This is a genomic window from Actinomadura sp. 9N407 (genome assembly GCF_044326315.1).
Taxonomy (GTDB): domain Bacteria; phylum Actinomycetota; class Actinomycetes; order Streptosporangiales; family Streptosporangiaceae; genus Spirillospora.
Window position 1 is genome coordinate 166,875 of sequence record NZ_JBIRAW010000015.1, and the last position, 41,130, is coordinate 208,004.

Here is a 41,130-nt window from a genome sequence, read left to right on the forward strand (position 1 = left end):
CAACGCTTCACCATCCAGTGCGGGGAACCGTGCGGAGAAAAGGTGCGGGGGCGAGACTGCTAGGCTTTTATTAAGAGCGGATTACGGGGTTGTTGCGACGTCGCTCCGGGCGCTTTTCCTGGCCTCCGGTATATTTCCCGGGGTTGCAGAGACTCTGGCCCATGTCTTTTCGGCCGACAATGAGAAAAGCGCACATCCGCCGCGCCGAGGTTTTGTGCAGGGTGCCGGATGACGCCCGCACCCGGCTCCGGTATGAGGCCGGGCGGTGACGGGCCGGTCGCGCTCCGTGGCCGGGGATCGCGAGTCTCATAGGCGACATGCGGCCGATGTGGTCAGAGCAGGCTCGTTGATCTGCTCCAATGAAATGTTGTGCCACCAGCCTCCTACCGTCTCGTACGCCGCGCGGGTCCCGCGCGAGCCGTCCCGCCGGTGCTCGACGAGCAGCAGCGACGGGTCGTCGAGCATGCGGGCGGCCCGATGCTGGTGCTGGCGGGCCCGGGCACCGGCAAGACCACCACGATCGTCGAGGCCGTGGTCGACCGTGTCGAGAACCGCGGCGTCGACCCCGAACGTGTCCTGGTCCTGACGTTCAGCCGCAAGGCGGCCGGCGAGCTGCGCGAGCGCATCACCGGACGGCTGCGGCGCACCACGCGCACGCCGCTGGCGCTGACGTTCCACGGCTACGCGTACGCGATGATGCGCCGCGACGCCGTCCAGAACGAGGATCCCGCGCCGCGCCTGCTGTCGGGGCCCGAGCAGCTGCTGGAGGTACGGCGCCTTCTCGAGGGCGAGCTGGCCGACGGCGCCCGCGAATGGCCCGAGCGCCTCCGCGCAGCTCTGGCGACCCGCGGTTTCGCCGAGGAGCTGCGCGACTTCACCCTCCGCGCCGCCGAGCGCGACTTCTTCCCCGACAACCTGGTCGCCCTCGGTCGCACGCGGGGCCGCGACGACTGGACGGCCATCGGCCGCTTCATGGACCGGTACGTGGAGCGGTTCGCCGTGGACCCCGTACCGACCTACGACTACACCGAGCTGATCCACCTGGCGGCCGGGCTGCTCGCGGAGGAGGAGGTGCTGATCCGCGAGCGCGACGCCTATGACGTGGTGTTCGTGGACGAGTACCAGGACACCGACCCCGCGCAGGAGGCGCTCCTGCAGGGCCTCGCGGGGGAGGGTCGCGACCTGGTCGTCGTGGGCGACCCCGACCAGTCGATCTACGGGTTCCGGGGCGCCGACGTCCGGGGGATCCTGGAGTTCCCGCGGCGGTTCCCGACCCTCGCCGGCGACCCGGCGCCGGTGGTCGCGCTGCGCGACTGCCGCCGGATGGGCCCGGAGATCCTCGGGGCCTCCCGCCGGATCGCCCGCCGCCTGCCCGCCGGCGTCCTGGCCGCCGAGCACCGCGCGCTCCGTCCCGTCCAGCCCGCCGAGGATGACAGCGGCACAGACGAAGTGCGAGCCGTGATCGCCGACTCGGAGAGCCAGGAGTCCGCCCTCGTCGCCGACGAGCTGCGCCGGGCGCACCTGCTGGACGGGGTGCCGTGGTCGCGGATGGCGGTGCTGGTCCGCAGCGCCGTACGGCAGGTCCCCGCGCTGCGCCGCGCGCTGGCGCAGGCGGGCGTGCCGGTCGTCGTCGCGGGCGACGAGGTCCCGCTGATCGCCGAGCCCGCCGTACGGCCGATCCTGGTCCTGCTGCGCGCGGCGCTGAAGAAGGGCTACCTGGACGAGCTGGTCGTCGAGGACCTGCTGACCGGGCCGCTCGGCGGCGCCGACGCGCTCGGCATGCGGCGGCTCAAGCGCGCGCTCCGCGACCTGGAGGACCTGTCCGGCGGCACCCGGCTGCTGAACGAGCTGCTGATCGCGGCGGTCGACGACCCGCGCGAGCTGATCCTCGTCCACGAGAAGGTCCGCGCCCCGGCCGAGCGGGTCGCCAGGCTGATCGAGATCGCCCGGGAGACCGGGAGCCGGGGCGGCACGGCCGAGGACGTCCTGTGGGACGTGTGGCGCGAGAGCGGGCTCGCCGAGGACCTGCTGGCGCAGAGCGTCAAGGGCGGGACGCGCGGCGCGGCGGCCGACCGCGACCTGGACGCGGTGGTCGCGCTGTTCGAGCATGCCGCGCGCTTCGTCGACCGGCTGCCGCAGGCCGGGCCCGAGCTGTTCGTCGACAACATCGCCTCGCAGGAGATCGCCGGCGACACGCTCGCCGAGCAGGCCCCGCAGGGCGAGGCGGTCCGCATCCTCACCGCGCACCGGGCCAAGGGCCTGGAGTGGGACGTGGTCGTCGTCGCGGGCGTCCAGGAGGGCGTCTGGCCCGACCTGCGGCTGCGCGGCTCGCTGCTCGGCGTGGAGGAGCTCGTCGAGCTGGCGGCGGGCAGCGAGCTCGAACGCGACCCGCATCCGGGCGACAAGGGCGGCGCGGCGGCGGGCGCGTCGATGGCCGCCAAGATGATGGACGAGGAACGCCGGCTGTTCTACGTCGCCGTGACCCGGGCCCGCAGGCGCCTGGTCGTGACGGCGGTCGGCGGCGACGACTCCGAGGAACGGCCGTCCCGGTTCCTGAACGAGCTGCTGCCCGGCGCGATCGAGCAGTCCCAGCTGGACGAGAAGACCCGCTGGCTGTCGCTGCCGGCGCTGGTCGCCGACCTGCGCTCGGTGGTGGCCGACCCGTCCAGGCCGGAGCCGATGCGCCGCGCCGCCGCCGGCCACCTGGCCCGGCTGGCCCGCGCGGGCGTACGGGGCGCGCGGCCCGAGAACTGGTACGCGATCACCGCGCTGTCCGACGCCGGTCCGGCGTTCGCCGCGGACGAGCAGATCACGATCTCGCCGTCCCAGGTCGAGGCGTTCACCACCTGCGGGCTGCGCTGGCTGCTGGCCTCGGCGGTGGGCGCGCAGGAGGGCGGGCCCAACGAGTTCAGCACGATGGGCAAGGTCATCCACGCGGTGGCGGAGATGGCCGGCGCCGACGACGGGGTGACCGAGGTCGATCTCGCCCGGCGGCTCGACGACATCTGGAACGACCTGGAGTTCCGCAGCTCCTGGTACTCGGAGAAACAGCGCGAGCAGGCCGCCAAGATGGTCGACCGGTTCCTCGGCTGGCACCGCGACAACCCCAACGAGGTCGTCGCGCTGGAGGAGTCGTTCAAGGTCGACCTCGGCCGCGTGGTGATCAAGGGCCGGATCGACCGGGCCGAACGCGACGAGCACGGCCGCGCGGTCATCATCGACATCAAGACCTCGACCACCGCCGTACCCAAGGACGATCTGGGCCGCCACCCGCAGCTGGGCGTCTACCAGTACGCGGTGATGCTGGGCGCGTTCGAGCGGCACGGGCTGATCGAGCCGGGCGGGGCCAAGCTGATCCAGGTCGGCAAGGCGGCGTTCACCGCCAAGGCGCGCGAGCAGGAGCAGCCGCCGCCGGCCGAGGACGCCGATCCCGAGTGGCCCAAGAAGCTCGTCGAGATCGTCGCCACCGGCATGGCCGGCGACGTGTTCCAGGCCCGCGCCAACGACAAGTGTCGGACCTGCCCCGTACGTTCCTGCTGCCCGGTCCACGATGAGGGTGGCCAGGTAGGCCCATGAACAGAGCGCGGGAGGGCGGGTGATCACTCCGGCGGAGCTGGCCCGGCTGCTGGAGATCCCCGAGCCCACCGCCGAGCAGGGCCGGGTGATCGAGGCGCCGCTGGCGCCGATGGCGGTGATCGCGGGCGCCGGGTCGGGCAAGAGCGAGACGATGGCGGCCCGGGTGGTGTGGCTGGTCGCCAACGGGTTCGTCCGGCCCGAGCGGGTGCTCGGGCTGACCTTCACCCGCAAGGCGGCGTCCGAGCTGGGCGCGCGGGTGCGCAAGCGGCTCGACAAGCTGCGCGAGGTGCTGCCCGCCGACGAGCTGGAACGGCTCGGCGGCGAGTCGCTGTTCGACGGCGAGCCGATGGTGTCGACGTACCACTCCTACGCCGCCCGCCTCTTCGGCGACCACGCGCTGCGCGAGGCGCTGGAGCCGACGATGCGGCTGATCTCCCCGGCCGTGGCCTGGCAGATCTGCTCCCGGGTGGTGGACGCCTACGACGGCCCGATGGACCGGATCGACTGGCAGCCCGACACGGTCACCAAGGCCGTGATGGAGCTGGCCGGCGACCTGTCCGAGCACCTGCGTACCGGCGAGGACATCCGCAAGGTCGGGACCTGGCTGGACGAGCGGTACGCCGCCGTCAAAAAGCCGCTGAAGGCGCAGAAGGACATCCTGGCCAGGCACGCCGTCCGCGAGCAGCTCATGCCGCTCATCGAGGCCTACCACCGGGCCAAGCGCGACCGCGAGGTCATCGACCACGGCGACCAGATGGCGCTGGCCGCGCGGATCGCCTACAAGCATCCCGAGGTCGGGATGATGGAGCGGTCGCGGTTCTCGGTCGTGCTGCTGGACGAGTACCAGGACACCAGCCAGGCCCAGCTGGTGCTGCTGAAGTCGCTGTTCGCCGGCGGCCATCCGGTGACGGCGGTCGGCGACCCCTGCCAGTCCATCTACGGCTGGCGCGGCGCCAGTGCCGGCAACCTGCTGCGCTTCGCGTACGACTTTCCCCTGCATGCACCGATCGCAGGACGGCGTCCGGACACGGCTCCGGTCGTCCAGCTCAGCCAGAGCTTCCGGAACGGCGAGCAGATCCTGGAGGCGGCGGCCAAGGTCCAGGAGGAGCTGCGGGCGGACACGGCGGCCGTCCCGCGCCTGGTCCCGGGTGCCGGGCGCGAGGGCCGGGGACGGGTCGAATGCGCGCTGTTCGAGACCGTCGAGGACGAGTCGGAACGGATCGCCGCCCGGATCGCGCGGCTGATGGCCGGCGACCCGGAGACGGCCCCGGACGGCGGCGCCTGGACGGCCGACGAGCCGCTCCAGTACTCGGACGTCGCGATCCTGGCGCGCAAGCGGTCGCAGTTCCCGCTGATCAGGCGGGCCCTGGAGACGCGCGGCATCCCGGTCGAGGTGGTGGGCCTGGGCGGGCTGCTGACCGTTCCGGAGGTCCAGGACGTGGTGGCCACGCTGCGCGTCATGCACGACCCGACGGCCGGGGCCTCGCTCGCGCGGCTGCTGACCGGGCCGCGCTGGCGGCTGGGCCCGCGCGACCTGGTGGCCCTCGGCCGCCGCGCCCGCTCGCTCGCCCAGGAGGCGTCCCGCGACGTCACCCCGCCCGAACCCAAGGAACCCGAACCCAAGGAGGCCGAACCCAAGGACGGCGAGGCGCCCGCCGAAGAGGCCCCTCAGGCGGTGGAGGAACCCGGCGACGATCCGCTCCGCCAGCTGGTCAGCGAGCTGAACCAGGAGACCGGCAGCCTCGTCGACGCGCTCGACGACCTCGGCCCGCACGACGCCTACAGCCCCGAGGGGTACGGGCGGCTCAGGCGGCTGCGCGACGAGCTGCGCCAGCTCCGGAGCCAGGTGGGCCTGGCGCTGCCCGACCTGGTGAACGAGGTCGAACGGGCCCTCGGCCTCGACATCGAGGTCGCCGCCCGTTCCGGCCTGGACCCGGTCACCGCGCGCGCCGACCTGGACGCCTTCATCGGCGCCGCCGCCACGTTCGCGGGCGACGCCGAGGACCCGACGCTGGGCGCGTTCCTGGCCTACCTCAAGGCGGCCGAGAGCGAGGAGTTCGGGCTGGAGGCCGGCCGGGTCGGCGAGACCGACAGCGTCAAGCTGCTCACCGTGCACGCCTCCAAGGGACTGGAATGGCCGGTCGTCATCGTCCCCGGCCTGTCCTACACGCCGCAGAAGAGCGGCGGCCCGGCCAAGGGATCGATCTTCCCGTCCCCGCCGCAGAACGCCACCCGCTGGACCGCCAACCCCCGCGTCCTGCCGTTCATGCTGCGCGGCGACCGCGCCGACCTGCCCGGACTGACCGGCCTCGACAAGGAGGACCTGGCCGCGTTCGACACCGCCTGCGCCGAACGCGACCTGCGCGAGGAGCGGCGGCTGGCCTACGTCGCCGTGACCCGCGCGTCCAGCCTGCTCATCACCACCGGCTACTGGTGGGGCGCGTCCGGCCGGCCGCTCGGCCCGTCCCCGTTCCTGGAGGAGGTCCGGCAGGTCTGCCTCGAAGGCGCGGGCTCGGTCGCGCTCTGGGCCGATCCGCCGGAGGAGGGCGAGACCAACCCGCTGCTGGCCGAGCCGGACACCTCCTCGTGGCCGCCCGAGCGCGGCGCCCACGGCGACCCGGCGTCCCGGGAACGGTACGAGGCGATCGTCGAGGGCGCCCGGATGGTCGAGGACGCGATGGTCGGCCGGACCCGCCCCTGGGCCGGGGACGGCGGCCTGGGCGACGCCGACCGCGGCCGCATGTCGGCCTGGGCCCGCGACGTGGAGCTGCTGCTCGCCGAGCGCGACCGCGGCCGGGGCGGCGACGGCCTGCTCGTCGAGCTGCCCGCGCACCTGTCGGTCTCGTCCCTGGTCTCGCTGGCCCGCGACCCGGCCGCGCTGGCCCGCCAGATCCGCCGCCCGATGCCGCGCCCGCCCGCCCCGTACGCGCGCCGGGGCACCGCCTTCCACGCCTGGCTGGAGAGCCGCTGGGGCCAGCAGCGGCTGCTGGACCCCGACGAGCTGCCCGGCGCCGCCGATGAGGGCGCCGCCGACGACTCCCAGCTCGCCGCGCTGCGCGACAGCTTCGAGGCCTCCGAATGGGCCGCCCGCGAGCCCCTCGACATCGAGGTGCCGTTCGAGACCATCATCGGTGACCGGCTGGTCCGGGGCCGGATGGACGCGGTGTTCCAGTCCCGCGACGGCGCCTACGAGGTCGTGGACTGGAAGACCGGCAGGCCGCCGTCCGGCGACGAGGCCCGCTTCTCCGCCGTCCAGCTCGCCGCGTACCGGCTGGCCTGGGCCGAGCTGGCGGGTGTCCCGGTCGATCAGGTCAGTGCCGCGTTCCACTACGTCCGCGCGAACGTCACCGTCCGCCCGGCCGACCTGCTCGACGCCGCCGGCCTCACCGCGCTCCTGGACGCGATCCCCGCGATCTGACCACTGTTCACCGTGCGTGTCATCGGGGATGATTCCCGCAAGTACCCCGGCGGTTGAGCGGAGGGCCAGTGAGCGTGGCGCATGACGAGCGGGTCGTACGGGAGTTCTCCAAGCAGGCGGCGGGGTTCGGCGATCCGGCGCTGAACGCCGCGTTCACCCGCCATCTGGACCGGCTCGTGCGGTTCATGGACCCGGAGCTGGACCTGGAGGACGTCGTCCTGGAGGTCGCCGCGGGGACCGCGCTGGTTTCCCGCGCGATCGCGCGGCGGGTGCGCCACGTGACGGCGCTCGATCTGACCCCGGCGATGCTCGCGCAGGGCAAGCGCGAGGCGGACCGCGACGCCGTCACCAACGTCACGTTCACCCGCGGCGACGCCGCCGACCTGCCCTATGCCGACCGGTCCTTCACGCTCGTCGTCACGCGCTTCTCGATGCACCAGGTGGCCGATCCGGCCGCCGTCGTCCGGGAGATGGCCCGGGTCAGCCGGCCCGGCGCGGCGCTGATCATCGCCGACCTCGTCCGGCCCGAAGGAATGGACGCCGACCCCGACCGGATCGAGCGGCTGCGGGATCCGTCGCACGGCACGATGCTCACCGAGGCGCAGATCGGCGAGCTGCTCACGGACTCGGAGGCCGAGCTCAGGCGCGCCGAGCGGTTCGACTTCGTCCGGCCGCTGGAGCCCTGGCTGGAGCTGGCGCACACCGATCCGGACGCTGCCGCGCAGATCCGCCAGGAGCTGACCGACGAGGTCGCGGGCGGCCCCACCACCGGGATGCGGCCCGGTGTGGTGGACGGCGAGCTGCACTTCACCCACTCCTACGCCTTCCTCTGCGCGCACGCGTCCTGACCAAGAACCGAACCAGCGCTTCTCGGGTGCCGTCCTAGGTGGATATGCGCCGCACCTGGAGATTGTCGGTCCTGCCCATTTTCGTGCTGGTGATCATGCTGGCCGTGGCGGGGGCCTGCCATCGCGGTGGGTCCCTGCTGCGTCCGGGCGGGGAGGTCGACGCCGAACGGATCTACTTCGCGCCCGACGTCCAGGAGGATATCGACTGGCCTGAGGGCCCTGCCGTGCTGCGCAGCCCCGCCGACGTCCGGACGTACTTCGGCCCGGCGTCGGCGGCCGATGGCTCAGGGAAGGCCCGGCGGCTCTCCGACATGGTCCGACGCCTGTCCCGGCACGACTTCAGGAGCGAGGTGCTGATGGCGTTCACCACGGTGACCGGATGCGATCTGGTCGGGGACGTCACCCTGTGGGCGAAGGGACGCGAGTTCTCGGTACGTACGCCGACGGATCTCACGAAGCTGTTCGACCGGACCGACTGCGACCGGGCGTACAAGATGGCGGCGGTGTTCGCGGTGCCGCGGGACCGGGTACCGGCGAACGCCGTCCTGCCGTGGCCGCCGCACTGATCAGGCTCTTCGATCGAACGTTCGACGCGAGTCGCTCATGTGTTCTATGTTGTCGGGCGTGAGTTCCCTTCCTGTGCGGCTGGACCGCGAACCCGCAGCGCTGGCGATGCGGATCGGTGTGGTGGCGGCCGAGGCCGCCCTGGCGACGTTCGCCCGCAACCTGGACCTCGACGAGGTCGAGGACGGCGAGGTCGACTTCCGCGGCGCCATCGGCCCGGCCGAGTGGCCGGTGTTCTCGCTGGTCATCGACACGCTGGCGGAGGGACGGCCGGGCGACGAGCGGTCCCTGGACGAGCGGCGCGTAGAGGCGCTGAACGATCTGGCCCGCATCTGCATGGCCGCGAAGCAACGCGCCGGCGCGGCCTGAGTTAGGACTGCCTGCAAGGCCGCCTGAGTCAGGCCGCCTGAGTCAGGGCCGATCGAGCCAGGCCGCCTCAGCCGGGTCGGTCCGCCAGAGCCTTGGCCCTGACCTTGCCCGTGCTGGTACGGGGCAGCTCGTCGACGAAGTGCACCTCGCGCGGCACCTTGTAGCGCGCGAGCCGTTCCTTCACATGGGCTTTGAGGTCGTCCTCGGTGACGTCCGAGCCGGGCGCGCGGACGACATGGGCGGCCAGCCGCTGGCCGAACGCCTCGTCCTCGACGCCGGTGACCGAGACCTCCGCGACGCCGGGATGCGCGCCGAGCAGCTCCTCGACCTCGCCGGGGAAGACGTTCTCCCCGCCGGAGACGATCATGTCGTCGGCCCGCCCGTCGATGAACAGCCGACCGGCCGGGTCGAAGTGGCCGAGGTCGCCGGTGCCGGTGAGGCCGTCACGCTCCCGCTTGCCGCCGCCTCCGGTGTAGCCGGCGAAGCGCAGCCCGCCGCCGGTGTAGATCTCGCCGATCTCCCCGGCGGGCAGCTCGGTCCCGTCCTCGTCCAGGATCCTGATCGTGAGCCGGAACGACGGCCTGCCGACTGTTCCGGGGGCGTCCCGCAGATCCTGGGGCGTGGCGATGGTCGCCCAGCCGGTCTCGGTGGCCCCGTACACGTTGACGACCACGTCGCCGAACGCGTCCATGAACGCATCGGACAGGTGCGGATGCAGCGCGGAGCCGCCGCACACGACCGAACGCAGTGATGTGGGGCGCGGCCCGTCCGGTACATCGAGGAGCCGTTGCAGCATCACCGGCACCGCGACCAGCGTCTCCGCCTGGTGTTCCTCGATCGCGGCCAGGATCGCCTTGGGGTCGAAGCGGCGGAACAGCACCATCGGCATCCCCATGCCGAGCCCCACCGACGTGTAGGCGAAGCCCAGCACATGGAACAGCGGCGGCGCGATGACCAGCGGGGCACCCGACCGTACGGGCACGCGCATCAGGTGGCTGACCGCCGCCGGCAGCAGCGAGCCGATCCCGATGTCGTGCTGGGCGCCCTTGGGCGTGCCGGTGGTGCCCGAGGTCATGATGATGACCTTGCTGGGGTGTCCCGGCCGGATGGGCTCGGGCTCGGTGGACGCCGCCAGCCCGTCGATCGTCTCGCGCGTACCGGTCCCGTCGTTCCAGGCGTGCAGGCGCGGGCCGCCGTACGAGGAGCCGTCCACGACCTCGTCGAACTCCTGGTCATGGACCAGCAGCCCCAGGCCCTCGCGCTCGGCGACCGTACCGAGCTGCGGGCCGGAGAAGTCGGTGTTGAGCAGCACGACGTCGTTCCCGAGCCGGGACGCGGCCAGGACCGCCTCGACGAAACCCCGATGGTTGCGGCAGAGCACGCCGATCCGCTGGTCGGTCCCGACCCGCTCGCGCAGTGCCGCCGCCAGTGCGGACGCGTGCCGTTCCAGTTCGGCGTACGTGAGCGTCCCGCGCTCGTCGATGATCGCCGTACGGTCCGGGAAGCGCAGCGCCGCCATCGCCCCGACCGTCGCGGGCACCGGGCCGTACCGCACGTACTGCAGCGGTAGCCGAACGGCGCGGTCGGGCCGTACGGGACGCAGCGCGCCGGTGTCCCAGATCGCTCGCGCCATCGTTCGCATCCGGTCGAGCAGCACGGCGCTTCTCCGTTTCAACAGGTTCAACTGGCCGGGGGAAACCAGGGGCCTACCCGCCCCTCGCGGGGTTGAACGGCCAGTGTCGCGTACGGCCCGGCCCGTTCGGCTTCCGGCCGAGCGCTTCGTCGCCGCGCTCGACTGAGGTCAGAACGTCGGGAACGGCAGCGCGACCAGGTGGTATGTGATGCAGAGCTTGAAGAACGGGACGGCGGCCAGCGCGAGCAGCGTGTAGGCGATCCGTCCGGGACGGCCCCACCAGCCCTTGAACCAGGCGGCGACGGCGGCGATCAGGACCGCGATCGAGACGGCGAACGCGGCGGTGGCGACGTAGGGCAGCGCGGTCAGTTTCGGTGAGCCGAGGGAGACCGCCTCCATGACGGCGTTGCCGTCCGACATCACCAGTGCCGTTCCGGTGAGGAAGGCCGTGACCAGCGCCGCCGCCAGCCAGCCGAGCAGCCGGGCCGCGCGGGCGGGGCCCGGGTGGGCCGGGCGGCGGCGGGCGGCGCGGACGCCCGCGGTGATCGGGAACGCCAGGAACGCGATCAGGAACGCGGCGGCCCCGGCGGCGATCAGCCCGAGGTGCAGGCCGGGCGAGTCGTACCAGGCCAGCTGCGTGTACGTCGTGGCCGGATCGGCCGACACGGTGAGGGTGCCCTTGCGGTCGAACGCGATCCGCTCCTGGCCGCCCTTCTCGGCGAACAGGCCCGGTGCGGTCCGTACCCAGTGCTGCGTCCCCTTGCCGGGATCGAGGGAGATGCCGGTGGTGGTCAGGGTGCCGTTTCCGGCTGCGGTGACCGTGACAGTGCCGAACAGGCTGTTGAAGCGCGTCAGGTCGGAATGGCTGGTCCGGTTGCTGCGATACGTGCCCGCGTACCGGGACACGTCGTCGTTCAGTCCCTGCGCGGCCACCGGTGCTGTGGCGGCGCCGGCGGGGAGGTAGCGGTCGACGATCTGGTTCACCAGGCTCTGGCCCAGCGACAACGCGTTCCCCTCGGCGCCGTCGCCGTTGTAGACGACATGGACGCCGATCTTCTGCTCGGGCAGGAGTGCGAGGATGCTGTGGAAGCCGGGAACGTCGCCGTCCTTGTAGACCAGCTCGTGCCCGTTGCGGGGACGCTGCTCCCAGGTGAAGCCCATCCCGGGCATCCGGTCGTCCTGGGCGTGCTGCCGTTGGCGCATCGTGCGGGTGACCTCGGGGCCTCCCAAGCGGGCGTCGTCGCCGAGGTGGGCGAGCATGAACCGGCCCATGTCGGCCGGGGTGGCGATGGTGCCCGGCCCGCTCGGCGTGATCGCGCCGTACTGGCCGCTGACGGTGGCGAAGCCGGTCCCGGACGGCCGGTACCCCTTGGCCAGCCGGGCGGCGATCGCGGCGGGCGGCGGGACGGCGGCGGTGCTGCCGGTCATGCCGATCGGGCCCAGCACGTGCCGGTCGAGGTATTTCGCGTACGGCGTCCCGGAGGCGATCTCGACCAGGTGCCCGGCGAGCGCGAGCGCGTAGTTGTCGTACGAGATCGCGGCGCCCGGCGGCCGGACGCGGCGGGGCTGCCGCTCGGCGAGGACGTCGCGCAGCGAGCCCGCGTCGCGCGGATCCCGGACGGCCAGGCCGATCACGCTGTCGTCGAACCCGGCCGTGTACGTCAGCAGGTGCCGCAGCGTGACCGGGCGTCCCGGGTAGGTGTCCTCGATCTTGAACGTGGCGAGCCGGCCGTTGACGTCGGCGTCCAGGTCGAGCTTGCCCTGCCGTACCAGCTGCATGACGGCGGTGGCGGTGAACAGCTTGGCCAGCGAGCCGGTGAAGAACGCGGTGCTCTCGGGATCGACCGGGGCGCGGGTGCCGGTGTCGGCGACGCCGTAACCCTTGGCGAGGACCTGCCGTCCGCCCGCCACCACCACGACCGACGCGCCAGGGATCCGGTGCTCGGCGAGTTGCGCGGGCACCACCCGGTCGAGGAGTTGCGGCAGGCCCTCCAGGCGGGGCGGCGCGGCGGCGGACTCGGGACCGGCGGACACTGGACCGGCGGACACCGGACCTGCCGTGCAGAGCAGCGCCGCCAGGACGCACAGGACGATCGAGAGCGCTTTCTTCATGCTCCGCAGCCTTCCGGCCTGGACCGGGACCGGAACAGTGCCGCTGGGCACCTCCGGGCATGCGGAACGCATGAACCGGACAAAGCCCTAAAATCCTCCCGTGACCACCGTGGTGATCCTCGCCGTGCTGGCCGGGCTGGCGCTCCCGCCGGCGGGGACCGCCCTGGAACCCGCGGTCCTCGCCGCCTTCGCGATCCAGGCGGTGCACTGCCTGCCGCGTACGCGGGCGTTCCGCGACCGCTGGGGCGGCTGGACGCTGGCGCTGCAGGCGGCGCTGACCCCCTTCGGCGGCCCGGCCGGCTTCCTGGCCGCGTCCGTGCTGCTGATCGTTCCGAGGCGGTGGCGCTGGGCGGCGTTCGCCGGCGTGGCCGGCGGTGCCGGGCTGCTGAACACCGCCGACCTCTACACCTGCGCGAACGCGATGGGGAACGCGGTCTGCCAGGGGCTGTTCGTCTTCGCCCTGACCCGGCTCAGCGATCTGCGCGCCGAACTCCAGGCGTCCCGTGGCGAGCTGGCCGCGCGATCGGTCGCCGGGGAGCGCGCGCGGGTGTCCGGGGCTCTGGAAGACGCGCTCGGCGGCACGCTGTCGGAGATCATCCGGCTGGCCGGGGAGGGCGCGCCCGGCGCGATCCTGGAACGGGCCGCCGCCGCCCGCGCCCGGGTCCGGCGAGCCCCGGAACCACCGGAGACGGCGCCGCCGGGCGATCTGACACCCCGGCTGGCGGTACCGATCGTCATCGTCGTGCACCTCTGGTACCCGGTGATCGCGATGATCTACGTCGCCTCGGTCGGGCCGCCGCTCCCGCTGGCCGTCGCGTACGCAGCAGGGACCGTGCTGGTCGTCGCGCTGCAGCTGTACCACGTGCTGCCCCGGCCGCCCGGCGTACCGCCACGGCAGGCCCGCTGGACGCTCCCGCTCCAGACGTTCGCCGCCGCGCTGCCGCTGCTGGCGCCCGACCGGCCGTACCCGCAGCTGATGTGGTTCGCGGCGGGCTCGATCCTGATCGTCCTGGCCGGCCGTCGCGTGGCCTGGGCCTGGGCCGGGGCGGGCGCGTACACCCTGCTCGTCCCGGCCGCCCTGCTGGCCCGTGGCGGCGGCCTCGCCGACGCCGCGACCTGGACGGTCGAAACCGCGGGCGGCGCGCTGATGTTCTACGGCCTCGCGCTGTTCACGCACCTCGTCTACCAGGTCCGCGAGGTACGGGAGTCGCTGGCGCTGCTGGCCGTGGCCGAGGAGCGCCGCCGGATCGCCCGGGACGTCCACGACCTGCTCGGCGCGGGCCTCTGGGGGATCATGGTGAAGGCCCAGGTCGCGGCCGGATCCCCGGAACGCGCCCCGGCCGAGCTGGCCGACGTCGCCCAGATCGCGCGCCGTACGCTCGGCGACCTGCGCGCCATCCCCGGCGACAGGGTCCCGGACCTTTCGCCGGCCACCGAGCTGGACTCCGCACGCGAGCTGCTCACCGCCGCAGGCGTAGAGGTGTCGGTCGAGTGGCCCGCCGGCCTGGCGGAGCTGCCGCGTCCGGTGGACGCGCTGCTCGGGACGGTGCTCCGCGAGGCCGTGACCAACGTGCTCCGGCACGCCGCCGCCCGTACCTGCCGGATCGAGGCGTCCCGCGAGGGTCACCTGGTACGGCTGCGCGTCGCCAACGACGGCGTCCGGCCGGGTGACGGGGAGCCGCCAGGTCAGGGGATCGCCAACCTGACCGCGCGCGTGGCGGCCTTGGGCGGCGAGCTCACCGCAGGACCCACCGCCGGGCACCCGGGAGACCAGGGAGGCCGGTACGAGCTGACCGTCCTACAGCCAGCCGGCCTCGGAGGCGATCCGGACCGCGTCGAGACGGTTGCGGGCGCCGAGCTTGGTGAGGATCGCGCCTAGGTAGTTGCGGACCGTTCCCCGGGACAGGTGCAGGGTCGAGGCGATCTCGGCCGGGTCGGCGCCCGAGGCCGCCATCCGCAGCACGTCGGTCTCGCGCTCGGTGAGCGGGTTCGGGGGCTGGGTGAGCGCCCGCGCGGCCACCTGCGCGTCGATCACGCGCTCGCCCGCCGCGACCCGGCGGATCGCCGCCGCCAGCTCGGCGGGCGGCGCGTCCTTCACCATGAACCCCGCCGCCCCGGCGGCCAGCGCGCGGCGCAGCGTCTCGGGCGTACCGGACCCGGTCACGATCAGGACCCGGCACTCGGGCAGCCGCTCGATGATCCGTCCCGCCGCCTCCACGCCGTCGATCCCCGGCATCCCGACGTCGAGTACCGCGACGTCCGGGGAGTGCGCGAGCGCGGCGGGGAGCACCTGGTCGCCCGCCGAGACCTCGGCGACGACCCGGAGGTCGGGCTCGCGGTCGAGCAGCGCGACCAGCGCGCCTCGGATCAGGTCCATGTCCTCGGCGAGCAGCACTCTGATCATCGCGCTCCACCGCCCGTGCCGCCTGTGTACAGCAGCGGGACCAGGTAGGTACGGGCGAAGGCGCGCAGGTCGTCCTCGCCGTCCAGCGGGATGCAGCTGTCGGGGGCGAGGTAGAACGACATCGCCAGTCGGACCATGATCTCGGCGGCGGCGTCGGGCGCGGCGACCGCCGGCGGGCCGGGGGAGCGGCGGAACTGCTCGGCCAGGAAATCCCGGACGAACGTCAGCACGAACCGGGAGTCGGTCGTCAGGTAGGGCAGGATCAGCTCCGGCTCGGTACTGATCAGCCGGGCCAGCAGCGGGTTGGCGCGGGCCAGCCCGATCCCGGTGACGAAGCCCTCCACCAGGCGGTCCTCGATGCTCGGCCGGTGCTCGGCGGCCCGCACCATGACGACCATGGCCCGCCTGCTCTCGCGCAGGGCGACCGCGCGCATCAGGTCGTTCTTGCTGCCGAACCGGCGGTAGACGGTCGCGCGCGCCAGCCCGGCGCGGCGGGCGACGTTGTCCACGTTGGTCCGGCGCAGCCCGTAGGAGCCGAACTCCTCCAGGGCGGCGTCGAGGATGCGGGCGGTCAGGTCTTCGATGTCCTCGTCGGCCGTGAAGGCGACGTCGTCGGGTGGCGCCATCTCGGCGCTCACTCTACTGGCCAGGCCGCCTCACCCCCGCGCCGATCCGGCCGCTGCGCCGGGTGTGCGTCACGTCACCTTGACCATCGTGAGCTTGACCGGCTGGAGACAGAGAGACATATTCATCTTTATGTATCTCAGTGGTCCAGGGGGCGGCCGATGACCTCCGTGGCGCTCCCACCGGAGCTGCGCGAGTACGACCTGTCGGAGATGTCGTTCTGGACGCGTCCCGAATCGCACCGGCAGGCCGCCTTCGGGCTGATGCGGGAGATGGACGGCCTGGCCTTCGTCCCCATCAAGAAGCTCCCGTTCACCAGGTCCAAGCCGGGCTTCCACGCGCTGGCGCGGCACGCGGACGTGATCGAGGCGAGCCGTACGGCGGAGCTGTTCAGCAGCGAGCCCACGACCAACACGCTCACCGAGATGCCGGCCTGGGCGGCCCGGTTCTTCGGCTCGATGATCAACATGGACGATCCCCGGCACGCCCAGATCCGCCGGGTCGTGTCCCGCGCGTTCAGCCCCCGGGTGCTGGCCCGGGTGGAGGAGGACGTCCAGCGGCGCGCCACCCGGATCGTCGACGAGATGATCGCGGAGGGGCCGGAGGACTTCGTGGCGCAGGCGGCGGCCCGGCTCCCGGTCGAGGTGATCTGCGACCTGATGGGGATCCCCGACCGCTACCACGGCATGGTGCTGCGGCGGACCAACGAGATCCTCGGCTACAGCGATCCCGAGTACAACGGGATCAAGGCCGACGAGCGCTACTTCACCGGGACCCCGCGCCGGCGCGACTTCCTGCTGGGCGCCGGCCGGCTCGTCCGGGCGGGCCACGACCTGTTCCGGCTGGTCAAGCGGCTGGGGGAGGAGCGGCGCGGCACGCCGGGCGAGGACCTGATCTCCAAGCTGGTGAACGCCAACGCCGACGGCGAGTCGCTGACCGCCCAGGAGACCGGCTCGTTCTTCATCCTGCTGGTCACCGCCGGGAACGAGACCACCCGCAACGCCATCGCGCACGCGCTGCGGCTGTTCACCGAGTTCCCCGAGCAGCGGCGGCTGCTGATGGAGGACTTCGACGGGCGGATCGCGGGCGCCGTCGAGGAGGTCGTCCGGTACGCGACCCCGGTCATCCAGTTCCGCCGCAACGTCACCCGCGACTGCGAGCTGAACGGCGCTCCCCTCAAGAAGGGCGACATCGTCGTCCTCATCTACACCTCCGCCAACCGCGACGAGGCGGTCTTCACCGACCCGCACGCGTTCGACATCCTGCGCTCGCCGAACCCCCATGTCGGCTTCGGCGGCCCCGGCCCGCACTACTGCATGGGCGCGCACCTGGCCCGCCGCGAGATCACCGTGATGCTGCGCGAGCTGCTCACCCGGCTGCCCGACATCCGGGCCGAGGGCGAGTCCGACCGGCTGATCTCGCACTTCATCAACGGCATCAAGCGGATGCCGTTCGCGTTCACGCCGCCCGAGGACCAGGACGAGACCCGGGACGAGACACAGGAGGGGCGGTCATGACGGAGGCGAGGCTGGGACCGGGCTCGCTGACCTGGCGCTTCTTCGGTGACACCCGGATGGCGCTGGTCGGCCCGCGCGCCGCCGTCCTGCAGAACATGCTGCCGGCCCTCGGCCAGGGCGTGCTCGAACACTCGGTGTTCTTCGAGGACACCTTCGCGCGGGTACGGAGGTCGGCCGGGCCGATCCTCGACACCGTCTACGGCGGCCCGCAGGCGCCGGCGACCGGGCAGAAGGTCCGCGACTACCACACCGACATCAAGGGCACCATGCCGGACGGGTCGCGCTACCACGCGCTCGATCCGGAGACCTACTACTGGGCGCACGCCACGTTCCTCGACAACATGCTGTACGGCGTCGAGACGTTCATCCGGCCCTTGAGCGACGCGGAGAAGCGCCGCGTCTACGAGGAGTCCAAGACCTGGTACCGCATGTACGGGGTCAGCGAACGCGCCATGCCGGAGGACTGGGAGAGCTTCCAGGCGTACTGGAAGCGCATGCTCGAAGACGAGATCGTGGCGCACAAGACCGCGCGCTATGGCGTCGGCTACGTCACCAAGGGCCTGCCCAAGCCGAAGAAGGTCCCCGCACCCGTGTGGCGGGCCGTCAGTCCGCCACTGAATTCGGTGGCCCGTTTCCTTACGGTGGGCGGCATGCACCCGCGTATGCGCGAGCTGCTCGACACGCCCTGGAGCGCCGCCGACGAGCGCCGCCACCAGCGCTTCGCTGCCGTCGTCCGGAGCCTGAACCGGGTGTGGCCGCTGCTCCCCGAGGCCGTCCGGTACGTGCCGCAGGCCCGCAAGGCCTTCGCCCGCGCCCGCCGGACGCGCTGATGGCGTCCACCGTCGACCGGCTCGCCTGGCTGCGTGCCGCGTGGCGTGCCGGAGTGCTCGCCCCGATGCCGCCACGGACGACGCTCGCGGTGGTACGGGCCATGCGCGCGTACGGGCCGCTGGGCGCGGCCACCGCGGTCGGTGCCGCGCGCTTCGGCGACCGTACCGCCGTGGTCGACGACCACGGCCCGGTGAGCTACCGCGACCTCGAAGCCGGCGCGAAGGCCCTGGCCACCGCGTGGCACCGGCGCGGGATCGGCCCGGAGAGCCGCGTGGCCATCCTGTGCCGCAACCACCGGGGCCTGCTGCTGGCGATCTCGGCGGCGGCCAAGCTCGGGGCCCGGATCTGCCTGCTCAACACCGACTTCGCCGGCCCGCAGCTCCGCGAGACCGTCGAGGAGCAGGGCATCACCGTCCTGGTCCACGACGAGGAGTTCTCACCGCTCCTGGAGGGGCTCCACGTCCCGCAGGGCACGTACACCGCCTGGACCGACGGCGGCACCTCGGACCTGGACGAGCTGGCGAAGGGCCGCGGCCTCACCCCGCCCGCGCCCGCGCGGGCCAGCACGCTGGTCATCCTCAGCAGCGGTACGTCCGGCCGGCCCAAGGGCGCCGCGCGTTCGTCGGCCCCGAGCGAGCCGCTGGCGCTGCCCGGCGGCATCCTGACCAGGATCCCGTTCCGCCGGAACGAGGCCGTCCTGGTGGCTCCGCCGCTCTTCCACGGCTGGGGCCTCACCGCCGCGACGCTCACGCTGGGGCTGGGCTCCACGCTCGTCCTGCATCGCCGCTTCGATGCCGAACGGGCCGTCGCCGACCTCGCCGCGCACCGCTGCACCACCCTGATCGCGGTGCCGACCATGCTGAGCCGCGTCCTGGACACCGTGGACCTGGACGCGTACGACCTGTCCGCGCTGCGCGTCATCGCCACCGGGGGCGGCCCGCTGGCCCCCCACCTGACCCGCCGGGTGAGGGACGCGTTCGGCGAGGTCCTCTACAACTTCTACGGCTCGACCGAGGCGTCGTGCATCACCATCGCCACGCCCGCCGACCTCGCGGCGGCCCCGGGATGCGCCGGTACACCCCCACCCGGAACGACCGTGACGATCCTCGACGACGAGGGCCGTCCCGTACCGCCGGAGACGGTCGGGCACGTCCATGTGAGCAGCCCGACCCGCTTCGACGGCTACACCTCGGGCCAGGCGTCCACCGGACCGCTGCTCGCCCTCGGCGACCTGGGCCATCTCGACCACTCCGGGCGCCTGCACCTCGACGGCCGGGCCGACGACATGATCATCTCGGGCGGCGAGAACGTCCGTCCCGGCGAGATCGAGGACCTGCTCACCGGCCATCCCGGGATCATCGAGGCCGCCGTCGTCGGCGTAGCCGACCCCGACTTCGGGCAGCGGCTGCGCGCCTACGTGGTGGCCCCCGGCGGCGGACTGGACGCCGACGAGGTGAAGAAGCACGTCGCCGCCAACCTGGCCCGCTACAAGGTGCCCCGCGAGGTCGTCTTCCTGGACGAGCTGCCCCGTACACCCACAGGCAAGGTCATCAAGCGCCACCTGCGGTGAGGTAGTGGAAGTCCGGATGCGGGTGCATCAGGAAATCGTGGTGCGAGATGTTCCACGCGTAGGCGCCCGCCATGCCGAACGCGATGAGGTCACCTGGCCGTAGGCGGGGGCAGGGAACGTTGCTCGCGAAGACGTCCTTGGGCGTGCAGAGCTGGCCGACCAGCGTGGTCTCGCGCAGGTCCCCTTCTTCTGCGCTGAGGACGGTGAAGGGTTGGTCGTGGCCCTTGGTCACGGGTGTGCGCATGTGGTGGGTGCCGCCCCGGAGGACGGCGTAGGTCTCGCCATGCGTGGTCTTCACGTCGAGCACTTCGGTGACGTACCAGCCGTGGTACGCGGTGAGCGCCCTGCCCGGCTCCAGGCGAAGTGTGGCGGGACAGGCAGGCAGCCCGTTCGCGTAGGTCTTCCAATCGAAGCGGGAATCGGGGGCGCCGTAGTCCACCGCCATGCCGCCGCCGAGGTTGATCTCCGGGTCCTCCACGCCATGCGCGTCCAGCCAGGGAACGGCCCAGGCGACGATCTGCGCGGCCAGGTCGAGCATCGCCGGTGCGTCCAGTCCGGAGGCCAGGTGGGCGTGGAGGCCGCGCAGCTTGAGTTGGGGCGAGTCGTTGAGGATCCGGGCACAGTGGGCGAGGGCGTCCTCGTCCATGCCGAAGGGCCCGCTCATCTGCAGGGCGGCACCTTCGATATGGAAACGGAGGTTGGCGCGCAGCAGGATGTCGGCGGGACGGGCCATCTTGGCGAGGCGCGCCAGTTCGTAGGGACTCTCCACATGGACGCGCTCTACGCGCAAGCCGAGGGCTAGGGCCAGCTCCTCGTCTGTTTTGCCTGGGCCGCCGAACGCGATGCGGGCCTCGGGCAGGGTTTCGCGTACGTGGGCCAGCTCGCCGCCTGAGGCGACCTCGATTCCGTCCACGTACGGGGCGAGCGAGCGGAGGATGGCCGGGTCCGGGTTCGCCTTGGCCGCGTAGAACAACTCTGGGCCGTCCAGGGCGTTCCGGATGGACGAGACGTGCTCGCGCAGGCCGTCCAGGTCGTACACGTAGGCGGGGAAGCGCGTCAGCCCGCGCATGTGGTCGTACGGGGTCATGGGCCGGCGAACGGGTTCGGAACGGGCACGTACGTGGCCGCGCGGTCGGCGCTGCGGGACCAGCGGGCGCGGAGGTTGGCCTTGGCCGGGAACGGGACCCCGGCGAGGAGCGCGCGGAGCTGCGGATGGTCGGTACCGCAGGCGGCGAAGTGGTGGCGTACGGCGGGCCAGAGGTCGGGATCGAGATCGGGATGCAGGTCGGCCACGGCGGCGGCGATCTCGGTCAGGTGGTTGACCAGCAGGCAGTACACGACGCGGTTCCAGGCGCGGCCGTTGTCGTAGGTGACGGCTTCACGGACCCGCGCGGGGAGGCCGGCCAGCCGGTCCTGCCAGGCGGGTGTGAGCTTGGTGCCCTCCAGGTCACGGAAGGCCGTCTCGATGGGCATGCCGTCGTCGTCCACGGCGACCAGGACGTTCTGCAGGTGCGCCTCCAGGACGATCCCGTGGTCCAGGTAGGCGTGCAGGGCGGGCTTGGCGACGTACCGGACGTAGGCGTCCCACCAGGCGAGCGCGCCTTCGGGCGTGGCGAGGACCGGTAGCCCGGACAGGGTGCCGCCGTACGGGTCGGCCAGCGCGGCCGCAAGGAGAGGCGTTCCTTTGAGGCCGCCCACACCTTGCCGCAGGATGACGCCGAGTCCCTCGTGTACGTGCAGGTCCGCCAGGGCGATGCTGCGGTACGCGGGCTCCGCCAGGAACGTGCAGCCCTCAAGCGCGGCGAATATGGGCCGGATCAGTCGGTCGAGGGCTACCGCGCCGGTGAGCTCGTACCAGGCGTTCTTACGCACGCAGTTGGTGATGCGTATGTCGAGGCTGAACTTGCAGAAGACGTCGGCCGCCGGGACATAAGCCGTACGCACGGACGACGTGGGGACCACCTCGGGCGCGGCCGGACCCAGATCCTGGACGAGCCCTCTAGCGAAGGCCTGGCGCAGGACGGGACGGTCCGCCAGCAGGGACAGCTGCCATGGGTGGACGGGCAGCACGCGGTGGCCGGGCGGTGCGTCCGGGCCCAGTTCGTCCAGGGGAGCGAACGCTGTGGGGTCGCCCTCCTCGACGAGGAGGTCTTCCCTTACGGCGAGCCAGCGCGGCAGGAAGCGGGCCCTGGTCTCCGGCGCGTACGGCAGCCACTGGGACGGGGCGCCCTGGCGTGCCTTCGGTGACGGGTGGAACCGGTGCCCGGAGACCAGCGACTGCTCGGACTCCACGTACCGCGAGGCGGGGGCCTTGGACGGCTCCGAACGGGCCTCCAGGATGGCGGCCAGACCGGCGCGGCTGTCGCGTACCTGGGCGAGGAACTCGGGATTGGCCTGCCCGGTGGCCAGCTCCAGTTCGCCGGCCACCAGATCGGCCAGCCGGTCCCACCCGGTGGCGATCCAGTCGCTACCGCGGCGCTCCTCGAACGGCGGCGCGAGCCGGTACGTGGCGCCGGACGGGGGCCTGGCCAGGCCGGTGCGCAGCGTGACGCCCGCCCTGGGAAGCCGCAGGACGAGGTGGCCGCCGTCCGGCCATACCTGGTGCTCGGGCGCGCACACCTCCCTGACCAGGCAGTTCAGCAGCGCGGTGGCGGTGGCGTCGTCGGCGGTGAGAGCCGGTCGTGTCAGCAACACGTGTCGTCCCGATCGTCCCGAGGTTGGTGAAGGTAGTTCGGCCCCGGCGGGCCGTAGTGCTTGTTGATGTCGGCGGATCCGGTCCGGGCCTTGTCGACGAGGGTCCCGGCGGTGACCATCGCCTTCGCCGGCAGCGCGCCGGCGTCGAGCGTGCGGGATCGCAGGAACGTGTCCTGCGGTCCGAGGGCGGCGTCCAGCCGCTCCCGGACCATCGCCAGGCCGGTGGGCAGCGGCAGCAGTCCCCGCCCGGCCAGCCCGAAGGCGGGCGCGGCGGCGCACAGGTGGAGGGTGATGGTGACGAAGACCCGCGCCAGGGCCTCCCTGTCCCGCGTCACCATGCGGGCGTCCTGGAAGCGGGCACCGCCGCCGAAGGCCGGATCGCTGAACGCGCCGTCGCTGTGCACGAGGGTCCCGTCGTAGTCCTTGAGCAACAGTTTGAGGCCGTCGTCGCCCACGACAAGGGACACGTTCTGCTGGTGGGCTTCAAGGGCGATGCCGTACCGGAAGAGCGCCACGTTCCATGTGAAGAGCGCGTCGAGGTAAGCGCCGAAAAGCGTGGGCACGTCCCACTGCTCGATGACGCATCGGCCGTCCGGGGCCTCGGCAAGGAGCCCCGCCACCGGGACCACGTGCGCGCGCGCCGTCTCGGGCGGAAAGCGCCTGACCAGGTAGCCGAGCAGGGGAGAACCGGCATGCCCGTAGGTCTGCTCGTCGGCCAGCAGGATCGGCAGCCCTGGCTCCTGTTCCAGTACGTGGCGGAGGAGCCGTTCCGCGAGGGCGCCGTCCGGAAGGGTTCTTGGGACGATCGTGCGCCGGTTGCGGAGACCCAGCGTGCTGGTGGTCAGCGGCACCTTCAGGTGCGTGAGCCCGTCAACGGCCACGGTTCGCATGGAGAGCGTTGGAGCGACCGTCAGGTAAGGCTCCGGAACGAGCCGCACGTCCTCCACATCAGGCACGGTCAGGGGATGCACCGGGAAGAGGTCTTCGTCGTCCGGCCACCAGTCCGGCCGTACGCCTCCAACCGTCACCCGCTCTCTGGGTACAGCGGCCCACCGCATCTGGAACGTTGGCGCGAACTCGGGCGCGTAGCTCTTCAGCTCTTTCTCGTTCAGCCCGATGCGGCAACGGCTCGTCGGGTGAACGGGATGGTCCGTATAGGCGGCGAGCGTCTCGTAGTAGGTGCCGGGGCCCCGGCGTAGCTCCTCCGGCACGCGTGCCAGCCGTTGCACTACGCCCGGCTGCGCCGCCTCATGGCGCAGGGCCGTGGCCAAGGCCTCGTGGCATTCCCGTTCAAAGGCCGCTACGTCGTCACGAGGATCCGCCAGCCGCCGCACCACGGCGAGCACGTCGTCCAGGCGCAACCCCTGCGACGGGTCGACGACGAGGTTCGACAGGAACCCGGGGTGCATTCCGGCACGGGACGGCTGGTCGTCCCCTGCTAGCCGGGCGTCCCCTGCTAAACGCACGCGCGGCCCGTCCGGCAGAGCGAGAACGTCGCCGTCGACGAACCGGCGCAGGCCCCCGTAGTCCTCCCGCACCAGGGCGTCCAGCACTCGCGCGGCGAGCGTGCCCTCGTTCACGCGATCGTCCAGGCATGGGCGGCCCGGAAGCGCGCTATCGCGGCCTCGACCTCGTTCTCCGACGGGCCGATGGCGCGGATCGTCCCCAGGTAGTCGCGGTTGGTACGGGTGAGCTCGATCCGGTCACCGACCGGACGCTGGGGCCGGTATGCCAGGCGGACCGCCCCATCGGCCAGCTCGACCGCCTCGGGGGCGGCCGTAAGGACACCGGGGCGTTCCGCCATGACGACATCGGCCACCGCGTACTTCCGTGGGGGTGGCTCAAAGGGTGGGAGCCGCTCGCCCAAGTGGACGCTCAGGATCCAGTCGAAAACGGGGACTCCGAGCAGGTCCGCCATCAGGAAGTCGCAGTGGTCGCCGATGAGCCGGTAATTGACCTCGATCAGGCGCGCGCGCCCCGCTGCCACAACGAACTCCGTGTGGCAGGCACCGAAGCCCACGCCCAGCGCCTCCAGTTGCGAGAGCACCTGGCCGGTCTCCGGTGGAGGCGGCGCCCATTCGAGGCGCTCCTCGATGAAGTACGGCGGCGGCGACACCTTCGTACGGAACGAGCCGAGGACGCGTAGTTCATGCCCGTCACCGAGGGTCTCCAGGGTGTGCAGCTCACCCGGCAGGTACTCCTCTGCCACCAGGGGATCGGAACGCCTCCGCCCTATCTCGTCGCGCCGGGCGGCCAGTTCGGTGGCGTCGTGGACAAGGAAGACGTCCTCGCTGGCCACGCCCTCCCTTGGTTTGAGCACCAGGGGGTACGGGGCGTCCCCGGGCACCCGGTCGGCGGCGGCGGAGAAGACCGGGTCGATGGCCGCGAGGTGGCGGCGCATCAGGGCCTTGTCCTTGGTACGGGTCGCGGCCTTCCAGTCCTTACCGGGCAGCCCGAAGTAGGCGGCGGCGAGGGCGGTGGGCGCCTGCAGGAAGTCGCTGTTGGAGAAGAGCGCGGCCGGCTCGCGGCCGCCCGCGAGGGAGGCCGCCACGATCGCGCGGAAGTCGGTGACATCGCACGCGACGATCGGGCCGTCGAAGACCTCGGCATGCCGGTCCGGGCGGTCGGTGAGCAGCGTGACGGCCAGGCCGCGTCCGGCGGCCAGCCGCACGGCGGCGGGCAGGAGACCGAACGTCACCGAGTCGGTGACCTTCCCGGCGACCAGCGAGAGCGACGGCGGGAACGACGGGAGCGGCAGCGAGGCGCCCACGGCCACCTTTCAGGGACTGAGGTAAGGCTTGCCTAACTCGACGGATCACCATAGTGGCGGGGCGGTGCGTCCGGTGCAAGGAAGGCGCCGCGCGTGTCTCTCCGGCCCTCCCCCTCCAGGGGCCCGGCCCTTCATCGGCCAGTATGGACCCCATGAATCTGGTTGATCGGTGGGTCGCGACGGCAGGCCCGCAGGCACGCCGCATCGGCGAGGAACTCGACGCCCGTTACGGCGAGGAGCACCGCCGCTACCACACGCGCGAGCATCTGACCGAGGTCCTGGACATGGTGGACGAGCTGGCCGCGCACGCCGGCGACCCCAGCGCCGTACGGCTGGCGGCCTGGTTCCACGACGCCGTGTACGACCCCGAGCGCGCCGACAACGAGGAGCGCAGCGCCCGCCTGGCCGGCCGGATGCTGGCCGACACCGACCTGTCCCCGGACGGGGTCGCCGAGGTGCTCCGCCTGGTGCGGCTGACCGAGACGCACGCGCCCGCCGAGGACGACCGCAACGGCCAGGTGCTGTGCGACGCCGACCTGGCGATCCTGGGCTCCGACCCCGGCCGGTACGCCGCGTACGCCTCGGCCGTACGGGAGGAGTACGCGTTCGTACCGGAGGAGTTCTACCGGGAGGGCCGCGCACAGGTGCTCACCCAGCTTCTGAGCCTGCCGGCCCTCTTCCACACCCCTGAGGCGCACGAGCGATTCGAGTCGCGCGCCCGCCACAACATCGAGACCGAGCTGATGCTGCTCAAGGCCACCGAATAGGCGCGCGCCCTACACGGGGGAGAACTTGCGGCGGCGCAGGCCCGCATGGGTGAGCCGCCGCAGGAGCTCCTGGCAGCCGACCTCCTCGGCCCCCAGCGTGACCGCCGCGCCGTACAGTTCCGAGGGCACGTCGTAGTGGTCGCGCTCGAACGCCCGGGGCGGCATCCCCAGATCGGCCGCGAACGCGTGCAGCTCACCGAACGACACGTCGCTCACCATGTGCGACCACACGCGTCCCCGTGCAGGCCACAGTGGCGGGTCGATCAGGATCACGATGCCTCCCGGCTTCCGTTCGTCGCCCAAGTCCTATGTCGAATCGCGGGAGTTCCGCAAGTTGGGGTGGGACGGCCCCATGGGCCAGGATCGGAGCATGCTGATGGACGTTCCCGAATACGTTCGGGTGAACAGGGGCCGGTTCTTCGCCGACCTCAAGGAGTGGCTGGCGATCCCATCCATCTCCGGTGACCCCGCCCACCACGGCGATGTGCGCCGCTCCGCCGAATGGCTCGCCGAGTACCTGCGCGGTATGGGCTTCCCCACAGTGGAGGTCTGGGAGACGGCAGGACTGCCCGCCGTCTTCGCCGAATGGCCCGCCGCCGACCCGGACGCCCCGGCCGTCGTGGTCTACGGGCATCACGACGTACAGCCCGTGGAACCGCTCGACGAGTGGGAGACCGACCCGTTCACCCCCTTGGAGAAGGGCGACCGGCTCATAGGGCGCGGTACGTCCGACGACAAGGGGCAGGTGTTCTTCCACACCCTGGGGATCCAGGCAGGGCTGGCCGTGTCCGGCGCCACCGCGCCGCCCGTCACCATCAAGCTGCTGGTGGAGGGCGAGGAGGAATCCGGCTCGGTGCACTTCCCCGAGCTGCTGCGCACGCACCGCGACCGCCTGGCGTGCGACGCCGTCGTCATCAGCGACACCACCATGTGGTCCGCGGACGTCCCGTCGATGTGCACGGGCATGCGCGGCCTCACCGAGGCGGAGGTGGCGCTGTACGGGCCGGACAGCGACCTGCACTCCGGTTCGTTCGGCGGTGCCGTCCCGAACCCCCTGCACGCGATGGCCACCCTCCTGGCGGCCCTGCACGACGCCGACGGCCGCGTGACGATTCCCGGGTTCTACGACGACGTCGTACCGCTCACCGACGAGGAACGTGAGCTGTTCGCGCGCCTGCCGTTCGACGAGGCCGAATGGCTGCGCACGGCGGGCAACAGCAGCGCCCCGTACGGCGAGAAGGGCTTCACCACCCTGGAACGCGTCTGGGCGCGCCCCACGGCCGAGATCAACGGCATGTGGGGCGGGCACACCGGCCCCGGCGGCAAGACGATCGTCCCCCGCGAGGCCCACGCGAAGCTCTCGTTCCGCCTCGTCGCCGGGCAGGACCCCCAGAAGGTCCAGGAAGCCTTCCAAGCCTGGGTGCAGGATCACACCCCCGCCGGCGTGCGCGCGGAGGTCACCATCCCCGCCGGCGGCGTACGGGCCTGCTTCTCGCCCATCCAGTCGGCCGGCGTGAAGGCGGCCAGGCGCGCCATGGAGAAGGCGTTCGGCAAGCAGGTGCTGTTCACCCGGGAGGGCGGCAGCGGCCCCGAGGCCGATCTCGCGGACATATTGCAGGCCCCGCTGGTGTTCGTGGCGGTAGGGCTGAACGGCGACCGCATCCACGCGCCCAACGAGAAGGTCGAGATGCCCTTGCTGCTCAAGGGCGCCGAGGCGGCCGCCTACATGTGGGACGAGTTCGCCACCGCCCTGCGACCAGCGTGATGGCAGGATCGGGCCGTACAGAGGGAGGGGCATTGGCCGAAGCACCACGCACCACAACCGACGCCCCCACAGCGCCGGCGGCACCCACAGAGTCGATGCTGGAATGGCTGGCACTCGCACGCGGCACCCTGGACCGCGTAGCCGAACGCCGCCGCGACGACGAATGGGTCCAGACCGCTTGGGCCGACCCGCGCACACGGACGTTCGTGATCGAGAACGGGCGCACGCTCGTCTCGTACGATCCGGGCCCCGCGCTGGTCTACATCCCTGCGGACCAAGCCCCCGAAGGGGAGCGCTACCTGCTCGGTGTGGACGACGAAGGGGTCGCCTACTTCTGCGTCCGAGCGGCACTGCCCGCCATGGAAGGCGCCGAGACGGCCGGTCTTCGGCGCGTGGGCGCGCTACTGGGTGACCAGGACTCCGGCCTGTTCACCCATGCGGTCGCCCTAGAGCACTGGCACGTGAACAACCCGCACTGCCCGCGCTGCGGTGGTCCCACGCAGCTCGTGGCGGCCGGCCACGTACGCGCATGCCCGGCGGACGGGTCAGAGCAGTTCCCCCGCCTCGACCCCGCCGTCATCATGCTGATCCGGGACGACCGCGACCGCGTCCTGCTGGCCCGAGGCCCGAGCTGGCCCGCCGACCGCCGTTCGATCCTGGCCGGATTCGTCGAGCCGGGGGAGTCCCTCGAGCAGGCCGTCGCCCGCGAGGTCCACGAGGAGGTCGGCCTCACGGTCACCGACGTGCGCTACCTGGGCAGCCAGCCGTGGCCGCTCCCGCAGAGCCTCATGATCGGCTTCTTCGCCCGGGCCGAGGGCGACCAGGAACTGCGTCCCGACCCCGAAGAGATCCTGGACGCCGCCTGGTACACCCGCGACGAGCTGAAAGAGGCGATCGAGAGCGGCCGGATCGTCTCACCCGGCGTACTCTCCATCGCCTCCCAGCTCATCATGCGCTGGTACGGAGGTCCGCTCCCAGACATGCCGCCGTTTTGACGACCTCAGACGCCTAGGAGGCGCTTGACCTCCTTGGCGCTGGGGTTGGTCAGCACGTGGCGGCCGATCTCCGGGTGGTCGACCACCACGGTGGGGACGGTCTGGTTGCCGCCGTTGACGCTCATCACGTAGTCCGCCGCGGCGGGATCGCGCTCGATGTCGACCTCGACCATCTCGATGCCGTCCCTGGCCAGCTGGCTCTTCAGTCGCCGGCAGAAGCCGCACCAGGTCGTGGTGTACATGGTGAGCGTGCCCGTGGGCACGGGCCCCTGGTCCGTGGTCGGCGTGGCCATCGGCGCGTCGTCTCCTTCGTCTGGCGGCAATTCGCCCGGTATGCGTTCGTCCGGTGTCCGTTCGAACAGCCGGATCCCGCCGCGCATTCCGGGCACGTTCCTGGTGGGGAGGTTATCCACAGTCGGGACACCGGTCCGTTCCTGTCACCTTCTGGTGCCAGGATGGAGGGATGGAGGCTGAGGGCGTACTCGCGGGGCTCGACCCGGAGCAGCGGGCGGTGGCCGAGGCGGTGCGCGGCCCGGTCTGCGTGCTGGCCGGCGCGGGCACCGGCAAGACCAGGGCGATCACGCACCGGATCGCCTACGCCACGCTGACCGGGGTGATGTCTCCGCAGCGGGTGCTGGCCGTGACGTTCACCACCCGGGCGGCCGGGGAGCTGCGGGGGCGGCTGCGCCGGCTCGGCGCGCCCGGCGTGCAGGCGCGCACCTTCCACGCCGCTGCCCTGCGCCAGCTGTCCTACTTCTGGCCGCGGGTGGTCGGCGGCGAGCCACCCAAGATCATCGACTCCAAGATCGCGCTGGTCGCGGACGCCGCCCGGGCCTGCCGGCTCACGTTCGGCCGCACCGAGCTGCGCGACATCGCCTCCGAGATCGAATGGGCCAAGGTCACCCAGCACCGCCCCGAGGACTACGCCGGCGCGGTCGCCACCGCCGCCCGCAAGATGCCCGCCGACGTGGTCGACGTCGCGCGCGTCTACGCGATGTACGAGCAGCTCCGCCGCGAGCGCAACCTGCTCGACTTCGAGGGCATGCTGGAGCTGACCGCCGCCGTGCTCACCGAGCACCGCGAGGTCGCCGCGCAGGTCCGCGAGCAGTACCGGCACTTCGTGGTGGACGAGTTCCAGGACGTCAACCCGCTGCAGAAGATGCTGCTGGACGTCTGGCTCGGCGACCGCGACGACCTGTGCGTGGTCGGCGACCCCAACCAGACGATCTACTCGTTCACCGGCGCGAGCCCCCGCTACCTGCTCGACTTCACCCGCGACCACCCGGACGCCAAGGTGGTCAAGCTGGTCCGCGACTACCGTTCCACGCCCCAGGTCGTCCGGCTCGCCAACGAGGTCATCACGCTCGGGCAGCGGCCGGAGGCGCGCGGCGAGGCCGCCAAGCGGCACCGGCTCGAGCTGATCGCGCAGCGCCCCGACGGCCCCGACCCCGTCTTCAACGAGTACGACGACGAGATCGCCGAGGCCGACGACGTCGCCCGCCGCGCCCGCAAGCTGATCGAGGAGGGCGTGCCGGCCCGCGAGATCGCGGTGCTCTACCGGATCAACGCCCAGTCCGAGGCCTACGAGTCGGCCCTGGCCGCCGTCGGCGTCCCGTACGTGCTGCGCGGCGCCGAGCGGTTCTTCGAGCGCCCGGAGGTGCGCGAGGCCGTCGTCCGGCTGCGCGGCGCCGCCCGCGCCGGGGGCGACGCCGACACCGACGGCACCGGCCTGATCGCGACCGTACGGCACGTGCTGTCCGGCGCCGGGTTCACCGAGCGGCCGCCCGAGGGCTCCGGCGCGGTCCGGGCCCGCTGGGAGTCGCTGGCCGCGCTGGCCCAGCTCGCCGAGGACATCGCCGCCGACGACCCGCGCGCCGGGCTGCCGCAGTTCGTCGCCGAGCTGGAGGAGCGCGCCGCCGCCCAGCACGCCCCGCCGCTGGAGGGCGTCACGCTGGCCTCGCTGCACGCCGCCAAGGGTCTGGAGTGGGACGCGGTGTTCCTGTCCGGGCTGGCGGAGGGCACCCTGCCGATCATCTACGCGGAGACGCCCGAGCAGATCGAGGAGGAGCGCCGGCTGCTCTACGTGGGCATCACCCGCGCTCGCGAGCATCTCTCCCTCTCCTGGGCCCTGGCCCGCTCGCCGGGCGGCTCCCGGCGCCGCAAGCCGTCCCGCTTCCTGGACGGCCTGACGCCCAAGACCATGACCGCGACCCCCGCCCGGGCCGACCGCACCAAGCGCCGCGCGGGCAAGGGCCCGCAGCCCTGCCGGATCTGCGCCCGCCCGCTCACCGCCGCGATCGAACGCAAGCTGGGCCGCTGCGAGGACTGCCCCGCCGAGCTCAACGAGGAGCTCCTGCTGGCCCTCAAGGACTGGCGCGCCGGGGCCGCCGGCGACCAGAAGATCCCCACCTACGTCGTCTTCACCGACGCCACCCTCCAGGCGATCGCCGAGCGCGCCCCCGAGACGCTGGAGGAGCTGGCCACGATCCCCGGCGTGGGCAAGGTCAAGCTCGACCGCTACGCCGATGCCGTGCTGTCCCTCTGCCACGGAGAACGCCCCACCTGACCCCGGCCGCCCCGCCGGTACAGGCTGTACCGGCCGAGACAGGTCGCCCGGCGGTCCGGCTGCGGCGGGCCGTCCGGCCGCTCGGCCGCCCCGTTCCGCGGCGCTCCCACGAGCCCGGATCGATCTCCGCCCGAGCTCCGGATCGAGATATCCAGGGCCGGTGCCACCCGCGGGGGCGATCGTTTGGGAGACTGCGGCCGTGAAGGAGTCTCTGAAGGCACTGCTGGACCTGCTGGATCTCGAGCAGATCGAGAACGACATCTTCCGCGGCCGCAGCCCCGAGGAACGCCGCCAGCGGGTCTTCGGCGGCCAGGTCGCGGGCCAGGCCCTGGTGGCGGCCGGACGCACCGTACCGGTCAACCGTCCCGTGCACTCGCTGCACGCCTACTTCATCCGCCCCGGCGACCCGCTCGTCCCGATCGTCTACACCGTCGACCGGGTCAGGGACGGCCGGTCCTTCACCACCCGCCGGGTCCTGGCCGTCCAGCACGGCAAGGCGATCTTCACCCTGTCGGCCTCGTTCCAGATCGTCGAGGACGGTCCCACCCACCAGATGGCGATGCCCGAGGTCCCGGCGCCCGAGTCGCTGCCGCCCGCCATCGAACGGCTCGCGCCGCTGTTCGGCGAGCGCGCGGCGGCCGAGTTCGTGCAGCAGCGCCCGTTCGACATCCGGCACGCCACCCCGCTGACCTTCGAGGCCGCCAAGGACCCGTCGCTGGCCTCGCCCGAGTCCAAGGTCTGGCTCAAGGTGGACGGCGAGCTGCCCGACGACCCGCTGCTGCACGTGTGCCTGATGACGTACGCCTCGGACATGACGCTGCTCGACACGGTGCTGCTCAACCACGGCCTGTCCTGGGGCGACAAGCGCACGATGGGCGCCAGCCTCGACCACGCCATGTGGTTCCACCGGCCGTTCCGCGCCGACGACTGGCTCCTGTACTACCAGGACACCCCGTTCGCCGGCGGCGCCCGCGGCCTGGCCCGAGGTCAGGTCTTCACTCCCGGCGGCGACCTCGTCTGCTCCGTCATGCAAGAAGGCCTCGTCCGCGTCTCCGGCGCCTGATTTCCAAGTCCCGGCCGGCTGCTCCTCCCAGAGCAGGAGGCGGCCGAGGCCAGAGGGTGTGGCGTTTCGTTCTGGGGGAGGAGGCGGCGCGCGTGTGGCGATGCCATCCTTGAATTGGACGCGCGCCACTGGGCGCGAGTTCCCGCGGGAAAGCGTGAACTGTACGACAAAACCGCTGGTCAAAAATACCTTGATTGATTTGCGGAAGTCCCCGTACGCTCATTGCGAGCAAACGAACGGCCCGGCCGTCCGGATCTTGATCCGGAGGACGGGGCCCCGAGGAGCCAGGAAGGTGGTGAGCAGTCCGGTGATGAGCATCTTGTCGAATTCGAGGCCGTCCGGGACCGCCGCGCGCCTGAGCTCCGCCATGACCTATGGCAGCGCCACCGCCGACCGGGCGCAAGGCTTCGTGCCGAGCGACGAGTCGGCGCTGTTCGGCGGCCGACTGCGCGTGGTGTCGAAACTGTGCGCCATGCGTGACGTGCATGCGGCCTCGGCTCTGCGCGCGCAGCAGCAGCGATTCCAGAACGAGTCGGGTTGGACCGTCTTCGAGCAGCTTGAAGACGTCGAGCCCAGCGCTCCGGCCACGGCCCACGTGGACGCCATCTCCACGAAGGATGGCTCGGGTCCGTACCCCTGGAGGCAACCGGTTTAGGTAGACGCCGGGAAGCCCCCAGGCCGCGGATCCAGACCGGATCCGCGGCCTTTCTTATTTGCCCGCAACCCACTGACGCACCCGTTGCGAACCAACGAGAGGAACAAGGGTGACTGTGATGCAGGGGGCTCTCGCAGTGAGCGAAGAGGACCTCACGCTTCCGTGCCGGACCGACCCGGAGCTCTTCTTCGCCGAGGCGCCCGCCGATGTCGAGCTCGCCAAGGCGCTGTGCCTGGAGTGCCCGCTCCGCAAGGAGTGCCTCGCCGGCGCGCTGGAGCGCAAGGAGCCCTGGGGTGTCTGGGGTGGGGAGCTGTTCGTCCGCGGCGTCATCGTGCCGCGCAAGCGGCCGCGTGGACGTCCGCGCAAGCACCCGCTGCCGGACGAAGTGACCGTGTGAGGGTCACATGACCGCCATGCCGACACTCGACCGTGCGGACGCCGGGGGCACGGTTCCCGTACAGGGGCCGTGCCCCCGGGCCGCCGGGGAGAACAAGATGACCTTGCTCAGCCAGAACCTGTCCCGGGTACGAATACCGGGCTCCGAGGCGGAGTTGGCACAGCGCGTGCGCATCCTGCGCGCGCGCCGGGACGCCAGGACGCGGGCCGCCCGCGTCCGGCGCGCCCTGCTCGCACCGACCTCGGCCGGGGAGCCGTACGTTCCCCGTCCCTCCCGGCACGAATCCACGCCCGCGCGGTAGTAGGCCGCCGCCCGCTCTTCTTTGGATGGTTCAGCGGGCGCCGAGCCTCCCTGCTGCGGGTCTCCGGGGGCGTGCCCGGCGACTCCCTACTCCGGGCACGCACAGAAGCGGGGGCCCCCGCGGCTCATCACCGCGCGGGGCCCCGCTCTACGTTCAGGGCCGGTCCGGTGCCGGTTCAGACCCGGGACGCGGTCAGCCGGCCAGTTCGCCGGTGGTGTCGTCCTCGGCGGCCGTGAGCTCGGGAACGTCGTCGTCGCCGAAGCCGGGGATCCAGCGCAGCGACTCGCCCCGGGCCGGGATCTCGCATTCGAGCTGGCACAGCACGCCGGTGCCGGCCGACAGGACGCGGTGCACGATCACGTACTCCGGCGGCAGGTTGAGCTGCCGGACGACGTTGGTGGGCCGCAGGTCGGTGACCCGGGCGGCCATGCCGCGCAGCCACTCGCGGTTGAAGTTGAACGTGTCGGTCACGAACGGCTCGGTGATCGGCGCCAGGAAGCCCTGCAGCGACTCGGCGTCGATCTCCACGCCGTCGCGGATGAACTCCTCGCGGCGCAGCGCGTCCTCGACCTCGTCGATGTCCTCCATGGTGCCGATCCGCAGCAGCCGGCCCATCCGGTGCAGGAAGTCCGGCGGGATCCGGTCGACGGCGCCGAAGTCCATCACGCCGAGCCGGCCGTCGGCCATCACCCGGAAGTTGCCCGGGTGCGGGTCGCCGTGCAGCAGGCCGGAGCGCTTGGGCCCCGACAGCAGGAACCGGCAGTACAGCAGGGCGGCGTGGTCGCGCTCGTCCTGCTCGCCGTCGCTGATGATCTTCGACAGCGGGGTCCCGTCGATCCACTCGGTGACCAGCACGTCGCCCGCCTGGGCGATCACCTCGGGAATGTAGAAGTCGGGGTCGTCGGCCGGATAGGCCTCGCGGATCGCGGTCTGCGAGGCGGCCTCGATGCTGTAGTCGAGTTCCTCGGCCACCCGCTGCTTCAGCTCGGCCAGCATCGACTTGACGTCGAGCCCCGGCATCAGGATCGAGAACAGCCGGCCCATCCGGGCGAGCTGGTTGAAGTCGCTGATCAGGGCCTTACCGGCGCCCGGGTACTGGACCTTGACCGCGACCTTGCGGCCGTCGGCCCACACGGCCTTGTGCACCTGGCCGATCGAGGCGGCCGCGGCCGGATCGTCGTCGAACGACTCGAAGTTCTCCCGCCAGTCCGCGCCGAGCGCCTGGGCCAGCACCTTGTGCACGGCGGCGGCAGGCAGCGGCGGTGCCGCCTCCTGCAGCTTGGTCAGCGTGGCCCGGTACGGGCCGGCGATCTCGGGGGGCAGCGCGGCCTCGAAGATGGACAGCATCTGGCCGAGCTTCATCGCTCCGCCCTTGAGTTCGCCGAGCACCTTGAACAGCTGCTCGGCGGTGCGCTGCTGGATCTCCAGCGCGACGGCTTCGGCGGGACGGCCGAACGTGCGTTTCCCGACGCCCAGGGCGGTGCGCCCGGCGAAACCGAGCGGGAGGGACGCCAGCTTTGCGGACCGCGTCACCGCGCGGCGGGGGAGATCGCTCACGGGCCCCATTGTCGGGTACGGGATCTCGTTTCCGCCACAACGATGCTGGAACAACCCAAGCGCCGTGTTTCACGTACCTCTTTGACCTGCGGCTTTATAGTAAGTGTGCCCTTTCTCACGCCGTCCGCGGCTATGGTATGCGCGCGCGACCGGGCGCAGGGGCTGTAGGGACCGGCCCGCGCCCTCCGGTACGGGGGTCGCGCGATACGGTGCGGGCCATGCCCGAACAGCTGCCTGACGCCCTGCTGGTGGAGCGCCGCCCGGACGGTGTCGCCGTCCTCACGCTGAACGATCCGGACCGGCGCAACGCGATGTCGGACGAGATGACCGCCGCCTGGACCGCCGCCATCGCCCGGCTCCGCGCCGACGCGGGGCTGCGCTGCGTGGTCGTCACCGGCGCCGGCACCGCGTTCACCTCCGGCGGCGACCTGTCCTGGCTGGCCGAGAAGAACGCCGAGTCCGTACCGGCGCTGCGCGACCGGATGCTGGCCTTCTACCGGGACTGGCTGACGATCCGCGGGCTGGAGGTGCCGACCATCGCCGCGATCAACGGCCATGCGGTCGGCGCCGGATTCGCGCTTGCACTGGCCTGCGACCTGCGGTACGTGGCGTCCGACGCCAAGCTGCTGGTCCCGTTCACCGCGCTCGGCCTGCATCCCGGGATGGCCACGACCTGGCTGCTCCCGGAGGTGGCCGGGCTCCCGCTGGCGCGCGAGATGCTGTTCACCGGCCGGGCCGTCACGGGGACGCAGGCCGAGTCGTACGGGCTCGTCAACCAGGCCTTCCCGCGCGAGTTGGTGCTCCAGGAGGCACTGGCGGTGGCCGAGCGGATCGCCGCCCAGGCTCCGCTCGCGACCCGGCTGACCAAGGTCGCGCTGTCGGGCGGCGGCCATCCGGACATGGAGGCGGCGCTGCGCTGGGAGTCGCTCGCGCAGCCGATCACCATGGCCTCGAAGGACATGCTGGAAGGCCTGACGGCCCAGCGCGAGAAGCGCCGCCCCGAGTTCACGGGGGAGTAGCCCCGCCCAGCCCCGCCGGGCTTACGGGACGCGGCGTACGACCTTCACCCTGGCCCGGTGATCGGCGTACCGCACCAGCACCAGGGCGAGCGTGAGCGGTACGAGGAAGTCCAGCCCGCGGACGATCGCGTTCGCCGGGAGGCCGTACCGCTGCGCCGCCCGGCGCACCACCGGCCGCAGCGCGAGGCTCGTGGCCTCTCCTGCCGCGACGCCCACGAGTCCGCCGCCCACCCGCGCCGCGGGCGACGCCGGCATCAGTACGGCGCGCCGCCCGTCCGGTACGTCCACGATCTCCGGCGCGGTCTCCGCGCCGGTACCGCTGGCCTGCCGATCCTGCCCGCTCGCCACGTTCCCCGCTCCCTCCGTCGCGACCTGCCTCGACCGGCCCTCTCCTACCCGGCCGTTCGCGGATGAAGCCGCCGGCACCGGCCCGGCCGCTGCCCGACGGCCATGGGGACGCTGTGGAAACACTTGGGGGATGTTTGAAAAACAGGGCCCTGAGCAGGTAAAACTCTAAACACCCCCTGTGGAGGAAGCAAAAATTTAGGTACGGTTCCAGGGTGCCCCCTAACGTTGAGGTCCGCCGCAGCGATCGACGGCGGCGGACGGTGTCCGCGTACCGCGATGGGGACAAGGTCGTGGTGATGCTGCCCGCCCGGCTCAGCAAGGCCGAGGAGGAGCAGTGGATCGCGACCATCCTCGAACGCCTGGCGGAGCGCGAACGCCGCCGCCGGCCCTCCGACGCCGATCTGGAGAGCAGGGCCCTGGAGCTGTCCCGGCGCCATCTCCGCGGACGCGCCGTGCCCGCCAGCGTGCGCTGGGTGGGCAACCAGCGGGCGCGCTGGGGCTCCTGTACGCCCGATGACGGCACCATCCGGCTGTCCACCCGGCTGCGCGGCATGCCCTCGTGGGTCGTCGACTACGTCCTGGTCCACGAGCTGGCGCACCTGCTCGTCCCCGGCCACGGGGCCGACTTCTGGAAGCTGGTCGGCAACTACCCCAAGGCCGAGCGGGCCCGCGGTTACCTCGAAGGCGTGGCCGCCGCCGCCCATCTGCCGATGGAGGAGGACGGCGACGAGCTGCCGCCCGAGTGCCGGCACGAGGTCGCCGGGTGACCGGACGCTTCGCCGCTGTACTGGCCGTCCGGCCCGATGCCGTAAGGCCTGACCCCGTGCGGGCCGACACCATGTCGAGCCCGCCGGGGATCGATGCCGAGGAGTTCCGGCTGGCCCTGCTGGAGGACACCTACGAGGTCGTGGCCGGGCTCGAGCTGGTCACGCCCGCGCTCGTCCTGGACCCGCCCGACCAGCCGGGTGCCGAGGCGGTCACCTGGCCGGGCACCCCGATCATCCGGGAACGTGGCCTGCCCGCCGCCTTCGCGGCCCTGCACACCTTGGGCGCCGACCAGGCCGCACTGCTGGCCCCGGACGCGCCCGACCTGCCGCCGCTGCTGATCGGCAAGCTCTTCCGCGCGCTCGGCGGCGCCCCCGCCGCCGCCTGCCAGGCCGAGACGGCCCAGGGCGCGGACGGCCTGGTCGCACTGGCCGCGCGGCTGCCGCTGCCCGGCTGGCTGGACGCGGCCCTCGCCGGCGTCGATCTCGACACCGGTGACGCGCTTGGCCTGCTGCGCAACGCCGCGCCGCGTCCCGGGCAGATCCCGCAGGCCCCCGCCTGGCACCGGATCCGTACCGCCGCCGACGTGCGGCTGCTCGACCCGGGCCTGGAGGGCTGGGAGTGCACCCGCGCCCTGCTCGAAGGGCACCCGCTCAGCTCGTGAGCGCGGCCGCCCGGGCCGCGAGGCGCCGTACGGCGTCGTCGGTGGGCTCCGGCAGGGCGTCCAGCGGGAACCAGCGCAGATCGTCGGACTCCGCGCTGATCGCGTACCGGGCGCCGGCCGGCGCCAGCGCCACGTACTGGACGTCCAGATGCCAGGACCCCTCGGGATGGCAGCGCACCGCGTGCCGGTCGAGCTGGACGGGATCCGGCAGCGGCCGCAGCCCGTCGATGCCCGACTCCTCGGTGGCCTCGCGCAGCGCCGCCCCGGCCAGCGTGGCGTCCCCGGGCTCGCAGTGCCCGCCCAGCTGGAGCCACACCTTGATCTTGCCGTGCAGGGTCAGCAGCACGCGCGAGCGGGACGCGTCCAGAACGAGCGTGCTGGCCGTGATGTGGCCGGGCGCGCATTCACGCCACGTCCCGCCCGGATGGCTCTCCAGATGGCTCAGGAAGGCCTCCCGGAGCCGCTCCTGCTCCGGCCCCGGCGCCCGCCACCCTTCGAGCACGCGGACGGCGTCGGCGTGCAGGGTCATACGCGGCCGACGCGCGGATACAGCGAGTTGATCGGGTGCAGGCGGCGCCGCTCCTGGTCGAGCGGCCGCTGCCAGCACAGCCCGGCACCGGCGACCCGCCGCCTGCTCAGCGCGGACGCGGTCGCCGACTCGAACCGGCAGCCCGGCACGCGCGAGAAGCCCGTCCGGGACCTCACGCGCGGGGCTCCGGACCGTCGCCGGGCCTGCCGCCCTCGCCGTCCTGGTCGTCCCCGTCCGTGGAGCCGCCGTCCCGGCCGTCCGGGCCCGCGTCCTCGCCCTTGTCCTCGGCGGGTGCCTCGGTGAGCTTGGACAGGTCCAGATCGGACAGGCCGTCGATCTCGTCCTTGCCGTGCGCGAAGCCCTCGGGATCGTCCAGGTCCTCGGCGTTGGGCAGCAGATCGGGGTGCTCCCAGATCCCGTCCCGGCCCTCGATGCCGCGCAGCTCGGTGAGCGTGCGCCACAGCGTGCCCGCCTCGCGCAGCCGCCGGGGCCGCAGCTCGAGACCCACCAGCGTGGCGAAGGTCCGCTCGGCCGGACCGCCGGTCGCGCGGCGGCGCCGTACGGCCTCGGCCAGCTTGACCGAGCCCGGCAGCCGGTCCTTGGCGGCCTGGTTGACCACGGTGTCGACCCAGCCCTCGACCAGCGCGAGCATCGTCTCCAGCCGGGCCAGCGCCGCCTTCTGCTGCGGCGACTCCTCCGGTGTGAGCTGAATCTCACCGCCGAGCGCCTCCTGCAGCGCCTCGGGGTTGTTGAGATCCAGGCCCTGGACGGCCTGCTCGATGCCCGACAGGTCCACCGTGATGCCGCGCGCGTAGTCCTCGACGGCGTTCATCAGATGGGCGCGCAGCCACGGCACGTGCGCGAACAGCCGCTGGTGGGCGGCCTCGCGCAGCGCCAGGTAGAGCCGTACCTCGTCGCCGGAGACCTCCAGGCCCTCGCCGAACGCCTCCACGCCGGCGGGCAGCAGCGCGCCCACGCCGTCGGGCGCCAGCGGCAGCCCGACGTCGGCCGAGCCGACCACCTCGCGGGCCAGCGCGCCCAGCGCCTGCCCGGCCTGGCCGCCGACCATCGCGCCGGCCATCTGCTTGACCATGCCGATCAGCGGACCGGCCATCGCCTGCATGTCGGCGGGCATGTCGCCCGACCCCAGCGCGCCGCCCATCGAGTCGACCATGCGGGTCGCGATCGGGTCGCACACCTTCGCCCACACCGGCAGCGTCTGCTCGATCCACTCGGACCGGCTCCAGGCCTGCGGGGTACGGATCCCGGCCGGCAGCGTGCTGGCCTCGTCCAGCCACAGCTCGGCCAGCCGCAGCGCCTCCTCGACCTGGCGCCGTTCGGCGTCCACGACCGAGGGATCACCCTGCTCGGCGACCTGGTGCCGGGCGATGTTCTTGGCCAGATCCCAGTTCAGCGGGCCGCCACCGGCGCCCGGGGCGCCCTGGCCGCCGATCATGTCGGCGAAGCGGTGCAGCATGTCGGCGAACTGCGACATGTCGCCGCCCATGGCCTTGAATGGATCCTGGGGCTTGTCGTCGTCGTCGCCGTTACCGGGACGGTTGAAGCCGAAGGGAGTGTCACTCATCGGTTTGCCCCTGGGATGCATGATGGGCTCATATCCGCAACGTTAGCCGGTCACGGCGAACTCGCGTACTCAAGAAAGGGGGCACCTCCGTGGCAACGGGCAAGGTTCGCCCTGGGCGTAGCAAGGGCCCGGTCGTGGCCGTCACCGGCGCGGCCACCGGTGCCGGGCGGCTGCTGGCCGCGAGGCTGGCCGGTCGCGAGGAGATCCGCAAGGTCGTGGCGATCGACGAGCACCGCGGTGACGTACCGAACGTGACGTGGCGCGTGGTGGACATCCGCGACCCGCTGCTGTCCAACCGGCTCTCGGACGTGGACGTGATCGTCAACCTCGACGTGCTCCGCTCGCCCGAGCTGGACGCGCGCGAGCGCCGTACCCACAACGTCCGGGGCGCGCAGACCGTGGTGACCGCCGCCGCGGCCGCCCGGGTACGGCGGGTGGTCCTGGTCACCAGCGCCATGGTCTACGGGGCCGGCCCCGGCGGCGGGATCCCGCTCGCCGAGGACGCGCCGCTGCTGGCCGAGGCCGACGCCGGGATCGCCGGCGACTTCCTGGAGATGGAGGAGCTGGCCGCAGGCGCGCCGCTGACCCATCCGGGCCTGCAGGTCACGGTCGTCCGCCCGGCCGCCCTGGTGGGCCCGGGCGTGGACACCGTGATCACCCGGCATTTCGAGGCTCCGCGGCTGCTGTCGGTCAAAGGCAGCACGCCCGGGTGGCAGTTCTGCCACATCGAGGATCTGGCCTCGGCCCTGGAACTGGTGGTCGTCGAGGGGATCACCGGCGTGCTCGGCGTCGGCTGCGAGGACTGGCTCGGCCCCGAGGAAGTGGCCGAGATCACCGGCAAGCGCCACTTCGAGCTGCCCGCCGCCCTCACCTTCGGGATGGCCCAGCGCCTGCACCGCCTCGGCATGACCCCGGCGCCCGCCACCGATCTGCACTACGTGGCCTATCCGTGGGTCGTGGACTGCGCCCGGCTGCGCGCCGCGGGCTGGAAGCCCGCCTACGACAACGCCACCGCGCTCCAGGTACTGGCCGAGGAGAGCGCGGGCCGGCACGCCGTCGTCGGACGCCGCGTCGGCGGCCGGGAGGCCACCATGGCCACCGCCGCGGGCGCCACCGTCGCCGCCATCGGTGCCGCCGCCGCCATCCGCCGCGCCCGCAAGCGCCGCCGCTGACCCGACCCCTCCGGTCGACTCGTGGCGTGTTCGCCATTGAACGGCCTAGAGA

37 protein-coding genes (1 of these 37 cut by a window edge) are annotated in these 41,130 nt (G+C 72.3%); 21 read left to right on the forward strand and 16 right to left on the reverse strand.

Annotation, left to right across the window (positions count from 1 at the left end; genetic code table 11):
- Positions 1 to 3: the 5' portion of a hypothetical protein gene (locus ACH34Q_RS24345; RefSeq protein WP_395985346.1), read on the reverse strand. 1,527 nt of this gene lie to the left of the window's left edge; the window shows 3 of its 1,530 coding nt (coding positions 1-3); the start codon lies at positions 1 to 3; its stop codon lies off the left edge, out of view.
- Positions 4 to 369: 366 nt separating this feature from the next.
- Here ACH34Q_RS24345 and ACH34Q_RS24350 point away from each other — a divergent pair, with 366 nt between their 5' ends.
- From ACH34Q_RS24350 to ACH34Q_RS24370, 5 genes are all read left to right on the forward strand, one after another.
- Positions 370 to 3,576, forward strand: coding sequence for an ATP-dependent helicase (locus tag ACH34Q_RS24350; RefSeq protein WP_395985347.1), 3,207 nt, complete (start codon positions 370 to 372; stop codon positions 3,574 to 3,576).
- 19 nt (positions 3,577 to 3,595) lie between these two features.
- Positions 3,596 to 6,994, forward strand: a complete 3,399-nt coding sequence (locus tag ACH34Q_RS24355; RefSeq protein ID WP_395985348.1) for an ATP-dependent helicase — start codon at positions 3,596 to 3,598, stop codon at positions 6,992 to 6,994.
- Between the two features lie 68 nt (positions 6,995 to 7,062).
- Positions 7,063 to 7,842, forward strand: coding sequence for a class I SAM-dependent methyltransferase (locus tag ACH34Q_RS24360; RefSeq protein ID WP_395985349.1), 780 nt, complete (start codon positions 7,063 to 7,065; stop codon positions 7,840 to 7,842).
- 44 nt (positions 7,843 to 7,886) lie between these two features.
- The gene (locus tag ACH34Q_RS24365) at positions 7,887 to 8,408 is read left to right on the forward strand and encodes a hypothetical protein (RefSeq protein WP_395985350.1); all 522 of its coding nucleotides are present in this window, start codon (positions 7,887 to 7,889) and stop codon (positions 8,406 to 8,408) included.
- A gap of 58 nt (positions 8,409 to 8,466) precedes the next feature.
- The gene (locus ACH34Q_RS24370; protein WP_395985351.1) at positions 8,467 to 8,775 is read left to right on the forward strand and encodes a hypothetical protein; all 309 of its coding nucleotides are present in this window, start codon (positions 8,467 to 8,469) and stop codon (positions 8,773 to 8,775) included.
- Positions 8,776 to 8,842: 67 nt separating this feature from the next.
- Here the strand turns inward: ACH34Q_RS24370 and ACH34Q_RS24375 are convergent, their stop codons facing one another.
- Both ACH34Q_RS24375 and ACH34Q_RS24380 read right to left on the reverse strand, forming a co-directional pair.
- The gene (locus tag ACH34Q_RS24375) at positions 8,843 to 10,432 is read right to left on the reverse strand and encodes an AMP-binding protein (protein WP_395985352.1); all 1,590 of its coding nucleotides are present in this window, start codon (positions 10,430 to 10,432) and stop codon (positions 8,843 to 8,845) included.
- 144 nt (positions 10,433 to 10,576) lie between these two features.
- Positions 10,577 to 12,520: a serine hydrolase domain-containing protein gene (locus ACH34Q_RS24380; RefSeq protein WP_395985353.1), complete on the reverse strand. Its 1,944-nt coding sequence runs from the start codon at positions 12,518 to 12,520 to the stop codon at positions 10,577 to 10,579.
- A 100-nt stretch (positions 12,521 to 12,620) separates the two neighbouring features.
- Here ACH34Q_RS24380 and ACH34Q_RS24385 point away from each other — a divergent pair, with 100 nt between their 5' ends.
- On the forward strand, positions 12,621 to 14,399 hold the full coding sequence (locus ACH34Q_RS24385; protein WP_395985354.1) for a sensor histidine kinase: 1,779 nt from the start codon (positions 12,621 to 12,623) through the stop codon (positions 14,397 to 14,399).
- On the opposite strand, the gene ACH34Q_RS24390 is transcribed toward ACH34Q_RS24385, so the two are convergent.
- Positions 14,319 to 14,924 carry a response regulator gene (locus tag ACH34Q_RS24390; protein WP_395985355.1) on the reverse strand — a complete coding sequence of 202 codons (606 nt, stop codon included), beginning with the start codon at positions 14,922 to 14,924 and terminating at the stop codon, positions 14,319 to 14,321. The two genes, ACH34Q_RS24385 and ACH34Q_RS24390, sit on opposite strands and share 81 nt — an antisense overlap.
- Positions 14,921 to 15,550 (reverse strand): TetR/AcrR family transcriptional regulator, encoded by a 630-nt coding sequence (locus ACH34Q_RS24395; protein ID WP_395985356.1) that lies wholly within the window; start codon positions 15,548 to 15,550, stop codon positions 14,921 to 14,923. Before ACH34Q_RS24395 ends, ACH34Q_RS24390 begins: the two co-directional genes overlap by 4 nt.
- A gap of 159 nt (positions 15,551 to 15,709) precedes the next feature.
- Between ACH34Q_RS24395 and ACH34Q_RS24400 the strand changes: the two genes are divergently transcribed.
- Genes ACH34Q_RS24400 through ACH34Q_RS24410 form a run of 3 tightly spaced genes read left to right on the forward strand, consistent with a single transcriptional unit; the run spans position 15,710 to position 19,466 of the window.
- Positions 15,710 to 17,065 carry a cytochrome P450 gene (locus tag ACH34Q_RS24400; RefSeq protein ID WP_395985357.1) on the forward strand — a complete coding sequence of 452 codons (1,356 nt, stop codon included), beginning with the start codon at positions 15,710 to 15,712 and terminating at the stop codon, positions 17,063 to 17,065.
- Positions 17,062 to 17,895, forward strand: coding sequence for an oxygenase MpaB family protein (locus tag ACH34Q_RS24405; protein WP_395985358.1), 834 nt, complete (start codon positions 17,062 to 17,064; stop codon positions 17,893 to 17,895). Before ACH34Q_RS24400 ends, ACH34Q_RS24405 begins: the two co-directional genes overlap by 4 nt.
- The gene (locus tag ACH34Q_RS24410; RefSeq protein WP_395985359.1) at positions 17,895 to 19,466 is read left to right on the forward strand and encodes an AMP-binding protein; all 1,572 of its coding nucleotides are present in this window, start codon (positions 17,895 to 17,897) and stop codon (positions 19,464 to 19,466) included. Before ACH34Q_RS24405 ends, ACH34Q_RS24410 begins: the two co-directional genes overlap by 1 nt.
- Here ACH34Q_RS24410 and ACH34Q_RS24415 read toward each other — a convergent pair.
- From ACH34Q_RS24415 to ACH34Q_RS24430, 4 genes are read right to left on the reverse strand one after another with little or no spacing between them, the layout of a single operon-like run.
- Positions 19,447 to 20,553, reverse strand: a complete 1,107-nt coding sequence (locus tag ACH34Q_RS24415) for a type III PLP-dependent enzyme (RefSeq protein ID WP_395985360.1) — start codon at positions 20,551 to 20,553, stop codon at positions 19,447 to 19,449. The two genes, ACH34Q_RS24410 and ACH34Q_RS24415, sit on opposite strands and share 20 nt — an antisense overlap.
- Positions 20,550 to 22,160, reverse strand: coding sequence for an IucA/IucC family protein (locus ACH34Q_RS24420; protein WP_395985361.1), 1,611 nt, complete (start codon positions 22,158 to 22,160; stop codon positions 20,550 to 20,552). Before ACH34Q_RS24420 ends, ACH34Q_RS24415 begins: the two co-directional genes overlap by 4 nt.
- Positions 22,151 to 23,740 (reverse strand): IucA/IucC family protein, encoded by a 1,590-nt coding sequence (locus tag ACH34Q_RS24425; protein ID WP_395985362.1) that lies wholly within the window; start codon positions 23,738 to 23,740, stop codon positions 22,151 to 22,153. The genes ACH34Q_RS24420 and ACH34Q_RS24425 overlap by 10 nt, the downstream gene beginning before the upstream one ends.
- Positions 23,737 to 24,930, reverse strand: coding sequence for a siderophore biosynthesis protein (locus tag ACH34Q_RS24430; protein ID WP_395985363.1), 1,194 nt, complete (start codon positions 24,928 to 24,930; stop codon positions 23,737 to 23,739). Before ACH34Q_RS24430 ends, ACH34Q_RS24425 begins: the two co-directional genes overlap by 4 nt.
- A 152-nt stretch (positions 24,931 to 25,082) precedes the next feature.
- On the opposite strand from ACH34Q_RS24430, the gene ACH34Q_RS24435 reads away from it, so the two are divergent.
- A complete protein-coding gene (locus ACH34Q_RS24435; RefSeq protein WP_395985364.1) occupies positions 25,083 to 25,697 on the forward strand; it encodes an HD domain-containing protein in 615 nt (204 codons plus the stop codon).
- A gap of 9 nt (positions 25,698 to 25,706) precedes the next feature.
- Here the strand turns inward: ACH34Q_RS24435 and ACH34Q_RS24440 are convergent, their stop codons facing one another.
- Positions 25,707 to 25,970 (reverse strand): DUF4031 domain-containing protein, encoded by a 264-nt coding sequence (locus tag ACH34Q_RS24440; RefSeq protein ID WP_395985365.1) that lies wholly within the window; start codon positions 25,968 to 25,970, stop codon positions 25,707 to 25,709.
- A 103-nt stretch (positions 25,971 to 26,073) separates the two neighbouring features.
- Between ACH34Q_RS24440 and ACH34Q_RS24445 the strand changes: the two genes are divergently transcribed.
- Both ACH34Q_RS24445 and nudC read left to right on the forward strand, forming a co-directional pair.
- A complete protein-coding gene (locus tag ACH34Q_RS24445) occupies positions 26,074 to 27,462 on the forward strand; it encodes a dipeptidase (RefSeq protein WP_395985385.1) in 1,389 nt (462 codons plus the stop codon).
- Between the two features lie 95 nt (positions 27,463 to 27,557).
- The gene (gene nudC, locus ACH34Q_RS24450; protein WP_395985386.1) at positions 27,558 to 28,457 is read left to right on the forward strand and encodes an NAD(+) diphosphatase; all 900 of its coding nucleotides are present in this window, start codon (positions 27,558 to 27,560) and stop codon (positions 28,455 to 28,457) included.
- A 5-nt stretch (positions 28,458 to 28,462) separates the two neighbouring features.
- On the opposite strand, the gene ACH34Q_RS24455 is transcribed toward nudC, so the two are convergent.
- Complete coding sequence (locus ACH34Q_RS24455; RefSeq protein ID WP_395985366.1) at positions 28,463 to 28,750, reverse strand: mycoredoxin; 288 nt, start codon at positions 28,748 to 28,750, stop codon at positions 28,463 to 28,465.
- Between the two features lie 170 nt (positions 28,751 to 28,920).
- Here ACH34Q_RS24455 and ACH34Q_RS24460 point away from each other — a divergent pair, with 170 nt between their 5' ends.
- From ACH34Q_RS24460 to ACH34Q_RS24480, 5 genes are all read left to right on the forward strand, one after another.
- Positions 28,921 to 31,023, forward strand: a complete 2,103-nt coding sequence (locus tag ACH34Q_RS24460) for an ATP-dependent DNA helicase UvrD2 (RefSeq protein WP_395985367.1) — start codon at positions 28,921 to 28,923, stop codon at positions 31,021 to 31,023.
- Positions 31,024 to 31,222: 199 nt separating this feature from the next.
- Complete coding sequence (tesB, locus tag ACH34Q_RS24465) at positions 31,223 to 32,086, forward strand: acyl-CoA thioesterase II (protein WP_395985368.1); 864 nt, start codon at positions 31,223 to 31,225, stop codon at positions 32,084 to 32,086.
- Positions 32,087 to 32,381: 295 nt separating this feature from the next.
- On the forward strand, positions 32,382 to 32,741 hold the full coding sequence (locus tag ACH34Q_RS24470) for a hypothetical protein (protein WP_395985369.1): 360 nt from the start codon (positions 32,382 to 32,384) through the stop codon (positions 32,739 to 32,741).
- A 118-nt stretch (positions 32,742 to 32,859) separates the two neighbouring features.
- On the forward strand, positions 32,860 to 33,138 hold the full coding sequence (locus ACH34Q_RS24475; RefSeq protein WP_156218894.1) for a WhiB family transcriptional regulator: 279 nt from the start codon (positions 32,860 to 32,862) through the stop codon (positions 33,136 to 33,138).
- Between the two features lie 97 nt (positions 33,139 to 33,235).
- Positions 33,236 to 33,439 carry a hypothetical protein gene (locus ACH34Q_RS24480; protein ID WP_395985370.1) on the forward strand — a complete coding sequence of 68 codons (204 nt, stop codon included), beginning with the start codon at positions 33,236 to 33,238 and terminating at the stop codon, positions 33,437 to 33,439.
- 192 nt (positions 33,440 to 33,631) lie between these two features.
- Here the strand turns inward: ACH34Q_RS24480 and ACH34Q_RS24485 are convergent, their stop codons facing one another.
- Positions 33,632 to 34,996 (reverse strand): ABC1 kinase family protein, encoded by a 1,365-nt coding sequence (locus ACH34Q_RS24485; protein ID WP_395985371.1) that lies wholly within the window; start codon positions 34,994 to 34,996, stop codon positions 33,632 to 33,634.
- 218 nt (positions 34,997 to 35,214) lie between these two features.
- On the opposite strand from ACH34Q_RS24485, the gene ACH34Q_RS24490 reads away from it, so the two are divergent.
- Entirely contained in the window at positions 35,215 to 36,015 is an 801-nt protein-coding gene (locus tag ACH34Q_RS24490) for an enoyl-CoA hydratase/isomerase family protein (protein WP_395985372.1), read from the forward strand.
- Positions 36,016 to 36,036: 21 nt separating this feature from the next.
- Here the strand turns inward: ACH34Q_RS24490 and ACH34Q_RS24495 are convergent, their stop codons facing one another.
- Positions 36,037 to 36,363 carry a hypothetical protein gene (locus tag ACH34Q_RS24495; RefSeq protein ID WP_395985373.1) on the reverse strand — a complete coding sequence of 109 codons (327 nt, stop codon included), beginning with the start codon at positions 36,361 to 36,363 and terminating at the stop codon, positions 36,037 to 36,039.
- 212 nt (positions 36,364 to 36,575) lie between these two features.
- Here ACH34Q_RS24495 and ACH34Q_RS24500 point away from each other — a divergent pair, with 212 nt between their 5' ends.
- Both ACH34Q_RS24500 and ACH34Q_RS24505 read left to right on the forward strand, forming a co-directional pair.
- A complete protein-coding gene (locus ACH34Q_RS24500; RefSeq protein ID WP_395985374.1) occupies positions 36,576 to 37,130 on the forward strand; it encodes a M48 family metallopeptidase in 555 nt (184 codons plus the stop codon).
- Complete coding sequence (locus ACH34Q_RS24505; RefSeq protein WP_395985375.1) at positions 37,127 to 37,792, forward strand: hypothetical protein; 666 nt, start codon at positions 37,127 to 37,129, stop codon at positions 37,790 to 37,792. The genes ACH34Q_RS24500 and ACH34Q_RS24505 overlap by 4 nt, the downstream gene beginning before the upstream one ends.
- Here the strand turns inward: ACH34Q_RS24505 and ACH34Q_RS24510 are convergent.
- The 3 genes from ACH34Q_RS24510 to ACH34Q_RS24520 are packed head-to-tail and all read right to left on the reverse strand — an operon-like array spanning position 37,782 to position 39,906.
- Entirely contained in the window at positions 37,782 to 38,321 is a 540-nt protein-coding gene (locus tag ACH34Q_RS24510; RefSeq protein ID WP_395985376.1) for an NUDIX hydrolase, read from the reverse strand. The two genes, ACH34Q_RS24505 and ACH34Q_RS24510, sit on opposite strands and share 11 nt — an antisense overlap.
- Positions 38,318 to 38,497 carry a hypothetical protein gene (locus tag ACH34Q_RS24515; protein WP_395985377.1) on the reverse strand — a complete coding sequence of 60 codons (180 nt, stop codon included), beginning with the start codon at positions 38,495 to 38,497 and terminating at the stop codon, positions 38,318 to 38,320. Before ACH34Q_RS24515 ends, ACH34Q_RS24510 begins: the two co-directional genes overlap by 4 nt.
- On the reverse strand, positions 38,494 to 39,906 hold the full coding sequence (locus tag ACH34Q_RS24520) for a zinc-dependent metalloprotease (RefSeq protein WP_395985378.1): 1,413 nt from the start codon (positions 39,904 to 39,906) through the stop codon (positions 38,494 to 38,496). Before ACH34Q_RS24520 ends, ACH34Q_RS24515 begins: the two co-directional genes overlap by 4 nt.
- 89 nt (positions 39,907 to 39,995) lie before the next feature.
- Here ACH34Q_RS24520 and ACH34Q_RS24525 point away from each other — a divergent pair, with 89 nt between their 5' ends.
- A complete protein-coding gene (locus tag ACH34Q_RS24525) occupies positions 39,996 to 41,078 on the forward strand; it encodes an NAD-dependent epimerase/dehydratase family protein (protein ID WP_395985379.1) in 1,083 nt (360 codons plus the stop codon).
- The last annotated feature ends 52 nt before the right edge of the window (positions 41,079 to 41,130 follow it).

Coding starts and splice junctions, on each gene's coding strand:
- ACH34Q_RS24365 (WP_395985350.1), top strand. CDS start 7,887: ATGCGCCGCACCTGGAGATTGTCGGTCCTGCCCATTTTCGTGCTGGTG.
- ACH34Q_RS24380 (WP_395985353.1), bottom strand. CDS start 12,520: ATGAAGAAAGCGCTCTCGATCGTCCTGTGCGTCCTGGCGGCGCTGCTC.
- ACH34Q_RS24390 (WP_395985355.1), bottom strand. CDS start 14,924: ATGATCAGAGTGCTGCTCGCCGAGGACATGGACCTGATCCGAGGCGCG.
- ACH34Q_RS24395 (WP_395985356.1), bottom strand. CDS start 15,550: ATGGCGCCACCCGACGACGTCGCCTTCACGGCCGACGAGGACATCGAA.
- ACH34Q_RS24400 (WP_395985357.1), top strand. CDS start 15,710: ATGACCTCCGTGGCGCTCCCACCGGAGCTGCGCGAGTACGACCTGTCG.
- ACH34Q_RS24405 (WP_395985358.1), top strand. CDS start 17,062: ATGACGGAGGCGAGGCTGGGACCGGGCTCGCTGACCTGGCGCTTCTTC.
- ACH34Q_RS24410 (WP_395985359.1), top strand. CDS start 17,895: ATGGCGTCCACCGTCGACCGGCTCGCCTGGCTGCGTGCCGCGTGGCGT.
- ACH34Q_RS24415 (WP_395985360.1), bottom strand. CDS start 20,553: ATGACCCCGTACGACCACATGCGCGGGCTGACGCGCTTCCCCGCCTAC.
- ACH34Q_RS24435 (WP_395985364.1), top strand. CDS start 25,083: ATGAATCTGGTTGATCGGTGGGTCGCGACGGCAGGCCCGCAGGCACGC.
- ACH34Q_RS24445 (WP_395985385.1), top strand. CDS start 26,074: ATGGACGTTCCCGAATACGTTCGGGTGAACAGGGGCCGGTTCTTCGCC.
- nudC (WP_395985386.1), top strand. CDS start 27,558: ATGCTGGAATGGCTGGCACTCGCACGCGGCACCCTGGACCGCGTAGCC.
- ACH34Q_RS24455 (WP_395985366.1), bottom strand. CDS start 28,750: ATGGCCACGCCGACCACGGACCAGGGGCCCGTGCCCACGGGCACGCTC.
- ACH34Q_RS24460 (WP_395985367.1), top strand. CDS start 28,921: ATGGAGGCTGAGGGCGTACTCGCGGGGCTCGACCCGGAGCAGCGGGCG.
- ACH34Q_RS24475 (WP_156218894.1), top strand. CDS start 32,860: ATGCAGGGGGCTCTCGCAGTGAGCGAAGAGGACCTCACGCTTCCGTGC.
- ACH34Q_RS24480 (WP_395985370.1), top strand. CDS start 33,236: ATGACCTTGCTCAGCCAGAACCTGTCCCGGGTACGAATACCGGGCTCC.
- ACH34Q_RS24490 (WP_395985372.1), top strand. CDS start 35,215: ATGCCCGAACAGCTGCCTGACGCCCTGCTGGTGGAGCGCCGCCCGGAC.
- ACH34Q_RS24510 (WP_395985376.1), bottom strand. CDS start 38,321: ATGACCCTGCACGCCGACGCCGTCCGCGTGCTCGAAGGGTGGCGGGCG.
- ACH34Q_RS24520 (WP_395985378.1), bottom strand. CDS start 39,906: ATGAGTGACACTCCCTTCGGCTTCAACCGTCCCGGTAACGGCGACGAC.